Consider the following 57412-nt stretch of genomic DNA (forward strand, 5'->3'; position numbering starts at 1 on the left):
CCCAGCGAGCAACTGCGCAAGGAACTGATCGACCTGTGTGTGAAGGAAATCGGGCCGATCGCCAAGCCGGACGTCATCCAGTGGGCGCCCGGACTGCCGAAAACCCGCTCGGGCAAGATCATGCGCCGCATTCTGCGCAAGATCGCCGAGAATGAGTTGGACAGCCTGGGCGACATCAGTACCCTGGCCGACCCCTCGGTGGTGGATAACCTGGTTGATAACCGGCCGGTGTAAGGGTCGCCGGCCGAAACACAATCCCGGGGCCCTACCTGGCCCCGGGCTTCACTACAGCGCTCCGAGTCTCGCGCAAAAATCCACCGGAATAGCTTGCCGGGTCATAACTACCGCCCCCTGGCATGGCCGAAGGGCGCATCGCTTATCTCGTCATAGCGCCATACCTCACCGGTCAGCGTGACCACGAAGGCACTGGTGCCGATGATCTCGACGGAGTTGGGCAGGTTGATGCCATCCGCGATCAGCCGCAACGACGCATCATTATTGACTTCCCAGAGCGTGCCGTCGTTTTCGACAGCCGGAGATCCCGCAAAATCGCCATTCCATTGACCCTGCGACAGGGCGTAGAGGCTGCGACCCCGGCCAAACTCGACATCCAGCAACAGGGGTGCGCCTGACGCCACCAGGTCAGGCTCCCCGGTCCCGGGCCCAAAGGATACGATCTGTCCATCGTCCGCGCTGTGGGGCGTGGGCCCAGGACGAGCCATGTAGATGGTGTGGCCGCTGACATCCATCCCGGTGGGCACAATATTGTCGAATGACCTTAAAATGCTGACCGCCCCATCCTGGGTGACCTGCAGGACCCGGTTGAGGTGCCCGTCAGACACCAGGAGCCCGCCGCGAAAAACCTCCAGGGACCATTGCACGCCCGTCGGGATAGCGAACGCCGTCTGGGGCGGATTGGCGAGGTTGAACGCCCCGAGATCGGCAATAATCGTATGACTGTCCGGACCATCAATCCGATAGATGCCGTTGGTCAGCCCCGATGGCTCTCCCTCGAAATTAATCAGGGTCACCAGTACGTAGGCCGTCTCCTCAATAAAGGCGACGTCCACCGCCCCCCCGAGACCGGGGATGACCCAGGGTGGCAGCCCCTCGGTAAACAACTCGGCAGCCCCGGTTGACGGGTTGATGCGCTGCACCGTTCCGGTCGCGCCCTCGGTGACATAAAGATGGCCATCGGGACCCACGGTACTGCCAGCACTGCCTTGCAGCCCCGAAACCAGAGGCTGGGCGTTGACCACAGTAGGAAACAACAGCAGGATTGCCACCGCCAGGGCAACACCTCTGGCAGCGGCTCGACATTTACAGGCGTTAAACATCACGCACTCCCCGGCTCCCCTCAGGCTCCGGGCCGACAGGAAGCTCATCAAACGAACTGAACCAATCCACACAGTGAATGACTGTGACCACGCGTGATCATTAACATAGCAGGCAGGCAGGGGCCCGCTAGACATTATTTTTATAATGAGGGGTTTTTTTAAAGCTGACTGCACCAACGGCCTGCCGGGCCCGACAAGCACCGGGCCGATGACTCCGGTTTCGACGCGCCGCCAACAGGCCCCGGTCGAGGCCCGATTCAGTACCAGTTGTAGCGCAACTCCAGCCCTACCCGTTGCTCATGGGTACGGGGGAAAAACTGGGCATAGCCATTGGGCACCAGGTTCTCGTTTTGCGCGCCGATGGCGCTGACGTGATGCTCATCCAGGACATTCTTGACGAACAGTGCGGCTGTGTAGCGATCCCGCTTGTCCCTGAGCATGACGGAAACATCCAGCACTCCATAACTGTCCTGTCGCTGGTACTGGTCCTGGTCGATGGCAAACAGGATATCGTCCTGGACCCGGTAATTGCCCTTGAGGACGAGGTCAAACGCCTGGCTCGGCAGCGGAATCAGGTAGTTCGCCGCCAGGGTAACCTTCCAGTCCGGGGAAAAGGGCAGTTCCCCTCCTGACAGGTCCTGCTGCGCCGGACTGTCAGCGCAACTGGGCTGGCCGCGAAAGCCCACTCCGCGGAACTCCTGGCCGAAACTGCAGGGGCCACCGGGATAGCTGTCGATCTCGGCATCAATCAATGCCAGGCCGCCGAACAGGGAGAGATTCTCGCTGGCCTGCGCCATCAGGTCGATTTCCAGGCCCTGGGTGGTGACCTCTCCCACGTTGGTCAGGATAAAGCTGAATTTGCGGTCGGGAACGCCGTCGCCATCCTGGTCCTGGGTATTGCCATTTTCATCCAGCAGCAGCTCCGACTCGGTAGCCTGGGCCTGGAAGTCGTCATACTCGGTGTAGAACAAGGTTGCGTTGACCACCAGGCGGCTGTCCAGCCAGCTGGATTTGAGACCGAGTTCAAAGGAAGCGGAGGTCTCCGGGTCCGCAGCCCGGGTATTATCCGGCGTGCTGCCGGAGGTGATATTGAATGCCGGTCCCTTGTAGCCCTGGACGAAGCTGGTGTAGAGCAGCATGTTCTCGGCGGCATCCCATTCCAGGGCCAGTTTGCCGGAGAGGTCATCGGCGTCCACCTGCTTGCTGTAACGGGGAATCGACGGCTGGAATACCGAATCACTGACCCGCTCGAACTCGAATTCCAGGTCATCCTCGGTATACCTTGCCCCCAGAACCAACCGCCAGTTCTGCGTCATGTTCCATGTGGCCTCCCCGAAGGCGGCATAGTTCAGGGTGTCCACCTCGAAATTGCTGGTGGCCGGACCGTTGAAGATATAGCGGCTGAAGCTGCGCTCCAGGTTCTGCTGGAAGTAGTAAAGACCGGCGACGTAAGAGATGCGCTGGTCCGCGGGGGAGGTCAACCGCAATTCCTGGGTCCACTGGTCCTGGTCCGTACTGCCACTCTGCCACACGTTGAGGTAGTAACCCGGCTGCATGTCGGCGTCCGTATCGTCTTGCTGCTCAAAATCCCGATAGGCAGTGATTGAAGTCAGGGTATGGTGGCCCAGTTCCCAGTCCACCGTCAGGGAGTGGCCGCCGTTGGTCACTGCAAGGTAGTCCGGGTAATCGTGACTGACCCTCGTGTTGCGCTCAGAGGGCACCACCGGGGCAATGCGCTCGAGGGTGGCGTCAACCTGGCCCTGGTTGTTGGGCGGCTCTACCGGCCAGGGCTCCAGGGAGCGCAGGGTGGCGACACAACAGTCGCCCTCCATGTCGCTGTAGTCGCTGCTCCACAGCAGGCTGAGGTTCTCACTCACATCCCAGCGCAGTTTGCCGCGCAGGCTCCATGAATCCCTGTCATTGTAGGTACTGCCATCGAAGACATTGTCGATGTAGCCCTCGTCCCGCTCGTAAAAGCCGGTCAGGCGATAGCCCACGCTGTCGCCGACGGGCCCTGCTGCGGTGAAGCCCCCCTGCCACTGGTCACTTTCAATGGCGGTGGCCGCGACCGAAGCGGTGAACTCGTCGCTGGGTTCCTGGGTAATGATATGCACCACGCCAGCGGTGGAGTTCTTACCGAACAGGGTACCCTGCGGGCCCCGCAGCACCTCCACCCGCTGGACATCCAGCAACTGGATAAACGCCATGCCCGAGCTGCCCATCACCACGCCATCGACCACGGTGGAGACACTGGGCTCAACACCGGCGCTGAAGGACTGGGTACCTACCCCGCGGATATTGAAGGAACTGTTGCGTGGATTACCCCCTTTCTGCAGATTGAGGCTGGGTACCAGATGGGTCAAATCCTCGGAATCGGTAATAAACGCGTCCCGGAGCAGGTTCTCGGGCAAGGCCATTACCGACACCGATACGTCCTGCAGGCTCTGCTCGCGCTTGCGCGCGGTGACCAGGATTTCTTCCATCAGTGAGGTGGCGGCCTGGGAACCGGCACTGGCACTGTCCTGGGCCAGCACAGGCAGGATCGGGAAACAGGTCAGTGAGCCTGCAATCCCGGCGAGGGCGATACGAATCGTCTTCATTATTGGTTATCTCTCGACGACAGTTGATTGATATCCAGTATATTTTGGTCAGGCCATTTGACCAGTCCTTCCACCAAATGGAACCGGGGCAGCCTGACTATTCAAACTCCGCCCACCCCAGCGTTGCATGCAGGCCAAAAAAAAGGGGGTGCACTCTCGTGCACCCCCTTGTTCGCGGTGAGGCCGCTTACTCAGCGGATTCCTCGGCAGGCACTTCCTCAGCCGGCGCCTCTTCAAGCAGTTCCTTGATGGACAGCTTGATGCGTCCGCGCTGGTCTACGTCCAGCACCTTGACCTTCACTTCCTGGCCTTCGCTCAGGTAGTCGGTTACGTTCTCAACCCGCTCGTGAGCGATTTGTGAGATGTGTACCAGGCCATCCTTGCCGGGCAGGATGTTGATGAAAGCACCGAAGTCGACGATGCGGGCAACGGTACCGGTGTACACGGCGCCCACTTCTGCTTCTGCGGTGATTTCCTCAACCATGGCAACCGCTTTGTCGCGGGCCATCTGGTCCTGGCCGAAGATACGCACAGTACCGTCGTCATCGATATCAACAGTGGCACCGGACTGCTCGGTGATGGAGCGGATAGTTGCGCCGCCCTTGCCGATGATGTCGCGGATCTTGTCGGAATCGACCTTCAGCGTGACCATGGAAGGCGCGTTCTCGGAGGTCACCTGGCGGCCTTCGGAGATGACCTGATTCATCTGGCCCAGGATGTGCAGACGAGCCTGCTGGGCCTGTTCCAGGGCGGTCTCCATGATCTGGGACGTAATACCCTCGATCTTGATATCCATCTGCAGGGCAGTCACACCCTCAGCGGTACCGGCGACCTTGAAGTCCATGTCGCCCAGGTGATCTTCGTCACCCAGGATGTCGGTCAGTACAGCAAACTGGTTGCCGTCCTTCACCAGACCCATGGCGATACCGGCTACCGGTGCCTTCAGGGGCACGCCAGCCGCCATCAGCGACATGGAGCCCACACACACGGAAGCCATGGAGCTGGAACCGTTGGATTCGGTGATTTCGGAAACCACGCGAACCGTATAGGGGAATTCCTCCTCGTTCGGCAGTACCGCAGCCAGGCCGCGACGGGCCAGGCGACCGTGACCGATCTCGCGACGGCTGGTAAAACCAACACGGCCGGCCTCGCCCACTGAGTAGGGTGGGAAGTTGTAGTGCAGCATAAACGGATCGCGGCGCTCGCCTTCCAGGGCGTCGATGATTTGGGCGTCACGGGTGGAACCGAGAGTGACTGCGCCGATAGCCTGGGTTTCACCACGGGTAAACAGGGCGGAACCGTGGGCCTTGGGCAGAACGTCGACTTCACAGGCGATGGCGCGAACGGTGCGGGTATCACGACCGTCGATGCGGGGCTCGCCAGCCAGGATGCGCTTGCGCACCAGGCTTTTTTCGATTTTCTTGAACAGCTCCTTCACTTCATCAGCAGAGGGACCACCTTCGACCGCAAGTGCGGCAACAGCGGCGTCGCGAATTTCGCCAACGCGGGCATAACGATCCGCTTTCTCGGTGATACGGTAGGCTTCGCCGAGGTCATTCTTGACCTGGGCTTCAACAGCCGCCAGCAATTCTTCGTTAAGGGCAGGTACCTGCCAGTCCCACTTGGGCTTGCCGGCTTCCGCCACCAGCTCGTTAATGGCCTGGATGACGGTCTGCATTTCCTGGTGGGCGTAAAGCACCGCACCCAGCATCTGGTCTTCGGTGAGCTCCTTGGCTTCGGACTCAACCATCAGTACCGCGTCGGCGGTACCGGCAACGACCATGTCGAGCTTGCTACCGGCCAGCTGTTCGTACGTGGGGTTGAGGATATAACCCTTGTCTTCGCTGAAACCGACCCGGGCGCCGCCGATGGGCCCATTGAAAGGCGCACCGGAAATAGCCAGGGCAGCGGAGGTACCGATCATCGCAGGGATATCGGGATCAATGCTCTTGTCCGCAGACATCACGGTACAAACCACCTGTACCTCATTCATGAAGCCATCGGGGAACAGCGGACGGATGGGGCGGTCGATCAGGCGTGAGGTCAGGGTTTCTTTTTCGCTGGGACGGGCTTCCCGCTTGAAGAAGCCGCCGGGGATCTTGCCCACTGAATACGTTTTTTCGACATAGTGCACGGCCAGGGGGAAGAAGTCGCGCCCTTCGCGCTGGGTCTTCTCCGCAACGACGGTACACAGCACCGAGGTGTTTTCGACGGTAACCAGAACCGCTCCGGTCGCCTGACGGGCGATTCGGCCGGTTTCCAGAGTGACTGTCTGGTCACCGTACTGGAATGTTTTTGTTACTGGATTCACAATTTTTCTCCACTTTCAAATATGACAACCGGGGCCCCTTGGCCCCGGTAGTAGGTAAAGCTTATCGACGCAGACCGAGTCGTTTGATCAGATCGGTGTAACGCGCTGCATCTTTGCGCTTGAGATAGTCCAGCAGCTTGCGGCGCTGGTTTACCATGCGGATGAGGCCGCGGCGGGAGTGGTGGTCGTGCTTGTGCGACTTGAAGTGTCCCTGCAACTGCTCGATATTTGCGGTGAGCAGTGCTACCTGGACTTCCGGAGAACCTGTGTCGCCCTCGCCTACCTTGTACTCATTTACGATTGCTGCTTTCTGTTCAGCGTTTAAAGCCATTTTCTATTCCTCTTGAATAATCTGCCTCAGGTGGCGAACCACCCTTCATTAATAAAAGAGCCTATCCGTGCAGATTGACAGACAGGTTCGCGTCACCAGTATCAGGTGACTATCTACCAGGCATCACAACCGGCCTCCTGCCGCTTGAGATGCACGTCATGCCAACACTGGCGAAAGCAAGCGAGCTTTCTGGTGTTTGCCTGACTCACATTGACCTGAGGTCAATGGGGGGGCATCCCTGCACCCCTCGCAAACGGCCTAATGGCCGTTTACTACCAGTCGACGCGGCGCCACGCGCCCATCGTCCAATATCTCTCCAACCCCAAGAAACTCGCCGGTTTCCAGGGCGACGCGCACCATACCACTTGCGGGCGCGTTTGGCACCAGTACCGGTTGGCCCTGGCGCAGGTAAAAACCGCCGGATTCAGCCAGTTCCACCAGGGGCAGGGCCTTCACCGCAGTGTCTGCCGGCAGCAGTAATTCATCCATCTGCGCCAGCTGGTCGTTCTGTTTCAGCCCCTCCAGCGTATTGAGGCTGACACTGTCCTCTATACTGAACGGACCGGCCCTGGTACGCCGCAACGCACTCACGTGGGCGCCGCAGCCCAGGGCCTGGCCGAGATCCTCGGCAATGGAGCGCACATAGGTGCCTTTACTGCACTCCAGGTAGATATCTACCTCGGCCCGCTCGCCACTCTGGCGAAAATCGCGCAGTTCCAATTGGTGGATGACCACCTGGCGCGACTTGCGCTCCACCTCGATACCCTGCCGGGCCAACTTGTACAACGGCTGTCCGTTCTGCTTGATGGCAGAGAACATGGACGGCACCTGTTCAATTTCGCCGCGAAACGCCTCCAGGGCCCTGGCCACATCCGCCTCGCTTATCGCGCTGGCGTCATTGGTTTCCAGCACCTGGCCTTCCGCGTCACCGCTGTCGGTGATCGTACCCAGCACAAAAGTGCTCTGGTAGGCCTTGTCCGCATCCAGCAGGTACTGGGAGAACTTGGTGGCCTCGCCAAAGCACAGCGGCAGTACACCGGTTGCCAGTGGATCCAGGCTACCGGTATGGCCTGCCTTGGCGGCAAAGTAGAGGCGCTTGGCCACCTGCAATGCCTGGTTGGAGCTCATGCCCAGGGGCTTGTCCAACACCAGGATACCGCTGATCGGGCGGCCCCGGCGGCGCCTTGCCACCGCCTATTGCTCCTCTGCGCTATCGTCGCGCAGACCCAGCTCACGGTCTGAATCCGCCGCCTTGCGGATCAGTTCTTCCAGGTCGCGGCCGCGGCCAACGCTGGAATCAAAGTAAAAGCGCAGCTGCGGCACCATGCGCATGCTGCTGTCACGCGACAGCTGGCTGCGCAGGAAACCGGCCGCCTTGTTCAGGGCTGCGGTGGATTCACTGGCTTCCTCGGCGGAATTTGCGCTCATGGAAGTATAGTAAACCCGGGCGTGACCCAGATCGCGGCTGACGTCCACGCCGGTAATGCTGACCATCCCAACCCGGGGATCTCGCACCTCGTGCTGGATCAGCGCGGCCAGCTCCCGCTGCAGGTAATCTGCAACGCGCTGGGTACGGGCGTATTCCTTGGCCATTCAGTCCGGGGAAATCGCCGCCTACAGGGAGCGGGCGATTTCCTTCACCTCGTAGACTTCGATCTGGTCACCCTCCTTCACATCGGTGTAGTTCTTCACCCCGATACCGCACTCCATACCGTTGCGCACCTCGTTGGCGTCGTCCTTGAAGCGACGCAGCGACTCCAGTTCGCCCTCGTAAATCACCACGTTGTCACGCAGTACACGGATCGGCTTGGAACGGTAAACCGTGCCTTCAGTGACCATACAGCCGGCAATCTGGCCAAATTTCGGCGAGCGGAACACATCGCGCACTTCGGCGATACCGAGGATTTCCTCCCGCAGCTCCGGTGCCAGCATACCGGTCAAGGCAGCCTTCACGTCATCAATCAGGTCGTAGATCACGTTGTAGTAACGCAGGTCCACGCCCTCGTTCTCGATCAGCCTGCGCGCGGCATTGTCTGCGCGCACGTTAAAGCCGAAGATCACCGCACCGGAGGTAATGGCCAGGGTTACGTCGGTCTCGGCAATACCACCGACACCCCCGGCAACCACATTCACCTGTACTTCCTCGTTGCCAAGGTCCATCAGGGCGTTCTGGATCGCTTCCAGGGAACCGCGCACGTCGGCCTTGACCACCACATTGAGGGTCTTGCGCTCGCCGGCGGTCATGCTCTCGAACATGTTGTCCAGCTTGGCCGCCTGCTGACGGGCCAGCTTGGTGTCCCGGCTCTTTTCCTGACGGAAATCGGCGATCTCGCGAGCCCGCTTTTCACTCTCCACGGCGGCGAACTGATCACCCGCATCGGGGGTGCCGTCCAGGCCCAGAATCTCCACCGGGATAGACGGGCCCGCTTCCTCGATAGGCTCGCCGTTTTCGTCCAGCATGGCGCGCACGCGGCCATATTGCAGTCCGGCGAGGACGATGTCTCCCTTACGCAGGGTACCGCTCTGGACCAGCAGGGAAGCGACGGAACCACGGCCCTTGTCCAGCCGCGATTCGATCACAATACCCTGGGCCGGCACATCCCTGGGCGCCTGCAGTTCCAGCAATTCCGCCTGCAGCAGAACCGCTTCCAGCAGCTCGTTAATGCCCTCACCGGTGTGAGCCGATACGGGTATGAACTGGGTGTCACCGCCCCACTCTTCAGGAATCACGTCCTTGGCGGCCAGCTCGTTCTTGACCCGCTCGGGATCCGCACCTTCCTTGTCCATCTTGTTAATGGCCACAATCAGCGGCACTTCCGCGGCGCGGGCGTGGTTGACCGCTTCCTCGGTCTGGGGCATTACACCATCGTCGGCGGCAACCACCAGGATGACAATGTCCGTGCTCTTGGCACCGCGGGCACGCATCGCGGTAAAGGCCGCGTGTCCCGGGGTATCCAGAAAAGAGATCATGCCGTGGTCGGTATCCACGTGGTAGGCACCAATGTGCTGGGTAATACCACCCGCTTCGCCCGAAGCCACGTGGCTCTTGCGAATATAGTCCAACAGTGACGTCTTGCCGTGGTCCACGTGACCCATAACGGTGACCACGGGTGCGCGCGGCTCGGGCGTACCTTCGTCGGCACTCTGGGCCAGGGTTTCTACCAGGCTTTCTTCCAGCGCATCGGCACTGACAGTCTTGGCCTTGTGGCCCATCTCCTCGACCACCAGGATCGCGGTATCCTGGTCGATCATCTGGTTGATGGTGGCCATGACACCCAGCCCCATCAAATGCTTGATCACTTCGCCGGCCTTCACCGACATCTGCTGAGCCAGTTCGCCGACCGAGATCATATCGCCAACGGCAACTTCCACCGCCTTCTTCTCAGTCGGCAGCTCAAAGCCGTGCTTGGAGTGCTCCTCGTGGGTCGCTTTCAGCTTCTTGCGACCGCGACGGCGGGCCATACCCGACTCGGCGCGATCGAGGTCGGACAGTGACAGGTTGTGGCCTCGCTGCTTGCCGCGACCCGGGGGCCTGTCCAGGCGGCCATGTTTCTTCTTGCGCTGCTCGCTGGCAGGAGTGGCGGGCGCCTCATGCAGGCGCTTGGGACGCTTGATGGTGTCCTGTGGCGTGGCGGCTGCCTCTTTGGCCTTGGCTTCCGCTTCCGCCTTCTTGCGGGCTTCCTCTGCCTTACGCGCTTCCAGCGCGACCTTGCGCGCAGCCGTTTCTTCCTCTTCCTGCTTCTTGCGACGTGCGGCTGCCCGCTGACGCAGAATTTCAGGGTCAACGTTGGCCAGATCTTCCTCTTCTTCCTCAGGCTCTGGCACAAATTCGGGCTCGGACTTTGCCGCAGTCGCTTCTTCCTCAGCCTTGACCGCTTCCGCTACCGCTTTGGCCTCTGCCTCGGCTGCCGCCGCTTCTGCTTCGGCGCGCTCCGCCTCTGCAGCTTCCGCTGCAACCGCAGCGGCCTCTTCCGCCTCCTTGGCCGCCTCTTTCGCCGCCTCGGCGGCGAGCTCTGCCGGGTCACGCTTGACGTAGGTGCGCTTCTTGCGCACTTCCACGTTCACCGTCTTTTTGCCCTGGGACCCGGAGGTCTTCAGGGTACTCAGGGTTTTCCTTTTCAGCGTAATCCGCTTGGGCGTGTCCGTAGACTCGCCGTGGCTACGCTTCAGATAGGCCAGCAGTGTCTGCTTGTCCTCATCCGATACAGCCTGATCCGCTTCTGTGTGGGGTAAGCCCGCTTCTTTCATCTGCGTCAGCAGACGTTCGGCGGATGCACCCACGACTTCTGCGAGTTGCTGTACTGTCACTTGCGCCATGCAATCTTCTCCTCGATACCCTGTTTTCCAGTGTCTGCCCTACCGCAGCCGCTTACTCTTCAGCCTCGGCAAACCAGGGTGCACGTGCGGTCATAATCAACTCACCCGCACGCTCTTCTGTCATATCTTCAATATCCATCAGGTCTTCAACGCCCTGTTCCGCCAGATCTTCCATGGTGATAATCTCGCGGCTGGCCAGGATGTAGGCCAGATGACGGTCCATACCGTCCATTTCCAGCAGGTCCTGCGCCGGCTCGTTGGCCCCGAGCTGTTCCTCCGAAGCGATTGCCTGGGTCAGCAGTGCGTCCTTGGCCCGCGCGCGCAGTTCCTCGGCGATATCCTCGTCGAAGCCGTCGATGGCTGTCATTTCTTCCAGCGGCACGTAGGCAACTTCCTCGAGCGTCGTGAAACCCTCTTCCACCAGGATCTCGGCCACATCCTCGTCCACATCCAGTTGTTCACAGAACACCCCGATCACCTGGCCAGCTTCCGCCTCGTGTTTCTCGGCGGCTTCTTCCAGGCTCATGACGTTAATCGTCCACTGGGTCAGTTCACTGGCCAGGCGCACGTTCTGCCCTGAGCGACCGATAGCCTGAGCCAGGTTGTCCTCGGACACGGCCACATCCATGGTGCCGGAGTCTTCGTCCACCACGATGGACTCAACCTCGGCAGGCGCCATGGCGTTAATCACCAGCTGCGCCGGGTTGTCGTCCCAGAGGACGATATCCACTCGCTCATTGTCGAGTTCGTTGGATACCGCCTGGACCCTGGAGCCGCGCATACCCACACAGGCGCCGACCGGGTCGATACGCTGGTCGTTGGTTTTCACGGCAATCTTGGCACGCGAACCGGGATCGCGGGCCGCAGCGCGGATCTGGATCACTTCCTCGGAGATTTCCGGCACCTCGATCTTGAACAGCTCGATCAGCATTTCCGGGCAGGCGCGGCTGAGTATCAGCTGCGGGCCACGGGATTCGGTGCTGATTTCCTTGAGGATGGCACGGACCCGGTCGTTGACCCGGAAGGTTTCACGTCCCACCAGTTCGCCGCGGGGCAGCAGGCCCTCGGCGTTGTTGCCCAGGTCCACTATGACGTTGTCGCGGGTGACTTTCTTGACACTGCCGGCAACCAGTTCACCAACGCGGTCCATGTACTGTTCAACCACCTGGGCACGCTCTGCATCACGCACCCGCTGGACAATCACCTGTTTGGCGGTTTGCGCGGCAATGCGGCCGAAGCCGACATTTTCTATCACTTCCTCGTAGATATCGCCGGGCTGCAGCGAAGGATCTTTTTCCGCCGCTTCCTCGGTGGTGAACTGGGTACCCAGCAGGGCCAGTTCATCGTCGGGCACAACCAGCCAGCGGCGCCTGGTGACATAGTCGCCGGTTTCACGGTCAATAGTGACCTCGATATCGGACTCTTCGTCGTAGCGCTTCTTGGTCGCTGTGGCCAACGCCAGCTCGATCGCCTCGAAGATGATGTCCTCGGACACCCCCTTCTCGTTGGATACAGCCTCCGCTACAAGCAGAATTTCCTTTGTCATCTCTAGCCTCGCCAGTTCAGGTCCCGCACTCAGATGCGGGGTTGTACGCGCGCTTTTTCAATAGCGCTGTGGGGCAACAGGTACTCGTGGTCATCCACCTGCACAACCACGTCCTCGCCCTCTATCCCTTTCAATACGCCTTTAAACTTGCGCCTTCCCTCGAAGGCGCTGCGCAGGCGCAGTTCTATCATCTCCCCGGCATAGGCCGGGAACTGCTCCAGCTTGAACAACAGTCGGTCCATGCCGGGAGAGGAAACCTCCAGGGTGTAGTCCCCGGTAATCGGGTCCTCCACGTCCAGCACGCTGCTCACCTGTTCACTGACAGCAGCGCAGTCGTCCACGGAGATACCGTCCTCGTGCTCAATGTAAATGCGCAACAGTGTGTGTCTGCCCTGGGACAGGTACTCAATACCCCACAGCTCGAAACCCATGGCTTCGACGGTCGGGGCCAGCAAGTGCTGAAGCTGTTGTTCTTTACTTGCCACGCCGGCACTTTTCTCCAAGTACGAAAAGCCCCATATAGGAGCTTTTCTTCACATACGAAAAAGCCCCTAAAAAGGGGCCTCTTCTTCACGTCGCCAGTTTAGGAGCAGGCGACGTATTGTTGGTAGCGGGGGCCGGATTTGAACCGACGACCTTCGGGTTATGAGCCCGACGAGCTACCAGGCTGCTCCACCCCGCATCAATACTTCCTCGCTGTGAAAGCCCCTTGGCGATCACATTGGGTCGGTCTCGTCATCCCGGCCCAAATTCGAGGCTGTGCATTATAGGTATCGACCCCAGCCGGGTCAACCGCAACGGGAACTCTTTTTTCAGGGAATCCCCCGTCACCCCGCGGCGCCGATTACGGCTGGCTTATGCGGGCAGACACCATCAGCGATTCACATCCACAACCAGACGGCCCGCCACTTCGCCGGCCAGGATTTTTGCTGCCAGCGCGGGGACTTCTGACATGGCCACGGTTTTCGAGAGGCTGGCCAGGTGCTCACGATTCATGGTCGCAGCCAGGGCATCCCAGGCCCGCTGGCGACGCTGCTGGGAAGCCTGTACCGAGTCGATACCCCGCAGGGTCACCCCCCGGAGAATAAATGGCATCACCGATGAAGCCAGGCCGGCGCCGCCGGCGAGACCACAGGCGGTGACCACGCCCTCGTATTTCGTTTGTGCAATCGCGGTTGCCAGCACCTTGTCACCGACCGTATCGACTACCCCGGCCCACAGTTCTTGCTCCAGGGGCTTGCAGTCACGGGCCAGCTCCTGCCGGGGAACCAGCGCCGCTGCGCCCAGCCCCCTGAGGAACTCACCCTGCTCGTCGACCCGGCCGGTGCTGGCATGGACCTCATAACCCAGTCCGGCCAGCAGCGAGACCGCTACGGTGCCCACGCCACCGGCAGCGCCGGTAACCAATACCGGGCCATCTTCCGGCTTTACCCCCAGATCCTGCAGCCCCTGAACACAAAGCATCGAGGTATAGCCGGCCGTTCCCAGCGCCATGGTTTCGTAAGCGCTCATGCCGTCAGGTATGCGCACGATCCATTCCGGCCGGATTCGCTGCTTCTGGCTGTAGCCGCCATTGTGCACCTCTGACAAGCCATAGCCGTTGACCAGCACCTGATCCCCGGGTCGGTAAGCGGAGTCCGAAGACTCCACGACTGTGCCGGCCAGATCAATACCGCAGATCAGGGGCAGCCTGCGGCAGATTGGGGCCGCGCCACTGACCGCCAATCCATCCTTGTAGTTGATGGTGGAGTAAGCCACGTCCACCAGTACCGGCTCGTCCGGCAGGTCGACCAGATCCATGGATTTGAATTGCGCGACGGTCTTACCGTCCACTTCTTCTGCGACAATGGCGTTAAATGATGCAGACATATTGCTCTCCTGAATGAGCCAAGGGGCTACATGATAGATGCGGCGGCTGGGACTGTATATGGGACCAAAGCCAAACCCGCAGGGCAAAACAAGGCCGCTGATCAGGAGTTCTTTATGATAATGGTGCCGAAGGCGGGACTTGACCGGGCCGCGCAGGTCCGCACGAGCACCGCAAAGCGGCTGCGGCTCAACGCGAAAGGGCCTCTCGCCTGAGAAGCCCTTTGTGATAATGGTGCCGAAGGCGGGACTTGACCGGGCCGCGCAGGTCCGCACGAGCACCGCAAAGCGGCTGCGGCTCAACGCGAAGGGGCCTCTCGCCTGAGAAGCCCTTTGTGATAATGGTGCCGAAGGCGGGACTTGACCGGGCCGCGCAGGTCCGCACGAGCACCGCAAAGCGGCTGCGGCTCAACGCGAAAGGGCCCCTCGCCTGAGAAGCCCTTTGTGATAATGGTGCCGAAGGCGGGACTTGAACCCGCACGAGCATAGCTCACTACCCCCTCAAGATAGCGTGTCTACCAATTCCACCACTTCGGCGTGTCTGTTAATCCAGTTGCGGCAGGTCCCCCTCGGTCTCTACCTCTGGGCTGCCCACGGCGGCCGGCAGGTCGTCTTCGACCACCGGCAGCTCTTCCTCAACAGAGGCTTCCCCAGCCTGCATTGCGGCGGGCGGAATATCAATACCCAGATCGTTCACCGGCCGGGAGGCGTTGCTGGCGACCAGGGCCAGACCAAAACTGGTGGCGAAGAACAAGACCACCAGCCATGCGGTCGCCTTGGTCAGCACGTTGCCGCTGCCGTCTGAGCCAAACAGGGTCTGCGACGCGCCGGCACCGAAGGACGCACCCATGTCGGCGCCCTTACCCTGCTGCAGCATAATCAGGCCGATGATGGCCAGTGCTACCAGCAGGTGTACAACCAAAATAATCTGTTCCATTTTTCCTCTGTCCCTCCGGGACGTCTGCGATCAGGCAGCTGCGTTGCAGATTGCCTGGAAATCTTCGGCTACCAGGGCCGCACCGCCCACCAGGGCGCCATCTATGTCCGCCTGGGCGAACAACTCACCGGCATTGCCGGGCTTGACACTGCCGCCATAAAGCAGGCGGGTCGCATCGGCATTCACGCCGGTGACACCGGCCAGTTCGGCGCGAATGAAAGCGTGTATGTCCTGGGCCTGCTCCGGTGTTGCCGTCAGTCCGGTTCCTATCGCCCACACCGGTTCGTAGGCGATGACCAGGCCATCCAGCTTCGAGTGACCATCAAGGGCACCGGCCAACTGGGCCGCCACCACCGCCTCTGCCTCGCCGGCCTCGCGCTGCTCCCGGGTCTCACCCACGCAGAGCACCGGCTTAAGGCCCGCTTCGATTGCTGCCGCAAGCTTGGCAGAAATCAGGCTATCGCTCTCATTGTGGTAAGCCCGGCGCTCGGAGTGACCCAGGATTACCCAGTCGCAACCGAGGTCAGCCAACATGGTCGCTGCCACTTCACCGGTATAGGCGCCAGCTTCGGCGTGACTGCAATCCTGCGCGCCCACCCCAATGGCGGAACCGGCACAGAGCTCCAGGGCCTGCGCCAGATGCACGTAGGTGGGGCAAACGGCGACTTCCACGGTATCGGCAATGTCGCTGGCCAGCAGCGCACCCAACAGGGTACCGACACTTTCCCGGGAACCGTGCATCTTCCAGTTACCTGCTACCAGCGGCTGACGCATATTATCTCCGGGCCAAAAAAGCGGCGGCAATCTTACCCAAGATACCCCGCGCTGGCAAGAAACCGATTATCACCCGAGAATCCGCTCGACTTCGGCGGCCAGTCCCTCACACAGGCGCTGCACCTCAGCCGCATCCTCACCTTCTATCATTACCCGCACCACTGGCTCGGTACCGGAGGGCCGCAGGAGCACCCTGCCCCGCTCACCCAGTTGCTGCTCTATGTCAGCGACCGCAATATCGATACCCGGGTAGGCAGACAAATCGACCTTACCGCTGGCTTGCACATTGATCATGGTCTGCGGGTACTTGGTCATGCCCGCACGCAGTGTTGCCAGGCTTTCCCCGGCGTCGCGAACCGCCCGCAGCACCTGCAGGGCGGCGACGATTCCGTCACCCGTGGTGGTGATATCGCTACAGATGATATGGCCGGATGACTCGCCGCCCAGGTGCCAGCCCTCCGCTTCCATCCGTTCCTTGACGTAGCGGTCGCCCACCTGGGCCCGCACCAACCTCAGTCCCTCCTTGCGCAGGGCGATCTCGGTGCCGAGATTGGTCATCAGGGTACCCACCACCCCGGCATCACTCTCACCGGACGCAAGGCGGTGGCGGGCAATGATGTAGATCAGCTCATCACCGTCAACCAGCTCTCCCCTGGCGTCGACGAACAATACCCGGTCGCCGTCACCATCGAAGGCAATACCCAGATCTGCCCCCGTGTCTTTAACCAGGGCAGCCAGGGCATCGGTGTCGGTGGAACCCACGCCCTCGTTGATATTGAAGCCATCGGGTTGCACCCCGAGGCTGATGACCTCCGCACCCAGCTCGGAAAACACGCTGGGGGCAATGTGGTAGGTGGCACCATGGGCACAGTCCACTGCCAGGCGCATCCCGCGCAGGTTAAACCCTTCCGGAACGGTCGATTTACAGAATTCGATGTAGCGGCCGGCGGCGTCAACCACCCGCACGACCTTGCCAATATCCCGGGAACCCACCGTCTCCAGCGGCTTCTCCAGCTCTTCCTCTATAGCCAGCTCAACCTCGTCGGGAAGTTTGGAACCGCTGGCAGAGAAAAATTTGATGCCATTGTCCTGAAAGGGATTATGGGAGGCGCTGATCACGATGCCGGCGTCCGCCGCCTGGGTCCGGGTCATCAACGCCACGGCGGGGGTTGGCATGGGGCCCAACAGTTTCACGTCGACACCGGCCGCCACCAGCCCCGCCTCGAGGGCAGATTCGAACATGTACCCCGAAACCCGGGTGTCCTTGCCGATAATCACTGTGCAGCGGTCGTCACTGGCGGCCAGGCGGGTGAATACCCGGCCACAGGCCCAGCCGAGTTTGAGCATGAAGTCCGGAGTGATGGCACCTTCGCCCACTGCACCGCGGATACCATCGGTGCCGAAATATTGTCTTGTCATTGTTGATCCAGCTCTGCCAACGCGATGCACATGGCCAGCGCATCGCTGGTCTGGGCCACGTCGTGTGTCCTGATAATGGCAGCCCCCCGTTCAACCGCCAATACTGCCAGGGCGAGGCTTGCTGGCAGCCGCTCGTCAACCTCCCTGCCGATCAGCTTACCGATAAGTGACTTGCGTGACAGCCCCACCAGCAGGGGCGCGCCCAGCGTTGCCAGGTGCGGCAGGTTTTGCAGCAGCGTGAGATTATGGGCCACTGTCTTGCCAAAGCCAAACCCCGGATCCAGCAGCAACTGCTCGCGCCGGATGCCGGCCAGCACGCAGGCCTCCATACGCCGCGCCAGAAAATCGGACACTTCGGCCACCACATCTTCGTATACGGGGGCTGACTGCATCGAACCGGGATCGCCCTGCATGTGCATCAGGCACACCGGCAAGCCGGTTGCAGCAGCGGCATCCAGCGCGCCCTCACGCTGCAGGGCGCGGACGTCATTGATCAGGCCGGCGCCCAGGGCTGCGGCCTCGCGCATCAGCACCGGGCTGCTGGTATCCACCGAGATCACCACATCCAGTTCGGCCGCAATCCGTTCCACCAGCGGCAGCACCCGGTCCATTTCCTCACCCTCGGTGACCGGCGCCGCACCCGGGCGGGTGGATTCGCCACCGATATCGACCAGGGCGGCACCGGCGGTCACCATCGCCCGGGCGCGGCCGAGGGCCTGTTCCAGGTCCAGTTGTCCGCCCTGGTAGAGTGAACCGCCGTCGGAAAAGGAGTCGGGTGTGGTGTTGATGACCCCCATCACCCTCGGGCGGGAAAGATCAAGGGCGCGCCCGGCGCAGTCGAGCACCGGGGCCGGGATATTGCCGGAGGTCAAGGGAAGGCTCAGTGCTCGCCGGCGGGGCCACCAATCGGACGGTCGGAGCCCTTGGCGTCTTCCTCACTGGCGGTGGCCTGGGCGCTGCCGCCGCCACCATCGCGATCACTCCAGCCGGCCGGTTCGCGCGGTGTGCGTCCGGCCATGATGTCGTCGATCTGGTCGGCGTCTATGGTTTCGTACTGCATCAGCGCGTCGGCCATCACGTGCAGCTTGTCGACATTTTCCTCGAGCAGGCGCTGGGACGTGGCGTAACACTCATCGATAATGCGGCGTACTTCCTTGTCGATCTGGGTGGCGGTCTCGTCCGACAGGGCCTGGTGCTGCTGGGCGGCACTGCGTCCGAGGAACACTTCCTCCGGCCCCTCGTCGTACATCAGTGGTCCCATCTTCTCCGACAGGCCCCACTGGGTGACCATCTTGCGGGCAATGTCAGTGGCCCGCTGGATATCGTTGGAGGCGCCCGTCGTGATGCCGTCTTTGCCCAGGGTCATTTCCTCGGCGACACGGCCGCCAAACAGGCTGCATATCTGGCTGATGATGTGCCGCCGGCTGTGGCTGTAACGGTCTTCCTCCGGCAGGAACATGGTCACCCCCAGGGCGCGTCCCCGGGGAATAATGCTGACCTTGTACACCGGGTCGTGCTCGGGCACCAGCCGGCCAACAATGGCGTGACCTGCCTCGTGGTAGGCCGTGTTGCGCTTTTCATCCTCGGACATGACCATGGATTTGCGCTCGGCACCCATCATGATCTTGTCCTTGGCCAGTTCAAACTGCTGCATACCCACGGTGCGAACGTTGGCGCGGGCGGCAAACAAGGCGGCCTCGTTGACCAGGTTGGCCAGGTCTGCGCCGGAGAAACCCGGGGTACCGCGGGCGATCTTGGACGGCTCCACGTCCTCTGACAGGGGAACCTTGCGCATGTGCACCTTGAGTATCTGCTCACGGCCGCGAATATCGGGCAGGCCCACGACCACCTGGCGGTCAAAGCGCCCGGGGCGCAGCAGGGCGGGGTCCAGCACATCGGGGCGGTTGGTGGCAGCGATCACGATCACGCCATCATTCACCTCGAAACCGTCCATTTCCACCAGCAGCTGGTTCAGGGTCTGTTCACGCTCGTCGTGACCGCCGCCGAGACCGGCGCCGCGATGGCGACCGACGGCATCGATCTCGTCGATGAAGATAATACAGGGGGCCTGCTTCTTGGCCTGGTCAAACATGTCGCGGACGCGGGAAGCACCCACACCAACAAACATCTCGACAAAGTCGGAACCGGATATGGAGAAAAACGGCACCTTGGCCTCGCCGGCAATGGCCTTGGCCAGCAGGGTCTTACCGGTACCGGGCTGGCCCACCATCAATACGCCGCGAGGAATGCGGCCGCCAAGCTTCTGGAAACGGCTGGGATCCCGCAGGAACTCCACCAGCTCCTGCACGTCTTCCTTGGCTTCATCAACGCCGGCGACATCGGCAAAGGTCGTGGTGATCTGGTCTTCACCCAGCAGACGGGCCTTGCTCTTGCCAAAGCTCATCGGGCCACCGCGGCCTCCCGCGCCACCCTGCATCTGGCGCATGAAGAACATGAACACGGCGATAATGATCAGAATGGGGAATGAGGCCACCAGCAACTGGGTCCACACGCTCTGCTGCTCCGGCTTCTTACCCTCCACAACCACGTTGTGTTCCAGCAGGTCGTCCATCAGCCTGGGATCCTCGACCATGGGCCGGATGGTTTCGAAGCGGCTGCCGTCATAACGCTCGCCGCTAATGGTCAGGCCATCGACGGTGACTTTCTGCACCTGGTCCCGCTGGATTTCCTCGATAAACTCCGAATACTGCAGTTGCTCCGAAGGGCTCTGCATATTGAAGTTGTTAAATACGGACAACAGGACTGCGGCAATCACCAGCCACAACAGTAGATTTTTTACCATATCGTTCAATGCTGCATCCTCTGGGACTTACCCCGACAGGCCGGTCATCGCGCCGGGGCGACGACCTGACAGCCATGCTCCTCAATTATAGCTTCTTCCCCGCAAGCGACGGGGAACCGCAGGGCCGACAATACGACCCTGAACTTGTTACGTAAGAAAACAGGATTTATCTCACCGCAATGTACTACAGATGAGGGCAGGCGGCCACGTTTCAACCCCGCAACTGTCGCTTCCCGGCCACCGATTATCGCCCCCTGAACCCGGTCGCCACCAGGTAAACCTCCCGGGAACGGGGCCTGGAAGCCTTGGGTTTGCGGGTCATCACCTTGTCGAACGAGTCCCGGGTATCCCGGAACAGGTCATCAAAACCCTCACCGTGAAACACTTTGGCCACAAATGACCCGCCTGGCGCCAGCACCCTGCGCGCCATATCCAGCGCCAGTTCTACCAGGTACATGGATTTTGGCTGGTCAACCGCGGTGACGCCGCTCATGTTGGGGGCCATATCGGAGATCACGATATCCACCGGTTCCCCGTCAATGGCCGCCAGAATCCGTTCAAAGACCTCGTCCTCGGTGAAATCGCCCTCGATAAACTCCACCCCGGCCAGGCTGTCCATGGGCAGGATATCCGACGCAACGACCCGGCCCTGGTGGCCCACGAGGTCGGCGGCAACCTGAGACCAGCCACCGGGCGCACTGCCGAGGTCAACCACCGTCATACCCGCGCGGATCAAGCGGTCTTTTTCCTGCAGCTCCAGCAGTTTGTAGCAAGCACGACTGCGGTAGCCATCGCGTTGGGCCTGCTGCACATAGGGATCATCCCGGTGCTCTTTCAGCCAGGCCTTGCTGGAGGATCGCTTCTTCGCCATAAATATTGTCTATAGTTACGTTTCGGGCCGGTGGCCGCTTGTGTAGAATACGCGCCCCCTGACGGGGCCGGCGGCCCCATTGTAGCGTGGATTCACTATGAGCAAGAAAAGTAAACAGGACATCAAACAGCTGCGCGCCATCGGCCACAAGTTGAAACCGGTGGTGACCGTTGCCGGCAACGGCCTGTCTGAGGCGGTCGTGGCCGAAATCGATCGCGCCCTGAACCAGCACGAACTGATCAAGATCAAACTCGCCGTGGGCGGCAAGGACGCCAAAATCGCCATGGCCAGGGAGTTATGCGAGCGTTCGGGTGCTGAAATCGTCCAGAGCATCGGCAATGTGATCCTGGTCCTGCGGCGCACGGCGGAACCGGATCCGCGGCTTTCCAACCTCATCAGGCCCCTCTGACGCCCCCACAACCGACCGCAAAAATCGCCGTTTTCTGTATTCCCCCACGAGCATTCTTTTGGTTATGATGTAGCGGATTCCCGAACGCGGAGGGGCGCCACGGTATGGGGAATATTCTCGAGTTTCCATCGGAACAGGCCAAGGGGCTGGCTTATCTCGACCGCCAGATTCGGCAATTGCTCACCAACAAGGGCGCAGATGAGGACCTCATCGACTACGCCGCCGCTCAACTCACCCGCATCTACAAAAGAATCAAGGAATCAGAGCAATACTGCTTCGGAATCCGCCTGCCGGAAGGGCTGACGGAACAGGAGCGAACGGCCCTGAAAATTGATATCGATGCCGGCCTGGAGACCATCCGCAAGGAGAACCACGGGCTGATCATTGAACTGGTGGCGCAACTGGTGCTCGCCCAGGTACAGATTTTCCAGCTGCGGCGCGGTTAGCGAAAACGCAGCCAGCCATATAGCAGCAGTGGCGCCATCGCAGCCACGGCGAGGGCGGGGCCGATGTGGAAGACCAGTATATGGGCGGGCTGGTACATGCAGGCAATCTGCATGTACAGGGCCGGCAGAATGCCGGCTGACAGCCCTGCCAGCACCGCCGCCCTGAGCGGCCCCAGCGCGTAGAGCCGACGCTGCCAGTACAGCAGGGCCAGCAGTGGCGGCCATGCGTAGACAAAGGTTTCGATAAAACAGTGATCGCGTTTGCCCAGCATACTGGGCTCCAACGCAGGACTCACAAACCCCAGGATAAAGCCCGCCAGCCACAGGACTCCCAGCACAGCAACGATTAGCGTGAATCCCCGGTTCAACGCCCCGGGAACGGCGACGCGGAACGCGGTCAGTGCCAGGCCCGCCGCCGCCAGGCTGCCCACCAGCATCTCCATGAGGAAGCGCGGTTCGGACTGTAACTGGCCCATGGCGGTGGGTCGTATTGGCCCCAGCAGGTGAGTGAGCACCACCACGTACAGGGCACTGAGACCCAACCACAGGCAGGCGAGGCGCAGCGGATCAGGCACCGCTTTCACCGGTGCCAGGTCACCGGCGAGACTGTCCAGCAGTTCTTCGCGATCCCTCATGGTTGTTCAGTCTCCATCCACTTACGCAGGCGTTTCACCGCCCTGTGCACCCTGACCTTGAGCGCACTCTCAGATATCCCCAGGCGCTGGGCCGCTTCCGCGGTACTCAGGCCTACTATCTTGGTGAGTTCCAGGGGAAGCCGCAAACTTTCCGGCAGTTGAGCCAGCAGCCGCCCCTCATCGAGTTCTTCATCCGGTCCGCTGGTGGCCGGTTCCACCGCACTGCCCTGTGGCCCGAAATGACGCCCGCGCACTTCCGCCCGGCGAATCGCGTCGGTTGACTTGTAGCGGATAATGGCAAAAAGCCAGGGCCGGAAGGGACGCCGTCCATCATAGGTGTGACGGGCTTCATGCACCGCGACCAGCACCTCCTGGGCGCAGTCCTCGACGAAATCGTAACCGCCGAGACGGGAGTGCAGGTAACCGGAAACCAGCGCAGAGAGCTCCCCCAGCAATTGCCGGTAGTCGCTCTCATTGCCCGCCTGCGCGCTGACCATCAGCGCCGACCAGCGCAACTCATCCTCGGCGTATTGTTCCGCGTGGGCGTCCGGCATCGCCTCCGGTGCAATGGCCGCCAGCAAGGCGGACATCTCCTAGTTATGATATTACCTACGTGTGACAATCACCCTGGCCACGGGGTTCCGCCAATCGTAGGCATTCGGGCGCAAGGTGTTGCCGGGCAGGCGGTGGAAGCCATTACTGACATGGACGAAACCCTCGTCGCCGGCAGCGGGTTCACCGTTGTAACCTTCGCCGCCGCAGGTCGGTCCGGGAATATTGCGGCAGTTCTGGTCATTTGCCTCGGTACCCGCATCGTAGGCTTTTAGGTAGTAAGTGACAGACCCCTCCGCCGGCAACGCCATACTGTCGAGGGCAGCGAAGGTATCGTTGGTGGGAATCAGCATGGCGGCCATGGAAATCGTGTCACCTTCGCCGGCCATCACCATCGCACTGACACTGGCACCGGGAGGCAACAGGCCCGGGACGGTGTCCACATAGGATGCTACGTTTACCACGGCGTCCGCCAGCGGCATTGTGTCTCCGCCCTCGGCAAGAATTTCCAGTTCCATGCTGGCGGGCTGGCCCAGTTCGAACAGGTGCAGGTCGGCCGCGTGGGTAACCAGTAATTGCGGGGTAAGGGTTTGCCCGGGAGTCATGTTGGTCAGCGTGACCTCATAACTGGCAGAGCCGCCGCCGAATACCCAGGGAGAGCCGGAGAAGTCGATGCCCTGGGCGAAGGCGGTGGAGCCACCAAGGGCCAGAACTGCTGCTATCGAGTGGAATTTGAACATGACGCATCTTCCTGTGGGTGTGGGTTTACCCACCAATTCGCTCGAAGATGGCAAAAGGTTACAGGGGGCCGAATTTTTTTCAGCCCATGATCCACTCGGTGACCCGGTACACCGCAATTGCCGCGGTGTAGGCCAGCAGGAAGTAGCCGACAAACATTTTCAGGGTCAGGGAGCGCGACTCGCTCTCCTTGGCGAGAATCGCCAGGGTGGATACGCACTGCAGGGAAATGGCGAAGAACACCAGCAGGGCAAGGCCAGAGCCCAGGGCCAGGTCGCTATTCTGGATATGCTCCACCAGCGGCACCATGTTTTCATCAGCGCCCTCGATACCGAAGATCGTACCCAGAGTACCGACAAACACCTCCCGCGCGGCGAACGAGGTAAAGATCGCCACACCGTAGCGCCAGTCCAGCCCCAGCGGCGAGAATACCGGCTCCACCAGGTGTCCCAGCTGGCCCAGCCAGGACTCCCCCAGATCGGCCCCGTAATTGGGGAAATAGCCCAGCACCCAGATCAGGACGGTGACCGCAAAAATGATCTTGCCAGCCTTGGTAACAAAATGCTTCGACCGGTTCCAGGCATTGCGCACGATGGGTTTGATACCCGGTAGACGGTAGGGCGGCAACTCGAGCACAAAGGGCAGGTCGGTGTAGTGGTCCTCGCGGGTGCGAGAGACCAGGCCGGTAATCACCAGCCCCATCATCATGCCAAAAAAGTAAATGGCGAACATCGCCAGCCCCTGCCAGCCGAACAGGCCGCCCAGGGTGGTTTCGGCAGGGATAAAGGCGGCAATGAGCAGGGTGTAAACCGGCAGGCGCGCACTGCAGGGCATCAGCGGAATCGCCATGTAAGTGAGCATTCGCTTACGGGGGGAATCAATGGCCCGGGCTGCGTAAATGCCGGGAATCGCGCAGGCCACGCCGGACAGCATCGGGATGAAGCTCTTGCCAGTGAGGCCAAACAGGCGCAACGGCTTGTGGCAGATCAGCGCGGCCCTGGCCATATAGCCGGAGTCTTCCAGCAAACCAATCACAAAGGTGAGGACGAATATCTGGGGCACAAATACCAGGAAGGCACCGATACCGCTGAATAAGGCATCGGAGGTAAAGTCCCTCACCAGTTGATTGCCCAGCAGCGGCACCAGCGCATCCGCCAGCCAGGCCAACGAACCCTCGACCGCATCCATGGCGGGGGCGGACCAGGTAAAAATGGACTGGAACAGCAGGTACATGATCAGGAAAAAAGAGACACCGCCGGTAAATGAATGCAGGAAAAAGTTATCCAGTCGGGTTTGAGTCCGTATCAGGACATCGCCATCCGGGCCGAACCGGTGGGCGAGCTTGTGCGCTTCTCCGCGCAGGATCACATCGGGGGTATCCATCAGGTGGGGCCGGCCTGCCCTTGCCGGGTCCGGCCGGCGAGCAAGCAGTTCGGTCACCGCGTCCAGCCCCTTCCCCGAGCGGGCAGATATGGGCAGCACCCGGGTATACAGGGCGGCGGAAAGGCCATCCACGTCCAATTCCAGGCCATGGTTGTCCAGCACGTCGATCATGTTGGCCAGCACGGTGATCTGCTTGCCGTTGCGTTCGCAGTCGCGAATGACCTGCAGGGTAAACAGCAGGCTCTTTTCCAGTCGGGTGGCGTCGATCAGGCACAGCACCTGCTCCACCTCGGGATCTTCCAGCGCCCGTTCGAAATAATCCACCGCCACCTCTTCCTCCGCGGAAATCGCCTGCAGGGAATAGGTACCGGGAAAGTCCACCAAGATCTTCTCGGGAACGGCCTGTAGCTTGCCGGAACCCACGTCGACGGTAATGCCCGGGAAGTTGGCCACTTTCTGGCTGAGGCCGGTCAGTCGGTTGAACAGCAGGCTCTTGCCCGAGTTCGGGCTGCCAATCAGGATAACCTTACTCATTGACAGCGCTCAGGCGAACGGAAACGTGAGCCGCTACTTCATCGTCCAGTGAGAATACGGTGTTGCTGACCTGGTATACCTTGGGCGCACCGAAAGACGGTGATTGCAGGCAGGTGACATGCTCCCCCGGATGGAAACCGAATTCCATCAGGCGGATTCTGTATTTTTCAGCCAGGGCTTCGTCATAGCCCAGAATTTCGCAGCGATCACCCGCTTTCAGGGACCACAGGGAGGGAATTACAGCCACCAGAGACCTAACGTGCCAACTCAATTGCGGGCGATCATATCAGTAATGATAATGATTTGCATCAATAGGGAGTGACCGATCCGCCATTAGCATCTATTCTTTTCACACCGCACAGTTAACGACCATGAGGCCTGGACCCAATGACCAAACTAATGCAATCCCTGTTCGCCGCCGTGCTCCTGTTCGCTACCGCCCAGTACGCGCAGGCAGACAACTACAGCGATACCAAGAAAGTGTTCATCAACGCCGGCGAGAGCGGCTCATATTTCAGCAACGCCTACGGTTACGCCATTTTCCCCACCATCGGTAAAGGCGGTATGGGTATCGGCGGCGCCCACGGATCCGGCCGGGTATACGTCGGTGGCCAGCATGTGGGCGATACCAAAATGACCCAGCTTTCGATCGGCTGGCAGTTGGGCGGGCAGGCTTACAGCCAGATCATATTCTTCGAGGACAAACGCGCCTTCGAGGATTTTACCTCGGGCAACTTTGAGTTCGGCGCCCAGGCCACAGCCGTCGCGATCACCGCATCCGCCGGCGCCCAGGCCACCACGGGTGGCGGCACCCAGGCATCCGTGGCAGGCGGCAAGAATGATGCGTCCACCACGTCACTGGGCTATCGCAAGGGGATGGCGGTATTTACTGTGGCCAAGGGTGGCCTGATGTATGAAGCGGCGATTGCAGGGCAGAAGTACAGCTACACGCCCAAGTAAGTTTTCTAAAAGGTTCCGGTCGTTGCGATGAGCGGAATCTTTGCTATCCGGTTCGCGCGGCGGGGATGCCTACTGAAACGGCCACAAGCTTCGCTGCGTTTCCGGGCTGCTGCGCAACTCGACCAAACATTGCTACGCAATTTTTCGGGACTCGGACAGTGCTCGCAGAAAGCCCCCGAAAACGCAGCTACGCAAAAAGCCGTGGCCTGATTGTTTCTGTAGAAATCCCCGCCGCGCGCACCTTGGTCCTGCGCTTGCTGTGGACCAAATCGTCCCGGCTTTCTAGATGTGCTGAACCTGGTCGATTTCGTACTCGATATCGCCGCCCGGGGCCTTGACCACGACCACGTCACCTTCTTCCTTGCCGATCAGGGCACGGGCGATGGGTGAGCCGACGGAGATCAGGTTTTTCTTCACGTTGGCTTCGTCTTCGCCGACGATTTTGTAGGTCACTTCCTCGTCGGTTTCCACGTTGATCAGGTCTACCGTTGTGCCGAAGATGACCTTGCCGGTTTTGGCAATCTGGGTCACGTCGATGACCTGGGCATTGGACAATTTTCCCTCGATCTCCATGATCCGGCCTTCGGTGAAGCTCTGCTGTTCACGGGCGGCATGGTATTCGGCATTTTCCTTCAGGTCACCGTGCTCGCGGGCATCGGCAATGGCGTCTGAGATGCGGGGACGCTCTACCTTTTTCAGGTGTTCCAGTTCCTGCCGCAGGGCGGCTTCGCCGGCGACGGTCATTGGTACTTTATTCATGAACGGATACTCCCATGCAGGTCCTGTAGCCTGCGTACTTTCTTGTCACCTTCTTCCTGTAGCGACATGGTGATCGCCTCGGCCGCCGCCAGGGTCGTCGTGTAAAACACCCGATGGGCCTCTGCACTGGCCCGGATAGGCGCCGAATCTTCAATGGCACGCCGACCCTCGGTGGTATTGATAATGAAGTCCGCCTCGTCATTCTTGATCATGTCAACGATATGGGGGCGGCCTTCCAGCACCTTGTTAACGCGGCGCACTTCCAGTCCGGCCTTCTCCAGGGCATCGGCGGTACCGCCGGTGGCGACCAGTTTAAAGCCCATACGCACCAGGTCCCTGGCCACGGCAACCGCACCGGGCTTGTCCACATCGCGAACGCTCATCAGCACGGTACCGGATTTCGGCGGCGCGTCACCGCCGCCCAACTGGGCCTTGGCAAAGGCGGTGGCAAAGTTGTCGCCCACCCCCATGACCTCGCCGGTGGAGCGCATTTCCGGACCCAGTATGGGGTCGACACCGGGGAATTTATTAAAGGGCAGTATCGCTTCCTTGACACTGTAATAGGGGGGCACGATTTCCTTGGTAAAGCCCTGGGATGCCAGGGTCTGGCCGACCATACAGCGGGCGGCAACCTGGGCCAGGGAACGACCGATGCACTTGGACACAAAGGGCACGGTGCGCGACGCCCTCGGGTTTACCTCGATCACGTAGATTTCGTTGTCCTGCCAGGCCAGCTGCACATTCATCAGGCCGCGCACGCCCAGTTCCAGGGCCATTTTCTTGACCTGCTCGCGCATTTCATCCTGCACGGCGGGGTCCAGGCTGTAGGGCGGCAGGGAGCAGGCCGAGTCACCGGAGTGCACACCGGCCATCTCGATATGCTGCATGATGGCGCCGATCACAACGTCCTCGCCATCGGAAACCGCATCGATGTCAATTTCGATAGCCGAGGAGAGGAAGCTGTCCAGCAACACCGGACTGTCGTCCGATGCCTGCACCGCCTGGGTCATGTAGCGCAGCAGGTCTTCTTCCCGGTACACGATTTCCATCGCCCGGCCACCCAGCACGTAGGAGGGACGCACCACCAGCGGATAGCCGATGTGGGACGCTGCCTCCACGGCTTCCCCGGTACTGCGGACGGTAGTGTTTGCCGGCTGCTTCAGGCCCAGCTTCTGGATCATCTGCTGGAATCGCTCCCGGTCTTCGGCCCGGTCGATGGCGTCCGGGGTGGTGCCGATAATGGGTACGCCCTCCTCTTCCAGCCTGCGGGCAAGCTTCAGCGGCGTCTGGCCACCGAACTGGACGATCACACCCTTGGGCTTCTCCAGCGCCACGATCTCCAGCACATCCTCCAGGGTTACCGGTTCAAAGTAGAGCCGGTCGGAGGTGTCGTAGTCGGTAGACACGGTTTCCGGGTTACAGTTGACCATGATGGTCTCGTACCCATCTTCGCGGGCGGCAAGCACCGCGTGCACGCAGCAGTAGTCGAACTCAATGCCCTGGCCAATCCGGTTGGGACCGCCGCCCAGTACCAGGATCTTGTCCCGGTCGGAGGGCGCCGCCTCACATTCTTCCTCGTAAGTGGAGTACATGTAGGCGGTCGCAGAGGCAAATTCCGCGGCGCAGGTGTCCACCCGCTTGTACACCGGGCGAACGCCCAGGGCCTGACGGTGGTGGCGCACTTTGCGCTGGCTCGAATTGAGCAGGACCGCCAGGCGCTCATCGGAGAAGCCCTTGCGCTTCAGGCGGAACATCTGCTCGGCGTCGATATTCTTGAGCTCTACCGTTTTGAGGCTGTCCTCGGTGTTGACGATGTCCTCGATCTGCACCAGGAACCAGGGGTCCACCCCGGAGAGCTTGTTGATCTCGTCGACGCTCATGCCGGCGCGGAAAGCATCGGCGATATACCAGATACGCTCGGCGCCTGGGTTGACCAGTTCATTGGTCAGTTCATCGCGCAGGTCCGGGTCGTCCACGTCGATCTTGTGTTCAAAGCCGGCGGAGCCCACTTCCAGGCCGCGCAGGGCTTTCTGCACGGACTCCTGGAACGTACGGCCGATGGCCATGACCTCGCCCACGGACTTCATCTGGGTGGTGAGACGGGCGTCGGCGCCGTTGAATTTCTCAAAAGCGAACCGGGGAATCTTGGTCACCACATAGTCGATGGCGGGCTCGAAGGACGCCGGCGTCGCGCCACCGGTAATGTCGTTCTGCAGTTCATCGAGGGTATAGCCGATTGCCAGCTTGGCGGCCACCTTGGCAATGGGGAAGCCGGTGGCCTTGGAGGCCAGGGCCGAGGAGCGGGACACCCGCGGGTTCATCTCGATAATGACCAGCCGGCCTGTCCTGGGACACTGGCCGAACTGGACGTTGGAACCGCCGGTTTCCACCCCGATCTCGCGCAGCACCGCCAGCGAGGCGTCGCGCATGATCTGGTATTCCTTGTCCGTCAGGGTCTGGGCCGGCGCCACGGTGATGGAGTCACCGGTGTGCACGCCCATGGCGTCGAAGTTTTCGATGGCGCAGACGATAATGCAGTTGTCGTTCTTGTCGCGGACAACCTCCATCTCGTATTCCTTCCAACCAATCAGGGACTCGTCGATCAGGAGCTCATTCGTGGGCGACAGGTCCAGGCCGCGCATGCAGATTTCTTCGAATTCGTCGCGGTTGTAGGCAATGCCGCCGCCGGAGCCGCCCATGGTAAAAGAAGGACGGATAATGCAGGGGAAGCCAATGGAGTCCAGCACCTGGAATGCCTCTTCCATGCTGTGGGCGGTGGACGCGCGCGGTGTCTCCAGGCCAATGCGTTTCATGGCGTCGTCGAACAACTGGCGGTCTTCGGCCTTGTCGATGGCTTCCTTGGTGGCGCCGATCATCTCCACGCCGTGCTCCTCGAGCACCCCGTGCCTGGCCAGGTCCAGTGCGCAGTTAAGAGCGGTCTGCCCGCCCATGGTGGGCAGCAGGGCATCGGGCTTTTCATTGGCAATGATCGTGGCGACCGTCTGCCACTCAATGGGCTCGATATAGGTTGCATCCGCCATCGACGGGTCGGTCATGATGGTCGCCGGGTTGGAGTTCACCAGTATCACCCGGAAGCCTTCCTCGCGCAGGGCCTTGCAGGCCTGGGCGCCGGAGTAATCAAATTCGCAGGCCTGGCCGATCACGATGGGACCGGCACCGAGGATCAGGATACTCTGGATGTCAGTTCTCTTGGGCATTCTTACTCCCCAGCGCGAGCTTCGATGAGCTCGATAAAGTGGTCAAACAAGGGGGCCGCGTCGTGCGGGCCGGGGCTGGCTTCCGGGTGACCCTGGAAGCTGAAGGCGGGTTTATCCGTGCGATGGATGCCCTGCAGGCTGCCATCGAACAGTGACTTGTGAGTGACCCGCAGGTTGCCGGGCAGGCTGTCCTCATCCGCGGCAAAGCCGTGGTTCTGGCTGGTAATCAGCACGGTGCCGTCATCGATACTCTGCACCGGGTGGTTGGCGCCGTGATGGCCAAACTTCATTTTTACCGTGCTGGCACCCGAGGCCAGGGCCAGCAACTGATGACCCAGGCAGATGCCGAATACCGGGATATCGATTTCCAGGATCTGCTGGATCGCCTCGATAGCGTAGGTACAGGGCTCGGGATCACCGGGGCCGTTGGAGAGAAAAATACCATCGGGATTCAGGGCCAGCACCTCGGCAGCGGGGGTCTGCGCCGGCACCACGGTCAGGCGACAGCCTCGATCGACCAGCATCCTGAGGATGTTGCGCTTGACCCCGTAGTCGTAGGCCACCACATGCCAGGGCAACTCGGATTCGGCTCTTTCACTGTGGCCAACGCCCTGTTGCCAGCTGCCTTCAGTCCAGCGGTAGGTCTCGGTGGTCGTCACTTCCCTGGCCAGGTCCATGCCCTTGAGCCCCGCAAAGGCCCTGGCCTTGACCAGCGCCTCGGCCTCGTCGATGCCGGCGCCTGCCATCAGGCAGCCGCTCTGAGCGCCCTTTTCGCGAAGAATACGGGTCAGCCGGCGGGTATCGATATCGGCGATGCCGACGATATTGCGGATTTTGAGATACTCGGACAAACCCTGTTCATTACGGTAATTGCTCGCCATCAGCGGCAGGTCACGTATCACCAGGCCCGCAGCCCAGATACTGGTGGATTCCTCGTCTTCGCTGTTGGTGCCGGTATTGCCGATGTGGGGATAGGTGAGGGTAACGATCTGGCGGGCATAGGAGGGGTCGGTGAGAATCTCCTGATAACCGCTCATGGCGGTATTAAATACCACTTCCCCGACGGAGATACCGTCGGCTCCAATTGCTAAGCCCTTGAAAACACTACCATCTTCAAGGACCAATATGGCAGGACTGGACAAGCAAAACCTCCGTCAGCAGGGTGCAACCATCGCTTTGCGCCATTCATTCGCGCGCTCACAAAAAGGCGAGATGGGTAACCGCATCTCGCCATATGACATTAATTAAGCTCTGGTTTTCACAGGAACACACAGTGTCCGGTGCGCGATCCGGACTTGTGAAATCTGGCGTGAGATTCTAGGTTAAGCTGTCCTTGCTGTCCAGTCAGTTTGGGGGTTTAGGGGCCGCAATTTGGACCGTGCGGGCAACGCCCCGGCCCCGGGCGTCGGCGGCGGCGCTGACCTTGCCAGCATTGACGGCGATGGCCTGGACGTCACCCAGGTTACCCCAGCTGTTCGCCTGCACGGTGTAGCCCAGTGCCTCAAGCCCCGCCACGGTGGTGGCGGGCACCTCCCGCTGATCATGGCGAATCAGGCGGGCAGCGGGTAGCTGATGGTGAAATCGCAGTACGTCAACCGCCTGTTCCAGCGGCATGCTGAAGTCATAGACATTGAGAATGACCTGGAATACGGACGTGAATATGGTACTGCCACCGGGCGTGCCCAGCACCAGGGCGGGTTGGCCATCCCGCAACAGGATCGTGGGTGTCATGGACGACAACATGCGCTTGCCCGGCTCGATGGCGTTGCGGTCGTTGCCGATGACGCCAAACTTGTTGGGCACCCCCACCTTGGCGCTGAAATCGTCCATCTGGTTGTTGAGCAGGTAGCCCGCGCCGCTCACCACGACACCGGAGCCGAATTCCCAGTTGAGGGTATAGGTCAGCGAGACCGCATTGCCCTCCCCGTCCAGTACCGAAAAGTGCGTCGTGTCCGCAGACTCCAGGCCCGCTGCCACTGTCTCTGCGGCCGATATTGCCTGCGGATTGACCGTTGCTGCGCGCCGCTTGAGATAGTCATCGCTCAACAGCTGTGGCAGCGGCACATCGACAAAGTCAGGATCACCCAGGTACTCGGCACGATCAGCAAACACCCGCTTTTCCAGTTCCGCCAGCAGGTGTACGTACTGCGCCCCGTTGTGCCACAGTTCCCGGAAATGCGGATCGGCAAACTCCCGCAACTTGAGCAGTTGGACCAGGGCAAAGCCACCGGAACTGGGCGGTGGTGCCGATACGACTTCCAGATCGCGCCACCGTTCCCTGATGGGCTCGCGCCAGACAGCCCGGTAATTCGCCAGGTCCTGCATGGAAATCAGGCCGCCGCTGGCCTGCATTGTGGCCACCAACTGGCGAGCGGGTAGCCCACTGTAAAACGCCCTGGCGTCCTCGGCAATCAGGCCCAGGGTCGTGGCCAGTTCCGGCTGCTTGAACGGTTTGCCCGCGCGCATGCTGCCGAAGTACTGGTGAAAATTCGTTTCGCCGGCATCCTCCACAACTTTCTCGGCGGCCATCAGGGCCAGCGCGTCCGGCACGACGAAACCCTCCCAGGCCAGCGCTATCGCCGGCTGCAGCAGCCGCTTCCAGGGCAGGGTTCCGTAGCGCTGGTGGGCCGCCCACATGCCGGCCACGGTGCCCGGCACACCGGAGGCCTTGGCGCCCACAATCGACATGCGCTGCTGGAAGTCCCCCCCCTCATCCAGGTACATGTCCCGGTGCGCCAGGGCCGGAGCCCGCTCGCGAAAGTCGAGGAAGGCCGCCTCGCCGTCGACAACGCTGGTCATAAACCCACCACCACCGATATTACCGGCTTCGGGATAGGTCACTGCCAGCACAAAACTGGCGGCAATCGCGGCATCCACCGCGTTGCCACCGTCAAGTAACACCGCCTCGGCGGCCGCGGCAGACCACTTGTCGGGCATGGCGACCGCAGCCACATCCGCCCAACTCCGGAATGCGACAACAAAAACAATGATAAATAGAACGGCGCGCATTAACATTCCCCGACGAGACAACGATAAGAGCCAAATCATACTGCCCGCCAGGCCACAAAAAAAGGAAAGACCATGGCTTACAGCTCAGGGAAATGCGCCGTTATCACCGGAGCCGGCAGTGGCATTGGCCGGGCGCTGGCACTGCAATTGAACCGGGAGGGCTGCACCCTGTACCTCGCGGACATCAATCCCCGGACCCTGGACGAGACGGCGACGCTGCTGGAACGCAAGGACGTCAGTTGTGATTTGCAGGTCCTCGACGTGGCCGACCTGGCTGCCGTCGGGGCCTGGGCACAACGGGTGTCCGCTGAACGCGGGCAGGTAGAGATCGTTGTCAATAATGCCGGTGTTGCCATCGCGGGCACCGCGGAGGAGAACCGCTACGAGGATATCCAGTGGCTGATGGGCATTAACTTCTGGGGGGTGGTGCACGGCACGCGGGCATTCCTGCCATTGCTCAGAAAGTCCGCCCAGGGCCACCTGGTCAATATCTCTTCGGTGTTTGGCATGATCAGCGTACCCACCCAGTCAGCCTACAATGCGTCGAAATTCGCCGTTCGCGGTTATACCGAGTCCCTGCGCATGGAACTGGCCGGCAGCAATGTCCACGTGTGCTGCGTACATCCCGGGGGAATCAGCACCAATATCGCCCGCGACTCCCGCGGCGGAGACGCAAGTCCGGAGGACCGGGATGCCGAGTTCCAGAAGATGGCCAAGACCTCCGCTGATTCCGCCGCCGCACAAATCATCAGGGCGATCGAGAAACGCAGGAAGCGACTGTTAATCGGCCCGGACTCGAAATATGTCGCCCTGTGCACCTGGCTGGCGCCGGTGAACTACATGCGACTGCTGGCGCCCTTCCTGAAAGACACCCTTGAGGTGGCAAAGTGATGGTTCCATGAGTTTCAGCCACCTGTGCCGTGTTCTGACTCTCATCCTGTTGCTGCCGACAACCGTCTGGAGCGCTACCGTGCCGATTGAACCCGGAGTTTCCCTGGCCCTGGCCGAGTCGAGGGCGGCACGGGTTACGGGAGTCAGTTATCAGCTGACACTGGATATTCCCGCCGATCAGGAGCAGCCGATCGACGGCCGCATCGTTATTGACTTTGAGCTCAGTGACAATAGCGAACCACTGCAGCTGGATTTCAATCAGGACGCGGGGCACCTGCGCCGGGTACGCAGCACCAGCAGTCGCGATAGCAATGGGAACGCCCTCGCCGGCGCCGCTTACCGGTTCGAGCAGGAACATCTGCTGATACTCCCCCAGGCGCTGCGTAAAGGCCGCAATCGGCTGGAGATCGAATTCGTCGCCGGCGACAGCTCACTGAATCGCAACCCGGACTTTCTCTACACCCTGTTCGTCCCCGACCGGGCCCGAACCGCCTTTCCCCTGTTCGATCAGCCGGATATCAAGGCTCGCTACCAGCTCAACCTGACAGTGCCCGCCGACTGGGATGCCGTGGCCAATGCACCGCTGGAGCACAAACAATCCGCCGAGGGCCGAAGCACCTATCGCTTTGCCCTGTCCGAGCCGAACAGTTCCTACCTGTTCTCCTTCGTCGCCGGCCAGTTCCAGCGTGTTACCCGGAGCATCGATGGGCGCGAGATCAACCTCCTGCACCGGGAGACCGACCGTGAAAAGCTGGCGCGCAACATGGACAGCATCTTCGAGCTGCACGCCGCTTCACTGCGCTGGCTGGAAGCATACACCGGCATACCCTATCCCTTTGCCAAGTTCGACATGGCATTGATTCCAAGCTTCCAGTATGGCGGCATGGAACACCCCGGAGCCATCCAGTACCGGGCCTCTGACCTGTTCCTGGACGCCTCACCCACTGACGTGCAGCTGCTGAACCGCGCCACCCTGATCGCTCACGAGACTGCACACATGTGGTTCGGCAACCTGGTGACCATGAAGTGGTTTAACGATGTGTGGACCAAGGAGGTGTTCGCCAACTTTATGGCCGCGAAGATTGTCCAGCCCTCTTTCGAGGACATTGATCACCAGCTGAGCTTCCTGCTGGATCATTACCCCGGGGCCTACCGGGTTGACCGCAGCGATGGCAGCAACCCGATTCGCCAGTCACTGGCCAACCTCAACCAGGCGGGACAAATGTACGGGCCCATCATCTACCTGAAGGCGCCCATTATGATGCGGCAGCTGGAGTTGGTGGTGGGTGAGCGCAATTTTCGCCTGGGCATGCAGAAGTACCTGCAGGCGTTTGCCTTCGGCAACGCCACCTGGCCCGACCTGATCGCCATCCTCGATCCGCTCACCGGGCAGGACCTGCAACGCTGGAGCGAAGTCTGGGTGAATTCTCCCGGCCGCCCCCGGTTCCAGGTCGACAAAGACACCGGCGGTAAACTATCACTACAGCAACAGGATGTGGCCGGACTCGGCAGAACCTGGCCACAGCAATTCGACATAGACTTCGGCGACAGGAAGCAAACCGTCAGCAGTGCCGACCAGCCCGTCGCTTTGGCCGAGGAGCCTGTGCAACTCAACAGCGATGGCCTGGGCTACGGCCTGTTTCCGGTGGAGGCAGCACAACTCGCCGGCCTGCAAAACAAAGAAGCGCTGGCGCGTGGCGCATTACTGATCGACGCCTGGGAGAATTTTCTGGAAGGAAAACTGACCAGCCCGGATCGCTACCTGACGTTCCTGCTGGAAAATATCGACGCCGAGCAGAATCAATTGATTCTCGGGGAGCTGCTGGCGCAGCTGTACCGGGTCCACAGCAGTTTCCTCGATTCGGCGGCGCAGCGGGCTGTACAGTTACAACTGGAAAACACACTGATATCCGGCCTTGAGGCAGCGGCAGACCCGGGGCGGGCCAGATTGTTCCTCGAAAGCTACTCCCAGCTAGCCAGAACCACCCGGGGTTTGGAGTACCTGCGCGACATCTGGGACGGCAGCGTCGAACTGGAGAGCCTGTCGTTGTCGGAGAACGACCGCATCGCGCTCGCGGAAAACCTGGCCATCGGCCTGCCTGAGCAGGCGGCGGCGATACTCGCCAGCCAGCGCAAACAGATTGAGAACCCGGATAACCTGCGCCGCTTCGATTTTGTCGCCGCCGCGCTGTCCCCGGAGGCGGCGATCCGGGATGAGTTCTTTGCGAGTCTTGCCGAGGTGGAACAACGGGCCACTGAAATATGGGTGCTGGATGCGCTGGACTACCTGCATCACCCCACCCGGGTCAGCCACGCGGGCAAGTACATATTGCCCAGCCTGGAGTTGCTGGAGGAGATCCAGGTGACTGGCGATATTTTCTTCCCCGCAGGCTGGGTCAGTGCCAGCCTGCGCAACCACTACAGCCCGGCGGTGGTAGAAACAGTGGCAGCATTCCTGCGGGAGCGGCCCCACTACAACCCGCAACTGCGGCTGAAGATCCTGCAGTCGGTTGACATGCCGGAGCGCGCCAGCAAATACCACCAGCGCTAGCTGTCGACCAGGATTTTTTCCAGCGCCGTGCGGATGGACGCCGGTATGGACACGGCCTTGTCCCTCGCCCGTTCCACGAACACGTGGACAAAATGACCGTTGGCGACAGCCACCTGCTCGCCCTTGCGGAAGATGGCCAGACCGTACTGTACCGAGCTGTTGCCGAGGCGGTCGACCCGCAGGCCGGCTTCCAGTTCATCCGGGTACGACACCGGCGAGTGATAGGCGCAACCGGAGTTGACCACGTAACCGACAATCGAGCCGTCGCCGATATCCAGCCCACCCTCTTCGATCAGGTAGCGATTGGCTGCCGAGTCAAAGTAGGCGTAGTAGGTCACGTTATTCACATGGCCATAAATGTCATTGTCTGCCCAGCGGGTCAGTATCGGATAGAACACCCGGTAGTCATCGCGGACCGGCACTTGCTCTCGGCTCATCAATCATCTCCCCTGCAAAGTCGTCAGTAGGCGGCGCGGTATATCGCCAGGGCATCGTCGTAAGCGACTTCCCGTGGATTGTTGACCAGCAGCCGCTGCTGCAGCATGGCGTCCTCGGCCAGCATTTCCAGGTCTGACTCGGCAACGCCTGCGCTGGCCAATGTTGCCGGCAGTGCCAGGTCGTCGATCAGTTGCCGTAACGCCTGTATCAGCGCGGCGGTCCGATCCTCTTCACTGGCGGCAGCCTCGCCCGGGACGATCAACTCACTCAACTGCGCATACTGGGCACTCGCCGCCTCGGCGTTGAATTCCAGCACGGCCGGTAACACCAGCGAGTTACTGAGCCCGTGGGGAATGTGGTAGTGCCCACCCAGCGGATAGGCCAGGGCATGCACTGCCGCAACCGGGGCATTGGCAAAGGCCTGCCCGGCCATACAGGCGCCGAGCAACATCGCTTCCCGGGCTTCGCGGTTACTGCCCTCATGCACCGCTGTACGGATATTCGCCGCCAGCAGCACCAGGGCCTGGCGCGCCAGGTTGTCTGACACCGGATTCTTCTGGTGGCGGGATGTATAGGCCTCTATGGCATGCACCATGGCGTCCACGCCGGTCATGGCGGTCACGGCAGGGGGCAATCCCAGGGTGAGTTCCGCATCCAGGACCGCCACATCCGGCAGCAGTACCGGCGAGGAGACTCCCGCCTTGGTGGTTTCCCCTGTGGTGATCACGGCCACCGGAGTCACCTCGGAACCAGTGCCGGCGGTGGTGGGTACCAGTATCAGAGGCAGGCGACAGCCACTGACCTGCCCCACCCCGTACAGTTCGGCGAGGGGCTGCTCGCCACCGAGCAACACCGCGACCACCTTGGCCACGTCCATGGAACTGCCACCACCGATGGCGATGACGCCATCAACTCCCCGCACCCGACCCAGTTCGGCTGCAGCAAGCACGGTCGCCTCCGGCGGGTCCTCGCGCACCTGGTCGAACAGCACCACGGATATCCCGCTGGCGCCCAGGGCTTCTATGGCTGGCTGCACCAGGCCGATACTCACCAGCCCGGGGTCGGTAACCAGCAGCGGCCGGGATACCCCCAGCCGCTGACACTGGTGCGCCAGTTGCAGCGCACTGCCGGCGCCGCAGACGATTTTCGCCACCGTGTTAAACTCAAACCCCTGCATAGTCGCTCCATGGTCGTTGTACAACAGAGCACTGAAACTAATTCAAGCTTCCCGGCCATGCAACCGTTTTGCCCTTATCTCTGGCCTGCTATGCTCTTCCTGAAAAGCCACACAACAGGCACCGAGATGGGACATCCACACCCCCGGGACATGGTCACACACCTGGCGCAACGCTATGCCGGTAACGAGCAGGGCCCGGCGGCGTGCTCAGAACGCATCCCCGTCAATCATTACACGGACCCGAAACACTTCGAGCGGGAACGGGAAAAGCTGTTCCTGCAACGCCCCCTGCTGCTTGCGCACGAGACCCGGATACCCGACGCTGGCGACGCCATTGTCCAGGACTTGCTGGGGCTGCCCGTGGTCACCGTGCGAGGCGCCGATGGCAACATCCAGAGTTTCCTCAATGTCTGCCGCCACCGGGGCATGCGCCTGGTCCAGGGGCAGGGTCAGGTCCGCCTGCGTTCGTTTGTCTGCCCCTATCACCAGTGGACTTACGGGCTCGACGGTGGCCTGCGCAACATACCCAGGGCGGAAAGTTTCCTCGATGTCGATAAAGCGACCCTGGGGCTGGTCGAGCTGCCGACCGCAGTGCGCAATGGCCTCATCTGGATACAACTCACCCCCGGTGCCAGCATGGACATCGACGCCCACCTGGCCGGCTTGGGAGACGACCTGGATTACTTCAAACTGGGCGACTTCCAGTATTGCCAGCACAGCGTGCGCGAGGTTGCCGCCAACTGGAAACTCATCCAGGACGCCTTTCTGGATGGCTACCATGTCACCCGCCTGCACAGGAATACCGTGGGTCCATTCTTCCCCGATGCCCTGGCGGATTCCCAATTCATCGGCGATCACCTGCGCAACGCGGTGGCCCGCAACGAAATTGCCGAGGCCGTGGGACTGCCGCCGGGGGAGCTCGGCGACCTCCGACCCTACGCCACCTTTTCCTACACCACGTTTCCCAACGCGGTGCTGGTCATACAACCCGATTACACCAGCATTATCTGCCTGTTCCCGGTTGCGGTGGACAAGACGGTATTCGTCCACACCATGCTGGTGCCACATGCCCCGGCCAGTGACGAGGAGCGCGACCACTTCCGCCGCTCCTTCGAGCTTATCGATGAAGGCGTCTTCGCCGCTGAGGACATTTTCGTGGCGGCTGGAACGCAGCGGGGCCTGGATTCCGGGGCCAATGACTCCCTGCTGTTTGGCGGGCTGGAGGAAGCGGCGATCCGCTTCCACCAGGTGATTGCCCGGGAATTGCGCTAATCAGCCGTCACGGAAGGTGGCATTAACCGGCTGCGGTGACTCCGCCATATAGGCCTTGAGCTCATGGCGACCAACGACCATGCGGTGCACCTCGTCGGGGCCGTCCGCCAGTCGCAGGGTACGTTGCGCCATATACATGCCCGCCAGCGGCGTATCCTGGGACACACCCAGCGCACCAAACATCTGGATGGCCTGGTCAACAATACGAATGGACACATTGGGCACCGCGGTCTTGATCATGGAAATCCACACACGGGCTTCCTTGGCTTCGACATTGTCCATCATCCAGGCGGTTTTGAGCGTCAGCAGGCGAGCCTGTTCGATATCCATGCGGGCATTGGCGATGATGTCGACATTGCCGCCCAGGCGTGCCAGCGGCTTGCCAAACGCCTGCCGCGACAGCGAGCGCCGGCAGAGCAGCTCAAGGGCTTTTTCTGCCGCACCGATAGCACGCATACAGTGATGAATGCGGCCGGGGCCGAGGCGCCCCTGGGAAATTTCGAAGCCGCGGCCCGGACCCAGGATGATATTGTCCTTGGGAACCCGTACATTGTCGAACTTCTGGTGCATGTGGCCGTGGGGCGCATCGTCCAGAGAAAACACGTGCATCGGTCGCACATTGCTGAATCCCGAGGTATCCATGGGTACCAGGATTTGCGACTGCTGCAGGTGCTTGGGGGCCTCGGGGTCGGTCTTGACCATCACGATCATGATTTTGCAGCGGGGGTCACCGGCACCTGACACATAGTGCTTCTCGCCGTTAATTACCCACTCTTCGCCATCCAGCACCGCCTCGGTAGAGATATTGGTGGCATCCGAGGAGGCCACAGCGGGTTCCGTCATGGCGTAGGCTGAACGAATCTCTCCGTTGAGCAGAGGCTGGAGCCACTGTTTTTTCTGGGCCTCGGTGCCGTATTTATGCAGCACCTCCATGTTGCCGGTGTCCGGGGCGGAACAGTTGAAGGCCTCTGCCGCCAGGTGGGACTTCCCCATTTCCTCAGCGAGGTAGGCGTATTCAACGGTATTGAGGCCTGAGCCGCCGTCGCCATCGGTGAGGAAAAAGTTCCACAGGCCACGAGCCCGGGACTTTTCCTTCAGACCATCGAGAATCTCCAGCTGTCGCTGGGTAAGTTCCCAACGATCGCCCACCGCGACCTCCTCGAAGAACTCGTGCTCCAAGGGCAACACTTCGTTTTCGATAAACTCTTTTACCTCCGCCAGCAGCGGGGCGACGCGGTCACTGATTCCCAGATCCATAATCCATTTCCCTGTTTATGAGTAATTGCTTGAATCGGGGAAGTGTAGCAGCGAATCGGCGCGGGATATGTCACATGGGAGACACCTTGTACAGGCCCCGCCGGGGCGAGGCCTGTACAGCCCACCTCACTCAGAACTCAAAGACCAGTTCCGCGCCATACATCCGCGGCGTAAGGAAGGTGTTGGCGGTAGTGCCGATGGCGTAATTGGCATTGTCGCGGTCCTGCAGGTTCTTGGCCCACAGGGCGAGCTGCCAGTCACCGCCCATCATCTCCAGCCCGGAGAGGCTGAACCGTGCATTCAGCAGGCCGTAGGCCTCCACGGTGATCTCGCCAAAGTTGGTGTTAGCCAGGGCGAGCTGGTCGTCCTGCCAGGCGTAATCCGCGTGCAGGCGATAGGTACCGTAGCTCACCGGTATATCCCAGTCGGCATTGATCGAGTAGGCGTGCTCGGGTGCCCACACCAACTCGGTCGTATCGGAACGATCGGAGCCATCGGGAAAGATCGCATCGTCAATATCCGTATCCATGTAGGCATAGCTGACACCCAACAGGAAATTCTCGGCCAGGGCCCAGGTCACATCCAGTTCCAGCCCGTCGACAGTGGCTTCGCCGGAATTGAAGACTTCCACAAACTGCGGGCTGTTTACCGGGTCGGGCAGGTAGTCGAGAATCACGTCATCGATAACCATGTGATAGATGGCACCATTGAGACGCAGGCGCTGGTCCAGCAGCTCCGTTTTCCACCCCAGTTCGTAGGACTCCAGGGTTTCCTTGTCGAAGGCCCGGCTGAAATCCGCCAGGCTGTTGCGGCTGGAACCGCCAGAGCGGAAACCGGTGGAGTACTTGATATAGGTGGAGATGTTCTCGGTCCACTGGTAATCGGCAATGGCCGTATAGTCCGGCTCATCCAGGTTGGAGTCGGAGGCGCCGGGGCCAAACGAGTTCCATAGCAGGCCGTCATTGGTACGCACGGCGCTGCGCTCATCGTCCGTGTAGCGCAACCCCAGGGTCAGGTCCAGGCGCTCGGTGGCGCTCCATGTGGCCTGGCCGAACACCGCCCAGGACTCGACGTCGGTATCCACCACATACTCGCCCAGGTAAAGCGGAAAGAACAGGGTGAAATCCGAGCAGAACGGGTCCGCCGTGGAGCCGTCACTGCAGGGCGTGGGCGGGAAACTGGTGAAGTCCAGGGCGATGATGCCGGTCCGGTCCACGGTTGCCCGGTCCAGGTACTGTCGTTCCGCCTGGTTTCCTTCCTCGTCGAAATAGTAGGCGCCGGCCACCCAGTGCAGGCGATCGTAGCTACCGATCAGTTGCAGTTCCTGGGAGAACTGCTCGTGGTCTGTGACCGTGTTGATCTCCAGCGAACCGGCGTTGTCGAAGGACTGGCTGAAGTTCTGTGAGGCATCGTCCTCGAACTCCCGGTAGCCGGTAATCGATTTCAGGGTCAGGTGATCCCCCATGACCCACTCGATCGTCAGGTTGTGTCCCTGCACCTCCGTTTCTGTTTCGGGCAGGTAGTAGGCAAACCTGCCGCCGCCCGTGGGTGTCCGGGTCTCCTCCAACCGCGTGCGAAACCTGCTGGTCACCGGATTGAAGGCTGGATCAAGGCCGCCGGTTGGGCCGCTGTACTGGAAATACCCCGGCGCAGTGTTCATGTCGGAGTAGTCGTAGCTGTAATCGACCACCAGGTTTTGAAGGCCGTCGAAACGCAGTGCGACGCGATAGCCCTCGGTCTCGCGCAGGTAATAGTCAGTGTAATCCAGCCCCGCTACAGCGTTGGGGCCTTCATTATCGACCCAGCCGTCCCGCTCGGAAAAGCTGGCGGTAAACTTGGCCTTGAGGCCGCCCATATCGTTCAGGTTGAGGTGGCTGACGCTACGCCAGCTACCGTAGTTCCCCGCACCCAGCAGTTGCTTGAAACCCAACTCCCCGGTCGGTTTGGCATTGATAAAGTTAACGGCGCCGCCTGTGGTATTACGGCCGTACAGGGTGCCCTGGGGGCCGCGAAGAATTTCTATCCGCTCCAGGTCGGAGAGCTCCGCCAGCAACCCGGTGGAACGCGCGGCGTAAACGCCATCGTAATAAACCCCCACCGTCGGGTCCTTGGTGATAACGATGGAGTCGGCGTTACCAATACCACGAATAAACAGGGCCATGTTATTGCCCGCGGTCGGGTACAGCGGCATCTGCAGACTGGGTGACGCCGCCCCGACGTCCTGGGCATTGAAAAGCCCCATGCTCTCGATGTTGTCGGCGTCGTAGGCCGAAATCGCCACGGGGATGTCCTGCAGTGACTCGGTGCGTTTCTGTGCGGTGACAATGACCTCTTCCAGTTGCGCGTACGCGCTGCCGGTGGCCAATCCGGAAGCCAGCACAACAGCTGCTGACAGTCGCTTGCGGTTTGCTTTCATGGGTGATCTCCCAGGTTATTAAAATAATCATCCGGGCCTCGCGGCCCCTGCCTCCAATATACGAAATCACCCGGAGAAATGGTCGTAAAAATTCACAGCCAGCCCCCGGGTTAAAGATTTATTTATCCTTATAATCAATGTCTTAGGAAATAGCGGCAAAAACGCCCTAGATGCATTGCCGGGTGGTAGAACTATTTATACTCCACGCCAGCACTCCGGCCACAGGTGCGACCCGGGCCGGCTATTGCGAGGTTACGACTGACAGGGGATCGGGGTGAATGAGTACTTCCGCACCGGGAAAGACCTCCACCACGGCACTCTCCACCTCGACAACAATCCGATGTGCCTCCCGCAGGCTGAGATGATCGTCCAGTTCGATGTGCATCTGCACAAAAGTGTCCTTACCCGAGCGCCGGGTTCGCAGGTCGTGCAGCCCCCTCACCTTCGCGTGCGAAAGCACGATCTGCTCGATTTCCAGCCGTTCTTCATCGGGCAGCTCCCGGTCCATAAGGTGGTCAAAGGCGTGGCTGATAATTTCCCAGGCGCTGTACAGGATGTAGAAAGCAATGGCGATGGCAAACAGCGGGTCGAATCCTGGCCAGCCCCAGCGGGATAATGCCAGCGCCAGCAACACACTGGCGTTGACCAGCAGGTCGGTGCGGTAGTGAAGCGCATCCGCGCGAATGGCGGTGGAATCCGTGCGCAGGATGACGTGGCGCTGGAATGTCAGCAACAACAGGGTCATGGCAATAGAGAACACCATCACCCACATCCCCAGCCCAAAGCCCCCCAGGGCAACCGGCTCCAGCATGCGCTGTATCGAGGCATACACCAGGAACAGCGAAGAACCGCAGATCAGGGCTGCCTGCCCCAGTCCGGCGAGGGCTTCCGCCTTGCCATGGCCAAAGCGATGTTCACGATCTGCGGGGGACAGGGCATGACGCACCGCCAACAGGTTCAACAGCGAGGCAACCGCATCCAGGCCGGAATCAACCAGGGTGGCGAGCAGGCTCACCGAACCGGAAAGCTGCCATGCGAGCAGCTTGGCGCCTATCAACACTGTCGCCACGGACACTGAGGCGTAGGTTGCCAGGCGCATTAACCGCGCAGCCTGTTCCGGCGCGATGCGGCCTGGGTGAGTCGAACGAGTCATTGGGTGGAGCGCAGCTCCCGATCAGGCATCCATTTGCGACGCGGGGCGGATGAACAGACCCTCGGCACTGGCGGTCACCTGACCGTCCACCCGCATTTCGCCCCGGCTGAATTGCTTGCGGCCGGAGTTTCGCTCGTTGACGGCCCACAATTCGATGGGCCGATCCAGGGGCGTGTGCCGCAGGTATTTTATCGTTAACGTGCCGGTAAATCCCGCGCTACCGCTGATTACATTGGCCATGGACAGCAGTTCATCGAATACTGCGGCAATAATGCCCCCGTGCACGCTGTTCGGCGGGCCAGCATAGGTGGGTGAGAAGATCGCCTCGCCACGGACTTCGTTGCCATCGCGCCACATGCGAATGGGCGGAGCCACCGGGTTACGCGCGCCACTCACCGGGCTGTAGGGCATGCATCGGGTCAGGTCGTCCTCCAGCCAGCCCAGTCCGGGCGTATCGCTGGCGATCGAAACGGTGGACCAGCCTTCCCCCTGCCTGAGGTAGGGTGTCAGTGATTCCATGGCGGCGCGAATATGCTCGGTGGCCGTCGCCAGCACAGGATCGGGGGCATGGCTGCAGCGTAACAGCCTGATCAGTTCACCCGCCTCGGTATTGACGGCCTCGACCAGTTCCCTGTCGCCCGCTGTCTCGTCCTGTTGAAAACTCATACGCCCATGCCCTCGCAACTGAGTTGCCAGAGTGACCCAGGCTGACGCGGGCTGCAATCCCGCTACTGAGAATTCCAGGGCTGGTCCAATATGGCAGCCGGAAACTGTGCCTGCAGGGCGCTAACGCCTGGCGACACCCAGTTGCCCCAGAATGGCTGCCATGTCTTCCGCCGAGGTAGCGGGGTTTACCTGGTCATCAATCTTGAGGATACGGCCATCCTTGCCGATGTAGACAGTCTCACGCTTGGCGAACCCCATGGGGTGCAGAACCCCAAAGGCACTCGCTGTCGATTTTTCCGGGTCACTCAGGAGGGGAAAATCAGCCCCGGTTTCCTCGGCAAAGCCAATGTTGTCTTCCAGGGGGTCCACGCTGGCCATGAAGTAACTGACATCATATTCGCGAATCAGGTGCCCCTTCTCCGCCAGAGATTTGCATTCCACCGTGCAACCACTGGTGTAGGCCCGGGGAAACCAGGCGATAACCACGGCCTGTTTATCGCGGTAGTCCGACAGGGTATAGGTCTGGCCATCGGAACCTTGCAGGGTGAAGTCAGGTGCCATGGCACCGACTGCCAGTTCCCCGGCCTGCGCCAGGGTGGTGGCGACGAGCATCGCGGCAGCGACAAGGTGATTAAATGGGCTCATTGATTCTCTCCTGCTGGAACTGGCGATTCTTGAAAGTGTACGCGGCAAGCGACGAAATGGCCTTCCCTTTGGTTCACTCAACCGCTGGCAGATTCGGCCTTGAACAGCGCCACCGGGGCTGCCGGCGCGGTCTGTAGCGGTGCGGCCAGCAGAGGTTCAGCCGATGAATGCACAAATTTCAATACCTGGCGGGGTAACTCGCCAAGGAATACCGGCCTGGTTTGTGGACTCCGGTAGGGCTCCGCCCGGATGCGTTCATACTGGCGTTGCATGTCCTCGATCAGACGTGCCCGCACGTCCCTGGCCTCGCCACCGGTGGTCACGCCGCCGTGAAACTGGTGAAAGGTTCCCTCTCCCAGTAACACCACGTGCTCGACGCCCGGGAACTCGCAGGCCCGTTTGTACAGGTCCAGGTTGACCAGGCCGCCACCACGGAGATTAAACCGGGTATCCATGCCACCGAGTCCGGCCCAGATGTCCCGGGGAATGCTGATACAGTTGCTCTCGCTGTTGGGACGAAAAAATCCGGCCGCGCAGGAGCCACTGAAGCAGGCGATATCGAACAGGCCATAGCCATTGGCGGGCCAGCCGATAGAACTGATCAGCGCCTCGTCCTCCGCTACACCATAGCCGTCATCCACAGCTTCCTGTTGTAGCTGGTCACCAATGTGATAGCCAGGCACGGTAACCACCGCCTTGTCACTCAATCGATGCCCGCGCAGGATATTGCGCACCACCCCCGGGGTCACCATGCGCGCACCATCGATCATCACGCAGACATAGCGGCCGCGACTGATGCCCACGCCATGATTGATCGCATGCACTGGCGTGGGTTCGCGCTCTGCGCGCAGATGATAACTGAAATTTTTTGGCAGGCTGGCAACCAGCTTGCGACTCAGGTGGTTGTCCGATTCGTTCTCGACCACGATCACTTCGTAATCCGATTCCGACACTCCCTGCTGGTATTCCGCCGACAGGGAGTACAGGGTTTTTTCTGCCTGCAACGGCATGTCGTAGAGGATAACGACAATACTGAGCGCCGGACCGCCGCTGGTTACGGTTACATCCTGAGAAGCATTCCCACCACTCATTATTTTTCTTATATGGGTCAGCATTGCGGGACCTCAGGCAGCCAGTCGCTGCAATTTACGGTAGAGCCGACGAACCTTCCATGGGACAACGCCCTCATTCTCCCTGTGAGCGGATCTCAGGTTTTCATCAAAAAACTCGCCCTGCCACCGGGTGGCATCAAACCCCATGGCACCGAGCACCTGCTGCAGCTTGTTCTGGAACAGCGACTGTTCATCATCGAAACTCAGCAGCGGAAAGGCGGCTTCGCGGTATTGGCGCAACAGGCGGCGATTGTACTCATACCAGAGTTCCAGACCCTGATCGATGGGCATGCCGCTGCGGTTAGCCAGTGACTGCGCCACCGCCAGGGGATGGCGAAAGATACCGATGTATTGCAGGTGCGGGAACAGTTGCCTCCAGCCTGCGAGGGTTAACAGCGTTCTGGGGTCCTTGAAGCCAAAGGGACTGAGATCCGCATAGCTGGCAAAAAGCTCCCGGGCAGATTCCATCTCCCCCTGGGGCCAGTCAATGTCTGCGGCAGGAGGCTTGTCCCAGGCGGCGCCTGCGAAAGCCAGCACCCGATCATTGATGTCCACAATCTGCTGGTTTTCCCGGTTTCCCTTGAGGTTATGGGGATTCCAGGTGTGGATAACTCCCATGTGCAGGCCGGCTTCCTGCAGTGACCCGGTGAGGCAGCTGGTACCACTGCGGTGCATGCCCAGCACGCAAAGAATTTGCTCAGGAGCGGTATGACATACCTTGGCTGTCTGCAGATTACTACTGTTCACGCGGTTGGAAGTCCATCGCCAGCAAGCGGGCGAGATTCTTATAATTCACATACGTAGGGGCCAGAGTATATAGATTGATGGAATGGGTTGCCAGTTGACCAACCCGCCGCCGTGACGGCAATAACAGCGGCCCCCATTCTGCTTCACTCAGGGCAATCCTCTTCTCCCTCCGCGAACGACAACAAATGTTGTGCCATGCGTTCGTCGGGAACCATGACATTTTCCAACTTCAGCTGTTCACAAACCGGTAACAGGTCATTGTCTTCGAGGCGCACTACCACGCGGTCAAAGCTCATCGACCTGGCCACGACCGCTGCCAGCACGTTGGAGGTATCATCGTCCGACAGGCAGAGCAACAGATCGGTGCTGGCAGGATCCATGTCATCCAGAACACCAGGTCTGGCCCCATCACCACAGTAGAAGCTGCAGTCGTATTGTTCGTCCAGCCTGTCGATGACGGCCTGATCTTTTTCGATGATCACCACCTCGTGACCATCTGCCAGAAAAGCTTTTGCGGAGGCCAGGGCCAGACCGCTGGCGCCGATAATTACGATTCTCAATGTTTTCTCCCGTGTAACGCCCGCCTGCGGCCAAACCAGCTCCGTGGCGCGAACAAAATAAGCATGGCGACTATTTCCAGTCGACCCAGCAACATGTTGAAGCACAGTAGAGCTTTCAGCGCCGCCGGTAAATCGGCACTGGTAAGCCCGGCCGAGAGTCCGACGGTGGCCGTGGCCGAAATAACCTCGAACAGCGAATGCATCGGCGAATAGCCACAGGCAAGAAAAACCAACCACGACAGAAGTACGACCAGCAGGAACCAGAAGATGAGCGCAACGGCCTCCTCCACCCGAGACGCCTCAACGCCTTTCTCACCGCGCACATGGACCTGCTCCGTCACGCTGCTGCGCAGCAGCGTGCGATAGGCAACCTGCAGCATAAGCAAGGCCCGGTCCAGCTTGATCCCCCCGGCGGTAGAGCCCGCACCGCCCCCCACGGCCATGAATGTACACAACACCAGTATGACTGCCGGCGGCAGTGCCGCCAGATCCATGGTGCTGAACCCGGCGGTGGTCTGGGCTGAGATCGTCAGGGTAATGAGATCTTGCGGCGAGGCCTGCAGGCCAACAAGCCGGCTCACCACCCACACCAGGGTCGTCGAAAGCACCAGCACAACCAGCAGCGCATAAAGCTGGTTATCCAGCAACTCTTCTCGCCGGGTATGCAGTATGGAGCGATAGTAGAGGTGAAAGGATACCGCCCCGGCGAGGCATAAGCCGTTGATAACCCAGAGCTGGGGCGCGCTGATGCCGGCGAGGCTGGACTGGTAGTTGGCAAAGCCACCGGTAGAAATAGCTGCCATGCAATGCACTATGGCATCTATCAGACTGGAACCGGCCACCAGCAGGGCTGTGATACCCACTGCCGTTATCACCAGGTAAATAATGATCACCCGGCGCGCATGGGCGCGGGTTCCGCCCACCACATCGTCCATCTCCCGATCACTGAATCCCAGCCTGCTGGCGGAGACCCCGGGGCGGACAAAAAGCGCCAGCGCCAGCACCACTACCCCAATGCCGCCAACCCATTGCATCCAGGCACGGCCAAAAAGAAAGGCGACCGGCCGGTCCGTAATCTGCAGTGTCGATAGCCCCGTCGTGGTTACACCCGACACCGCCTCAAACCAGGCGTCGATAAAGGGAATGCCGTAGGACATCAGCGGCAGGGCGAGCAGCAGCGAACTGGAGGTAAAGAGCAGAGCCACCACCACGAGCGCTTCGTTTTTCTGCACCCGTTCGGGGTCGGGAAGGCTGCGCGCGAGAAGCCAGAGCAGGCCCAGGATAAGCACCACAACACCATACGCCGGTGCCGCGACAGACCCGGTCAGGGCCGCGAGCAGTCCGGGAACAATAGTGAGTAGCGCCAGAATGCCGTACATGTTCGCCAACAGGCGACCGACCACCGCTGGCCGGACAGCAAACTGCATGGCACTGTATTTCCCCATTTGCCGCTACTCCCTGTTAAAAAGTGGTCCGACCCGGTCATCTGCCCGCGTATCTCGGCGCGCAGTTCATGGAGAGCGGGCCAGACCTGCCGATCAGGGGGCGCCAGCGCGCCCTTACCGGCAGCGGTTTAAGGCTTATTTGGCGATTTCGTCCGCCCTCTCTTCCACTGTGGGCTTGAGCTCGCCACGCCAATCTCGAAATCGCTTTCAGGCTGCTCGGCTACGCGGTCCGAGGAAGAACCAGATGATCACACCGATGACCGGCAACAGCAGGATCACCAGGGTCCATACCAGCTTCGAACCAGCGCTGCTCGCCGAGCCGAGAATATTAATAATGGCCCAGATATCCAATACCAGAACCAGCAGACCGACCACACCCGACACTTCTATTCCCATCATACTTTCTCCTTGGTTTTACTGAGTTTTGACACGGCCGGTAATCACCCCTCGACTGTCTCAGCGGTTTTCGCCGCTGGCGGCTTCCGCGGCGATGTCCTCAAGCAATGGCCGCAGGCTCTCGCTGTCACCGGGCTTGCGGAAATAGTAACTCGCCCCCATCCAAATGGCCCAATCTGCCGCTTCCGGCGTATCGGTCTCGCTCATGACAAACACTTCGGTGGACTCGAAAACCCCGGGCGCGAAGACGGGATGGTTTCCATCCAGTGACTCGGCGCTCAACTCAAAGAAGATCAGGTCAAATTCTGCGACCCGCTCAACCGCGATATCGGCCACGTCTGCGCCACACTCGACGCTGAACCCGCAAGCCCGAGCCAGCTGTTCGAGCCTGCTGCGGTGGGCCGATTCACTGTCGACAACAGTATAGATCAAAAGCGGGCGTATCCCCTGCCCCGATTGGCCCCGGATTTGTCGCTACGGCCCTTGCCGGGCCTGTATCAGCAAACCGCTGCTATACTCCACACGACCCTGCTGATACGCAGGGCCGGCCATAACACGGCTCACCCACAAGCGTTAAGGAGAAAGAGAGACAATGGCGAACGAAGGTTACCATGAACCCGTGGACGAACTCAGCGATGAAACCCGTGACATGCATCGGGCGATCACCTCATTGATGGAAGAACTGGAAGCCGTCGACTGGTACAACCAACGGATGGATGCCTGCAAGGACGATGAGCTTCGCGCCATCCTCGCTCACAACCGCGACGAGGAAAAGGAACACGCCGCCATGGTGCTGGAGTGGATCCGTCGTCGAGACCCCACCTTCGACAAGGAACTGCGCGACTACCTGTTTACCGAAGAGCCCATCGCCCACGACTGATTTCATACTGGGTACGGCCTCCGGGCTGCCTGCCAGGCAGTCGCAAGCTGACCGACGAAACTTCCTCTGAAACAAAAATGGCCCACCCTGCGGGTGAGCCATTTTTGTTTGTATGGTGGGTCGTACTGGATTCGAACCAGTGACCAATTGGTTAAAAGCCAACTGCTCTACCAACTGAGCTAACGACCCTCAGAAGGAGTGCGTATCTTACGGATTTAAACTCAAAACTCAAGCCTTGGGGCCTATTTTTTTGCCGGCGATAACCCGTGATTAATCAGTGCCTTAGAGACCGACAAAGCCGGCAGACGGCAGTTCTGTTTATCCGTGCGACCCGCGTCCGGCCCGTCGCTGGCCGGCCCCTGCTACCGTTGCCGACAGCACCTCGACAGCGGCTTTGACCCGCCTGACTGGTTCCCCGTCCACGGCCTGCCCGCTGGCGAGGTCGAAATGATCGTGAAAGCGGGGCACCGATACCGTGCCTGTCACCTCGGCGCCCATGGAGGGGGCGGATCGCTCCGCCAGCGCCAGCACACTGGCGGCGCCGCCCGCTCCGGGACTGGCGGCCAACATCAGGGTCGGTTTTTGCTGAAAGACCTTACGGGAGATACGCGAGGCCCAGTCCACCACATTTTTGTAGGCCACGCTGAACGACCCATTGTGCTCCGCGTAAGAGATCACCAGCGCATCGGCGGCGGCGATCCGCGCCAGAAATGCCCCGGCCGCCGGCGGCTGGCCACTCTCACGCTCCCGGTCCTCACTGAAGATAGGCATCTCGAAGTCATTCAGGTCCAGCAGGTCCACCTCCGCTTCAGGCACCAGGTGGGCTGCGTAGGATGCCAGCGCGCGATTGATGGACTGGCTACTGTTACTGGCGGCGAAGGCCACTATTTTCATTGTCTTTCACTCCCTGGTGTTGGCTTAACTGGACAGGTTGCGTTCGGCGGGCAGATCGCTCAGATACTCTACGAACTCCACCTCAAAACCCGCGGGATCGAGGTAATAGATATTGCGGCGGTGAGGCTCCTCGGCACCGTCCTTGTCCGGCTCAAAACCGGCCGCCCGCAACCGCGCTATCATCGCATCGAGATTGTGGGTAACAAAGGCAAAGTGCGCCAGACCGACACTGTGGCCGGCTAGATCCCGGTTTTCGCCCTCGCCGTTATCCGCAAACACCAGATACTGGTAATCATCGCCGAAGTGAACCCAGGTCCGGGGCTTGCCGGACCAACTACCCTGTTGCCGTTCGCGCACGCGCCAGTGGGGAAAAGCCGCCTGGTAGAACGCCAGTTCCGCGTCGATATCGGTAACCACAAGGTTTACATGCTCTAAGTGAATCATTTTGACCTCCCGCCTTGAATTGACGAAGGCAATGCTAATACCTCAAGTTAACTTGAGGTAAAGTCCTTGTTAACAACCATGTGAACTATTTACCGGAGTATACAATGGGCGAACCAAGCTGGACTCCCGGCAGAGTGGCCAAGCGCTGCGGTGTTAAGGTCAGCACCCTGCATTTCTACGAACAGAAAGGGTTGATCCGCAGCTGGCGCAACACCGGTAACCAGCGGCGATACAAGCCAGACGTGTTGCGGCGCATCTCGGTCATCAAGGCAGCGCAGAAAATGGGAATCAGCCTCAAAGAAATCAGGGAGGCACTGGCGACACTGCCCGACAACCGGACGCCGAATACGCAGGACTGGGAGAGACTCTCCACCCTCTGGCGAGAGAGTCTCAACGCGCGTATCAGCGCGCTGGAACGGCTCCGCGACCGGCTGACCGGCTGTATCGGCTGCGGTTGCCTGTCCATGAAAAACTGCCCCATCTACAACGAGGATGACAAACTGGGCGCCAGGGGCGTCGGGGCGGTCTATCTGGAGGGAGAATCGACTCAGGCGTAGCGGGTGGGGTCGTCCACGCCCGCATCGACAAAGCCCCGGGCGCGCAGGCGGCAGGCGTCGCACCTGCCGCAGGCCAGGCCCTCGTCCGTGGCCTGGTAGCAGGACACGGTCAGGCCGTAGTCCACTCCCAGTGCCAGGCCGGCGGCGATGATATCGCCCTTGCCCATGGCCATCAGCGGCGTGTGTATGCGCAGTTTGTTGCCTTCAACGCCGGCACGGGTCGCAAGATTGGCCATGGTCTCAAAGGCCGCAATGTAGTCCGGACGACAATCAGGGTAACCGGAGTAGTCCACCGCATTCACACCGATAAAAATATCCTCGGCGCCGAGCACTTCCGCCCAGCCAAGGGCGATGGACAGGAACACGGTGTTGCGAGCGGGCACGTAAGTCACCGGAATTCCTGCGGTTTCCTCCTCCGGTACAGCGATGTCGGCATCGGTCAGCGCCGAGCCGCCGATACTGTCCAGATTGAGCGTGACCACCTTGTGCTCCACATCGCCGAGGACCCGGGATACCCGCTCAGCGGCAAAGAGCTCTGCCCGGTGACGCTGTCCGTAGTCGAAACTGAGGGTATAACAGGCATAGCCCTGTGACTGGGCCATGGCCAGTACAGTGGTGGAGTCCAGGCCCCCGGAGACGAGGATTACCGCGCGCTTCTTGCTCATCACCTAATGTCCCGGCTCGTCATTCCACAGAATTTTATGCAGTTGCAGCTGCATTCTTACCGGCAGGTTATCGGCCAGCACCCACTCGGCCAGTTCCCGACCCGACAATTGGCCGTGACTGGGGGAAAACAGGATGTCGGAAACCCGGGACGCGAGCTGGTATTCGTCCAGTTTGAAGCGCGCCCATTCGTAGTCTTCCCGGTCACAGATCACAAACTTCACCTGGTCATGAGCCTGCAGCAGCGCCATGTTGGCGTAGTCATTGCGGGCCATCTCCCCCGAGGCGGGGGTTTTCAGGTCAACCACCTTGACCACCCTGGGATCCACATCCGCCAGCGGCATGGCACCACCGGTTTCCAGAGAGACCTCATAGCCGGCATCGCACAGCGCAGTGAGCAGGGGCAGGCAGTTGGGCTGGGCCAGTGGCTCACCGCCGGTCACCGTGACATAGCGCGGCTGGTAGGAGGCGACTTTTGCCATCACGTCGTCCCGGTGCTGCAATTCACCGCCGCTGAAGGCGTACTCCGTATCGCAGTAAACGCAGCGCAGCGGGCACCCGGTGAGGCGCACGAAAACAGTGGGCAGGCCCACTGTGCGCGCTTCTCCCTGCAGGGAGTAAAAGATTTCGGTGATGCGCAGGGCATCATCACTGTGGACCAGACTGGTCGACATGGCTGGCGCCTAAAAATTCTCGGCGAGGAAGTCCCGTGACAACTTCACGGCGGAGTTGTTGGTGTTGCCGTACTCGCGGATCACCCGATCCAGATACTCTTTGGACCTCTCCCGGTTACCCTTGAGGAACTGCACCTTGCCAAGCTTGTACATGGCATCCGGCGCCTTGGCGTTATCCGGGTACCGATCCAGCAACAGGGAGAATGACTGCCGCGAGGCCTCCAGGTCCGGCGGGTCGATCACCAGGTACAGCTCCCCCAGCCAGTAGTGCGCATTGGCCGCGTACCTGCCGTCGGGGTATCGGCGTAAAAACTGGTTGAAAGACTCAACCGCCTGGTCAAACTGCTGACCGCGCACCAGGGCGTAGGCACTGCGGTAGGCATCGCCCTCGCCCGGAAGCTCTGTGCCACCTGAGCCACCGGCCGGAGACGGGGCCGGCACCGGGGCAGCACTGGCACCCCCGGTCGACGAGCCGCCACCCATTGAACTGAGCCGCCGGTCGAGATCAACGTAGCGCTCCAGGCTTTGTGACTTGAGCTTGCGCAATTCATTGGCCTGCTCCTCCACGATACCGTTGAGGCGCATGACTTCCTGCTGTAACTGCTGCATCTGGATATACAGAGTGCCCATATTCTGCCCGCCAGCGGGAGCCGCCACCGGCGCAGCCGAGGCAGGCGCACCGATGGCCGAGCCGGCGGGGGCGCTGTCCATACCGTAACTGGTTGCCGGATAGGACTGTGTCGGCTGGACGCTGTAGGGGTCTGTTCCGGAGGGCGTAGCGTAGGGGTCTGCGCTCGCCGGCGCAGCCGTTGCCGGCGCCGCGGGCGTGGTGCGGCCACTGCGCTCGGCCTCGACATCCACATAGTCCTGGGCCCTGAGCTGGAACGACAACGGGCCAGTCACAAGGACCAGCCCGCTCGCCACAAGCAGTTTGCTCATGTTTGCCATAGGCGTTTTACTTCAGTTCGACGCGACGGTTCTGGGACCAGTTGGACTCGCCGGAACCATAGGCTATCGGACGCTCTTCGCCGTAGCTCACGGTTTCGATGCGATAGCTGGGTACACCGTTCACTACCATGTAGTCACGCACCGCGTTGGCGCGACGCTCGCCCAGGGCCATGTTGTACTCGCGAGTACCACGCTCATCGGTGTGGCCTTCCAGGCGAACCGTGGCGTCGTTACCCTGCAGGGCAGCGATGTGGGCGTCGAGTGCTTCGATCGCCTCGGGCTTCAGGTTGTAGCTGTCGAAGTCAAAATAGAAGACATTACCGTAGGCAGCTGCGGCGTCACGCAGGCGTTGCTGCTCTGCGGCGGCCGCGGCGGCTGCGGCCTGCTGTTCAGCCTGGGCTGCGGCTGCAGCAGCGGCTGCAGCAGCGGCCTCTTCTTCTTGCTTCTTGGAGCTGCCGGAACAAGCTGCCAGGAGCGTTGCTGCGAACAGCACAGATATAGCCTTACCGGCAACAGGTAGATGTTTCATAATACCTTTCCTTAAAAGTACGTGGTTGTAAAAACTGTTTTTGTCTATCAGGTCATCGGTTCATAAAGGGTGACCAGGCTGGCTCACGCACGTCGCCTTCCCGCGATGGCAACCGGAACTTCACTCCCCCGTCCACCGAAACCGCCGCAAGTATGCCGCGACCCGCGTGTTTCGTAGCGTACAATACCATAGAGCCATTGGGTGCGATACTGGGACTTTCATCCAATTCAGTGGAAGTCAGTACTTGCAGACGGTTGGTCACCAGGTCCAGCAGGGCAATGTGGAACTGGCCATTCTGCTGGTGCACCATCACCACGTTGCGACCGTCCTGGGCCACCCGGGCCCGGGCGTTGTAGCTACCCTCGAAGGTCAGGCGTTCGGTGGTGCCGGTACGCAGGTCATAGCGATAGATCTGCGGCCGCCCCCCCCTGTCGGAGGTGAACAGCAGCGAGCGACCGTCGGGCATCCAGGTCGGCTCGGTGTCGATGGCATAATGACGGGTAATTCGGGTCAGCTTTTTGCTGGCCAGGTTCATCAGGTAGATGTCGGGGCTGCCGTCCTTGGACAGCACCATGGCCATATTCTTGCCATCTGGCGACCAGGCCGGTGCGCCATTGAGCCCCCGGAAAGCGGTGAGCTGCTCGCGGGCACCGGTACTCAGGTTCTGGCGGTAAATAGCGGGCCTTCCCGACTCAAACGAAACATAGGATATCTGGCTGCCATCCGGGGACCAGCCAGGGGCCAGTACTGGCTCGCGGGACTCCAGCAGCACGATGGGCCGGGCACCATCGGAATCGGCCAGGGTCAGGCGAAAGTAGTCCTTGCCTCCTGGGACCCGGGTGACTGACACATAGAGCAATCGGGTAGCGAAGGCACCGCGAATGCCGGTCAGCTTCTCGTACACCGCGTCGGACACCCGGTGGGCAAGCATCCGGGCCTCGTTGATGGGACCGGTTTCCACCCCCCGATGGGCCTGACGCTGGCGCACCACATCGTAGAGTTCATACTCGATGCGCATCTGGGTACCCTGGGCGGACACCCTGCCAATCAGCAGGTATTCGGAGTCGATGGCCCGCCAGTCCCGGTAAAAAATTTCCTGCTGGGTACTGGGGCGGCCGAGCATATCCGAGCGCGAAACCGGGGCGAACTGGCCGCTGCGCGCCAGGTCGGAGTCCACCACCCAGGCCACATCTTCAGGAGCTGCCCCCGGTTCCAGCCAATTGAAGGGCACCACCGCAATGGAAGTGGGGTTATCCCTGCCCTGGGTAATCTCGATTGTCAGTTCCGCCCTGGCAGTCAGGGCCGACAGAACCAGTATCAGCGGGGTAATGACCAAAAACAG

The 57412-nt window shown here is 60.7% G+C and carries 54 protein-coding genes and 3 tRNA genes (2 of these 57 running past the window's edge); 9 read left to right on the top strand and 48 right to left on the bottom strand.

Translation table 11 applies throughout. From position 1 onward, the window contains the following. Positions 1-234, top strand: the end of a protein-coding gene (acs, locus tag E2F43_RS13750; RefSeq protein WP_133213633.1) for an acetate--CoA ligase. Its footprint begins 1698 nt before the window's first position; 234 of the gene's 1932 nt are visible here — the last part of the coding sequence; its start codon lies off the left edge, out of view; the stop codon is at positions 232-234. Between the two features lie 107 nt (positions 235-341). On the opposite strand, the gene E2F43_RS13755 is transcribed toward acs, so the two are convergent. From E2F43_RS13755 to rlmE, 18 genes are all read right to left on the bottom strand, one after another. Further along, positions 342-1337 (bottom strand): ScyD/ScyE family protein, encoded by a 996-nt coding sequence (locus E2F43_RS13755; protein WP_165954320.1) that lies wholly within the window; start codon positions 1335-1337, stop codon positions 342-344. Positions 1338-1594: 257 nt separating this feature from the next. Beyond that, on the bottom strand, positions 1595-3937 hold the full coding sequence (locus tag E2F43_RS13760; RefSeq protein WP_133213637.1) for a TonB-dependent receptor: 2343 nt from the start codon (positions 3935-3937) through the stop codon (positions 1595-1597). A 187-nt stretch (positions 3938-4124) separates the two neighbouring features. After that, entirely contained in the window at positions 4125-6248 is a 2124-nt protein-coding gene (pnp, locus tag E2F43_RS13765; protein ID WP_133213639.1) for a polyribonucleotide nucleotidyltransferase, read from the bottom strand. Between the two features lie 61 nt (positions 6249-6309). Further along, entirely contained in the window at positions 6310-6579 is a 270-nt protein-coding gene (gene rpsO / locus E2F43_RS13770) for a 30S ribosomal protein S15 (protein ID WP_117956769.1), read from the bottom strand. Positions 6580-6837: 258 nt separating this feature from the next. Then, complete coding sequence (gene truB / locus E2F43_RS13775; RefSeq protein WP_133213641.1) at positions 6838-7770, bottom strand: tRNA pseudouridine(55) synthase TruB; 933 nt, start codon at positions 7768-7770, stop codon at positions 6838-6840. Between the two features lie 3 nt (positions 7771-7773). Continuing rightward, on the bottom strand, positions 7774-8172 hold the full coding sequence (gene rbfA / locus E2F43_RS13780; RefSeq protein ID WP_133213643.1) for a 30S ribosome-binding factor RbfA: 399 nt from the start codon (positions 8170-8172) through the stop codon (positions 7774-7776). Positions 8173-8193: 21 nt separating this feature from the next. Then, positions 8194-10896 carry a translation initiation factor IF-2 gene (gene infB, locus E2F43_RS13785; RefSeq protein ID WP_133213644.1) on the bottom strand — a complete coding sequence of 901 codons (2703 nt, stop codon included), beginning with the start codon at positions 10894-10896 and terminating at the stop codon, positions 8194-8196. Between the two features lie 52 nt (positions 10897-10948). Further along, complete coding sequence (gene nusA / locus E2F43_RS13790; RefSeq protein ID WP_133213646.1) at positions 10949-12442, bottom strand: transcription termination factor NusA; 1494 nt, start codon at positions 12440-12442, stop codon at positions 10949-10951. A 29-nt stretch (positions 12443-12471) separates the two neighbouring features. Next, the gene (gene rimP, locus E2F43_RS13795; protein WP_133213648.1) at positions 12472-12927 is read right to left on the bottom strand and encodes a ribosome maturation factor RimP; all 456 of its coding nucleotides are present in this window, start codon (positions 12925-12927) and stop codon (positions 12472-12474) included. A 120-nt stretch (positions 12928-13047) separates the two neighbouring features. Continuing rightward, a tRNA-Met gene (locus E2F43_RS13800) sits at positions 13048-13124 on the bottom strand. A gap of 191 nt (positions 13125-13315) precedes the next feature. After that, the gene (locus E2F43_RS13805; protein WP_133213650.1) at positions 13316-14311 is read right to left on the bottom strand and encodes an MDR family oxidoreductase; all 996 of its coding nucleotides are present in this window, start codon (positions 14309-14311) and stop codon (positions 13316-13318) included. Between the two features lie 448 nt (positions 14312-14759). Beyond that, a tRNA-Leu gene (locus E2F43_RS13810) sits at positions 14760-14845 on the bottom strand. Between the two features lie 7 nt (positions 14846-14852). Continuing rightward, complete coding sequence (gene secG, locus E2F43_RS13815) at positions 14853-15245, bottom strand: preprotein translocase subunit SecG (protein WP_133213652.1); 393 nt, start codon at positions 15243-15245, stop codon at positions 14853-14855. A gap of 30 nt (positions 15246-15275) precedes the next feature. After that, positions 15276-16019 (bottom strand): triose-phosphate isomerase, encoded by a 744-nt coding sequence (tpiA, locus tag E2F43_RS13820; protein WP_133213654.1) that lies wholly within the window; start codon positions 16017-16019, stop codon positions 15276-15278. A gap of 69 nt (positions 16020-16088) precedes the next feature. Beyond that, the gene (gene glmM, locus E2F43_RS13825; RefSeq protein ID WP_133213656.1) at positions 16089-17438 is read right to left on the bottom strand and encodes a phosphoglucosamine mutase; all 1350 of its coding nucleotides are present in this window, start codon (positions 17436-17438) and stop codon (positions 16089-16091) included. Further along, positions 17435-18235, bottom strand: a complete 801-nt coding sequence (folP, locus tag E2F43_RS13830; protein WP_133214340.1) for a dihydropteroate synthase — start codon at positions 18233-18235, stop codon at positions 17435-17437. The genes glmM and folP overlap by 4 nt, the downstream gene beginning before the upstream one ends. 83 nt (positions 18236-18318) lie before the next feature. Continuing rightward, positions 18319-20241: an ATP-dependent zinc metalloprotease FtsH gene (ftsH, locus tag E2F43_RS13835; RefSeq protein ID WP_133214342.1), complete on the bottom strand. Its 1923-nt coding sequence runs from the start codon at positions 20239-20241 to the stop codon at positions 18319-18321. Positions 20242-20485: 244 nt separating this feature from the next. Further along, a complete protein-coding gene (gene rlmE, locus E2F43_RS13840) occupies positions 20486-21112 on the bottom strand; it encodes a 23S rRNA (uridine(2552)-2'-O)-methyltransferase RlmE (protein ID WP_133213658.1) in 627 nt (208 codons plus the stop codon). A gap of 97 nt (positions 21113-21209) precedes the next feature. Here rlmE and E2F43_RS13845 point away from each other — a divergent pair, with 97 nt between their 5' ends. Together E2F43_RS13845 and E2F43_RS13850 are read left to right on the top strand one after the other, a co-directional pair. Next, positions 21210-21521 carry a YhbY family RNA-binding protein gene (locus E2F43_RS13845; protein WP_133213660.1) on the top strand — a complete coding sequence of 104 codons (312 nt, stop codon included), beginning with the start codon at positions 21210-21212 and terminating at the stop codon, positions 21519-21521. Positions 21522-21625: 104 nt separating this feature from the next. Beyond that, positions 21626-21967 carry a hypothetical protein gene (locus E2F43_RS13850; protein WP_133213662.1) on the top strand — a complete coding sequence of 114 codons (342 nt, stop codon included), beginning with the start codon at positions 21626-21628 and terminating at the stop codon, positions 21965-21967. On the opposite strand, the gene E2F43_RS13855 is transcribed toward E2F43_RS13850, so the two are convergent. The 5 genes from E2F43_RS13855 to E2F43_RS13875 form a co-directional block, all read right to left on the bottom strand. After that, the gene (locus E2F43_RS13855) at positions 21964-22602 is read right to left on the bottom strand and encodes an NrsF family protein (protein WP_133213664.1); all 639 of its coding nucleotides are present in this window, start codon (positions 22600-22602) and stop codon (positions 21964-21966) included. The two genes, E2F43_RS13850 and E2F43_RS13855, sit on opposite strands and share 4 nt — an antisense overlap. Next, positions 22599-23183 (bottom strand): sigma-70 family RNA polymerase sigma factor, encoded by a 585-nt coding sequence (locus E2F43_RS13860; RefSeq protein ID WP_238946923.1) that lies wholly within the window; start codon positions 23181-23183, stop codon positions 22599-22601. Before E2F43_RS13860 ends, E2F43_RS13855 begins: the two co-directional genes overlap by 4 nt. 24 nt (positions 23184-23207) lie before the next feature. Further along, positions 23208-23894, bottom strand: coding sequence for a spondin domain-containing protein (locus tag E2F43_RS13865; RefSeq protein ID WP_133213668.1), 687 nt, complete (start codon positions 23892-23894; stop codon positions 23208-23210). A 79-nt stretch (positions 23895-23973) separates the two neighbouring features. Further along, positions 23974-25809, bottom strand: coding sequence for a ferrous iron transporter B (gene feoB / locus E2F43_RS13870; RefSeq protein WP_133213670.1), 1836 nt, complete (start codon positions 25807-25809; stop codon positions 23974-23976). Continuing rightward, positions 25802-26056 carry a FeoA family protein gene (locus E2F43_RS13875; protein WP_133213672.1) on the bottom strand — a complete coding sequence of 85 codons (255 nt, stop codon included), beginning with the start codon at positions 26054-26056 and terminating at the stop codon, positions 25802-25804. Before E2F43_RS13875 ends, feoB begins: the two co-directional genes overlap by 8 nt. Before the next feature lie 140 nt (positions 26057-26196). On the opposite strand from E2F43_RS13875, the gene E2F43_RS13880 reads away from it, so the two are divergent. Further along, entirely contained in the window at positions 26197-26769 is a 573-nt protein-coding gene (locus E2F43_RS13880; RefSeq protein WP_133213674.1) for a YSC84-related protein, read from the top strand. Between the two features lie 282 nt (positions 26770-27051). On the opposite strand, the gene greA is transcribed toward E2F43_RS13880, so the two are convergent. From greA to ggt, 4 genes are all read right to left on the bottom strand, one after another. After that, positions 27052-27528: a transcription elongation factor GreA gene (gene greA / locus E2F43_RS13885; protein WP_133213676.1), complete on the bottom strand. Its 477-nt coding sequence runs from the start codon at positions 27526-27528 to the stop codon at positions 27052-27054. Next, complete coding sequence (carB, locus tag E2F43_RS13890; RefSeq protein ID WP_133213678.1) at positions 27525-30746, bottom strand: carbamoyl-phosphate synthase large subunit; 3222 nt, start codon at positions 30744-30746, stop codon at positions 27525-27527. Before carB ends, greA begins: the two co-directional genes overlap by 4 nt. 2 nt (positions 30747-30748) lie before the next feature. Beyond that, complete coding sequence (gene carA / locus E2F43_RS13895) at positions 30749-31888, bottom strand: glutamine-hydrolyzing carbamoyl-phosphate synthase small subunit (RefSeq protein WP_133213680.1); 1140 nt, start codon at positions 31886-31888, stop codon at positions 30749-30751. Between the two features lie 202 nt (positions 31889-32090). Next, complete coding sequence (gene ggt / locus E2F43_RS13900; protein ID WP_238946924.1) at positions 32091-33755, bottom strand: gamma-glutamyltransferase; 1665 nt, start codon at positions 33753-33755, stop codon at positions 32091-32093. 72 nt (positions 33756-33827) lie between these two features. On the opposite strand from ggt, the gene E2F43_RS13905 reads away from it, so the two are divergent. Together E2F43_RS13905 and E2F43_RS13910 are read left to right on the top strand one after the other, a co-directional pair. After that, on the top strand, positions 33828-34646 hold the full coding sequence (locus E2F43_RS13905; RefSeq protein ID WP_133213682.1) for an SDR family NAD(P)-dependent oxidoreductase: 819 nt from the start codon (positions 33828-33830) through the stop codon (positions 34644-34646). A 7-nt stretch (positions 34647-34653) separates the two neighbouring features. After that, a complete protein-coding gene (locus tag E2F43_RS13910) occupies positions 34654-37197 on the top strand; it encodes a M1 family metallopeptidase (protein ID WP_133213684.1) in 2544 nt (847 codons plus the stop codon). On the opposite strand, the gene E2F43_RS13915 is transcribed toward E2F43_RS13910, so the two are convergent. Both E2F43_RS13915 and E2F43_RS13920 read right to left on the bottom strand, forming a co-directional pair. Then, on the bottom strand, positions 37194-37634 hold the full coding sequence (locus E2F43_RS13915) for an acyl-CoA thioesterase (RefSeq protein WP_133213686.1): 441 nt from the start codon (positions 37632-37634) through the stop codon (positions 37194-37196). The two genes, E2F43_RS13910 and E2F43_RS13915, sit on opposite strands and share 4 nt — an antisense overlap. A gap of 23 nt (positions 37635-37657) precedes the next feature. Beyond that, complete coding sequence (locus tag E2F43_RS13920; protein WP_133213688.1) at positions 37658-38812, bottom strand: iron-containing alcohol dehydrogenase; 1155 nt, start codon at positions 38810-38812, stop codon at positions 37658-37660. Between the two features lie 126 nt (positions 38813-38938). Here E2F43_RS13920 and E2F43_RS13925 point away from each other — a divergent pair, with 126 nt between their 5' ends. Beyond that, positions 38939-40084, top strand: a complete 1146-nt coding sequence (locus tag E2F43_RS13925; protein ID WP_165954321.1) for an aromatic ring-hydroxylating oxygenase subunit alpha — start codon at positions 38939-38941, stop codon at positions 40082-40084. Here E2F43_RS13925 and E2F43_RS13930 read toward each other — a convergent pair whose 3' ends face one another. From E2F43_RS13930 to E2F43_RS13980, 11 genes are all read right to left on the bottom strand, one after another. Next, positions 40085-41341, bottom strand: a complete 1257-nt coding sequence (locus E2F43_RS13930) for an acyl-CoA dehydrogenase family protein (RefSeq protein ID WP_133213692.1) — start codon at positions 41339-41341, stop codon at positions 40085-40087. It lies immediately after the preceding gene. A gap of 130 nt (positions 41342-41471) precedes the next feature. Further along, positions 41472-43757, bottom strand: coding sequence for a TonB-dependent receptor (locus tag E2F43_RS13935; RefSeq protein WP_133213694.1), 2286 nt, complete (start codon positions 43755-43757; stop codon positions 41472-41474). Between the two features lie 241 nt (positions 43758-43998). After that, positions 43999-44910, bottom strand: a complete 912-nt coding sequence (locus tag E2F43_RS13940; RefSeq protein ID WP_238946925.1) for a cation diffusion facilitator family transporter — start codon at positions 44908-44910, stop codon at positions 43999-44001. A gap of 21 nt (positions 44911-44931) precedes the next feature. Beyond that, positions 44932-45576 carry a PaaI family thioesterase gene (locus tag E2F43_RS13945; protein WP_133213696.1) on the bottom strand — a complete coding sequence of 215 codons (645 nt, stop codon included), beginning with the start codon at positions 45574-45576 and terminating at the stop codon, positions 44932-44934. A 120-nt stretch (positions 45577-45696) separates the two neighbouring features. After that, complete coding sequence (locus tag E2F43_RS13950) at positions 45697-46221, bottom strand: peroxiredoxin (RefSeq protein WP_133213698.1); 525 nt, start codon at positions 46219-46221, stop codon at positions 45697-45699. Between the two features lie 77 nt (positions 46222-46298). After that, complete coding sequence (locus E2F43_RS13955) at positions 46299-47312, bottom strand: glycosyltransferase family 2 protein (RefSeq protein WP_238946926.1); 1014 nt, start codon at positions 47310-47312, stop codon at positions 46299-46301. A gap of 33 nt (positions 47313-47345) precedes the next feature. After that, a complete protein-coding gene (locus tag E2F43_RS13960) occupies positions 47346-48080 on the bottom strand; it encodes a sulfotransferase (RefSeq protein ID WP_238946927.1) in 735 nt (244 codons plus the stop codon). Positions 48081-48223: 143 nt separating this feature from the next. Continuing rightward, entirely contained in the window at positions 48224-48640 is a 417-nt protein-coding gene (locus tag E2F43_RS13965; RefSeq protein ID WP_165954322.1) for an NAD-binding protein, read from the bottom strand. Then, positions 48637-50067, bottom strand: coding sequence for a TrkH family potassium uptake protein (locus E2F43_RS13970; protein WP_238946928.1), 1431 nt, complete (start codon positions 50065-50067; stop codon positions 48637-48639). The genes E2F43_RS13965 and E2F43_RS13970 overlap by 4 nt, the downstream gene beginning before the upstream one ends. A gap of 225 nt (positions 50068-50292) precedes the next feature. Then, positions 50293-50484 (bottom strand): PLD nuclease N-terminal domain-containing protein, encoded by a 192-nt coding sequence (locus tag E2F43_RS13975; RefSeq protein WP_238946929.1) that lies wholly within the window; start codon positions 50482-50484, stop codon positions 50293-50295. A gap of 57 nt (positions 50485-50541) precedes the next feature. Next, positions 50542-50913, bottom strand: coding sequence for an ANTAR domain-containing protein (locus E2F43_RS13980; RefSeq protein ID WP_133213706.1), 372 nt, complete (start codon positions 50911-50913; stop codon positions 50542-50544). Positions 50914-51073: 160 nt separating this feature from the next. On the opposite strand from E2F43_RS13980, the gene E2F43_RS13985 reads away from it, so the two are divergent. Beyond that, positions 51074-51361, top strand: coding sequence for an encapsulin-associated ferritin-like protein (locus E2F43_RS13985; RefSeq protein WP_133213708.1), 288 nt, complete (start codon positions 51074-51076; stop codon positions 51359-51361). Between the two features lie 113 nt (positions 51362-51474). Here the strand turns inward: E2F43_RS13985 and E2F43_RS13990 are convergent. The 3 genes from E2F43_RS13990 to E2F43_RS14000 form a co-directional block, all read right to left on the bottom strand. Beyond that, positions 51475-51550 (bottom strand) — tRNA-Lys (locus E2F43_RS13990). Between the two features lie 129 nt (positions 51551-51679). After that, positions 51680-52255 carry an NADPH-dependent FMN reductase gene (locus E2F43_RS13995; protein WP_133213710.1) on the bottom strand — a complete coding sequence of 192 codons (576 nt, stop codon included), beginning with the start codon at positions 52253-52255 and terminating at the stop codon, positions 51680-51682. Positions 52256-52279: 24 nt separating this feature from the next. Next, a complete protein-coding gene (locus tag E2F43_RS14000) occupies positions 52280-52699 on the bottom strand; it encodes a VOC family protein (protein ID WP_133213712.1) in 420 nt (139 codons plus the stop codon). Positions 52700-52803: 104 nt separating this feature from the next. On the opposite strand from E2F43_RS14000, the gene soxR reads away from it, so the two are divergent. Further along, complete coding sequence (gene soxR, locus E2F43_RS14005; RefSeq protein ID WP_133213714.1) at positions 52804-53256, top strand: redox-sensitive transcriptional activator SoxR; 453 nt, start codon at positions 52804-52806, stop codon at positions 53254-53256. On the opposite strand, the gene queC is transcribed toward soxR, so the two are convergent. The 5 genes in view from queC to tolB are tightly spaced (at most 52 nt apart) and all read right to left on the bottom strand, a layout consistent with a single transcriptional unit that may run on beyond the window. Then, positions 53247-53921: a 7-cyano-7-deazaguanine synthase QueC gene (gene queC / locus E2F43_RS14010; protein WP_133213716.1), complete on the bottom strand. Its 675-nt coding sequence runs from the start codon at positions 53919-53921 to the stop codon at positions 53247-53249. The two genes, soxR and queC, sit on opposite strands and share 10 nt — an antisense overlap. Positions 53922-53924: 3 nt before the next feature. After that, positions 53925-54593, bottom strand: a complete 669-nt coding sequence (queE, locus tag E2F43_RS14015) for a 7-carboxy-7-deazaguanine synthase QueE (RefSeq protein ID WP_133213718.1) — start codon at positions 54591-54593, stop codon at positions 53925-53927. 9 nt (positions 54594-54602) lie between these two features. Further along, positions 54603-55532 (bottom strand): tol-pal system protein YbgF, encoded by a 930-nt coding sequence (gene ybgF / locus E2F43_RS14020; RefSeq protein WP_238946930.1) that lies wholly within the window; start codon positions 55530-55532, stop codon positions 54603-54605. A gap of 16 nt (positions 55533-55548) precedes the next feature. Beyond that, positions 55549-56070, bottom strand: a complete 522-nt coding sequence (gene pal, locus E2F43_RS14025) for a peptidoglycan-associated lipoprotein Pal (protein ID WP_133213722.1) — start codon at positions 56068-56070, stop codon at positions 55549-55551. Between the two features lie 52 nt (positions 56071-56122). Continuing rightward, positions 56123-57412, bottom strand: the 3' portion of a protein-coding gene (tolB, locus tag E2F43_RS14030; protein ID WP_133213724.1) for a Tol-Pal system beta propeller repeat protein TolB. The gene runs 9 nt beyond the window's last position; the window shows 1290 of its 1299 coding nt (coding positions 10-1299); its start codon lies off the right edge, out of view — the gene reads right to left on this strand; the stop codon is at positions 56123-56125.

Origin of the sequence: Seongchinamella unica (genome assembly GCF_004354085.1) — a bacterium.
GTDB classification, from domain to species: Bacteria; Pseudomonadota; Gammaproteobacteria; order Pseudomonadales; family Halieaceae; genus Halioglobus; species Halioglobus unicus.

Bases quoted from the DNA above. Each gene is read 5' to 3' on its own strand.
- E2F43_RS13755 (WP_165954320.1), bottom strand. From the start codon at position 1,337: ATGTTTAACGCCTGTAAATGTCGAGCCGCTGCCAGAGGTGTTGCCCTG.
- E2F43_RS13760 (WP_133213637.1), bottom strand. From the start codon at position 3,937: ATGAAGACGATTCGTATCGCCCTCGCCGGGATTGCAGGCTCACTGACC.
- rpsO (WP_117956769.1), bottom strand. From the start codon at position 6,579: ATGGCTTTAAACGCTGAACAGAAAGCAGCAATCGTAAATGAGTACAAG.
- rbfA (WP_133213643.1), bottom strand. From the start codon at position 8,172: ATGGCCAAGGAATACGCCCGTACCCAGCGCGTTGCAGATTACCTGCAG.
- infB (WP_133213644.1), bottom strand. From the start codon at position 10,896: ATGGCGCAAGTGACAGTACAGCAACTCGCAGAAGTCGTGGGTGCATCC.
- nusA (WP_133213646.1), bottom strand. From the start codon at position 12,442: ATGACAAAGGAAATTCTGCTTGTAGCGGAGGCTGTATCCAACGAGAAG.
- E2F43_RS13805 (WP_133213650.1), bottom strand. From the start codon at position 14,311: ATGTCTGCATCATTTAACGCCATTGTCGCAGAAGAAGTGGACGGTAAG.
- secG (WP_133213652.1), bottom strand. From the start codon at position 15,245: ATGGAACAGATTATTTTGGTTGTACACCTGCTGGTAGCACTGGCCATC.
- tpiA (WP_133213654.1), bottom strand. From the start codon at position 16,019: ATGCGTCAGCCGCTGGTAGCAGGTAACTGGAAGATGCACGGTTCCCGG.
- glmM (WP_133213656.1), bottom strand. From the start codon at position 17,438: ATGACAAGACAATATTTCGGCACCGATGGTATCCGCGGTGCAGTGGGC.
- folP (WP_133214340.1), bottom strand. From the start codon at position 18,235: ATGGGGGTCATCAACACCACACCCGACTCCTTTTCCGACGGCGGTTCA.
- ftsH (WP_133214342.1), bottom strand. From the start codon at position 20,241: ATGGTAAAAAATCTACTGTTGTGGCTGGTGATTGCCGCAGTCCTGTTG.
- rlmE (WP_133213658.1), bottom strand. From the start codon at position 21,112: ATGGCGAAGAAGCGATCCTCCAGCAAGGCCTGGCTGAAAGAGCACCGG.
- E2F43_RS13845 (WP_133213660.1), top strand. From the start codon at position 21,210: ATGAGCAAGAAAAGTAAACAGGACATCAAACAGCTGCGCGCCATCGGC.
- E2F43_RS13850 (WP_133213662.1), top strand. From the start codon at position 21,626: ATGGGGAATATTCTCGAGTTTCCATCGGAACAGGCCAAGGGGCTGGCT.
- E2F43_RS13855 (WP_133213664.1), bottom strand. From the start codon at position 22,602: ATGAGGGATCGCGAAGAACTGCTGGACAGTCTCGCCGGTGACCTGGCA.
- E2F43_RS13865 (WP_133213668.1), bottom strand. From the start codon at position 23,894: ATGTTCAAATTCCACTCGATAGCAGCAGTTCTGGCCCTTGGTGGCTCC.
- feoB (WP_133213670.1), bottom strand. From the start codon at position 25,809: ATGAGTAAGGTTATCCTGATTGGCAGCCCGAACTCGGGCAAGAGCCTG.
- E2F43_RS13880 (WP_133213674.1), top strand. From the start codon at position 26,197: ATGACCAAACTAATGCAATCCCTGTTCGCCGCCGTGCTCCTGTTCGCT.
- greA (WP_133213676.1), bottom strand. From the start codon at position 27,528: ATGAATAAAGTACCAATGACCGTCGCCGGCGAAGCCGCCCTGCGGCAG.
- carB (WP_133213678.1), bottom strand. From the start codon at position 30,746: ATGCCCAAGAGAACTGACATCCAGAGTATCCTGATCCTCGGTGCCGGT.
- ggt (WP_238946924.1), bottom strand. From the start codon at position 33,755: ATGCGCGCCGTTCTATTTATCATTGTTTTTGTTGTCGCATTCCGGAGT.
- E2F43_RS13905 (WP_133213682.1), top strand. From the start codon at position 33,828: ATGGCTTACAGCTCAGGGAAATGCGCCGTTATCACCGGAGCCGGCAGT.
- E2F43_RS13910 (WP_133213684.1), top strand. From the start codon at position 34,654: ATGAGTTTCAGCCACCTGTGCCGTGTTCTGACTCTCATCCTGTTGCTG.
- E2F43_RS13915 (WP_133213686.1), bottom strand. From the start codon at position 37,634: ATGAGCCGAGAGCAAGTGCCGGTCCGCGATGACTACCGGGTGTTCTAT.
- E2F43_RS13920 (WP_133213688.1), bottom strand. From the start codon at position 38,812: ATGCAGGGGTTTGAGTTTAACACGGTGGCGAAAATCGTCTGCGGCGCC.
- E2F43_RS13925 (WP_165954321.1), top strand. From the start codon at position 38,939: ATGGGACATCCACACCCCCGGGACATGGTCACACACCTGGCGCAACGC.
- E2F43_RS13930 (WP_133213692.1), bottom strand. From the start codon at position 41,341: ATGGATCTGGGAATCAGTGACCGCGTCGCCCCGCTGCTGGCGGAGGTA.
- E2F43_RS13935 (WP_133213694.1), bottom strand. From the start codon at position 43,757: ATGAAAGCAAACCGCAAGCGACTGTCAGCAGCTGTTGTGCTGGCTTCC.
- E2F43_RS13940 (WP_238946925.1), bottom strand. From the start codon at position 44,910: ATGACTCGTTCGACTCACCCAGGCCGCATCGCGCCGGAACAGGCTGCG.
- E2F43_RS13945 (WP_133213696.1), bottom strand. From the start codon at position 45,576: ATGAGTTTTCAACAGGACGAGACAGCGGGCGACAGGGAACTGGTCGAG.
- E2F43_RS13950 (WP_133213698.1), bottom strand. From the start codon at position 46,221: ATGAGCCCATTTAATCACCTTGTCGCTGCCGCGATGCTCGTCGCCACC.
- E2F43_RS13955 (WP_238946926.1), bottom strand. From the start codon at position 47,312: ATGAGTGGTGGGAATGCTTCTCAGGATGTAACCGTAACCAGCGGCGGT.
- E2F43_RS13970 (WP_238946928.1), bottom strand. From the start codon at position 50,067: ATGCAGTTTGCTGTCCGGCCAGCGGTGGTCGGTCGCCTGTTGGCGAAC.
- E2F43_RS13975 (WP_238946929.1), bottom strand. From the start codon at position 50,484: ATGATGGGAATAGAAGTGTCGGGTGTGGTCGGTCTGCTGGTTCTGGTA.
- E2F43_RS13985 (WP_133213708.1), top strand. From the start codon at position 51,074: ATGGCGAACGAAGGTTACCATGAACCCGTGGACGAACTCAGCGATGAA.
- E2F43_RS13995 (WP_133213710.1), bottom strand. From the start codon at position 52,255: ATGAAAATAGTGGCCTTCGCCGCCAGTAACAGTAGCCAGTCCATCAAT.
- E2F43_RS14000 (WP_133213712.1), bottom strand. From the start codon at position 52,699: ATGATTCACTTAGAGCATGTAAACCTTGTGGTTACCGATATCGACGCG.
- soxR (WP_133213714.1), top strand. From the start codon at position 52,804: ATGGGCGAACCAAGCTGGACTCCCGGCAGAGTGGCCAAGCGCTGCGGT.
- queC (WP_133213716.1), bottom strand. From the start codon at position 53,921: ATGAGCAAGAAGCGCGCGGTAATCCTCGTCTCCGGGGGCCTGGACTCC.
- queE (WP_133213718.1), bottom strand. From the start codon at position 54,593: ATGTCGACCAGTCTGGTCCACAGTGATGATGCCCTGCGCATCACCGAA.
- ybgF (WP_238946930.1), bottom strand. From the start codon at position 55,532: ATGAGCAAACTGCTTGTGGCGAGCGGGCTGGTCCTTGTGACTGGCCCG.
- pal (WP_133213722.1), bottom strand. From the start codon at position 56,070: ATGAAACATCTACCTGTTGCCGGTAAGGCTATATCTGTGCTGTTCGCA.